The organism is Rhizobium oryzihabitans (assembly GCF_010669145.1).
In the GTDB taxonomy this organism is placed as follows: domain Bacteria; phylum Pseudomonadota; class Alphaproteobacteria; order Rhizobiales; family Rhizobiaceae; genus Agrobacterium; species Agrobacterium oryzihabitans.
The window spans coordinates 1,680,120-1,734,463 of the sequence record NZ_CP048632.1 but is presented as its reverse complement, the minus strand read 5'-3'; the positions used below and the strand labels follow the sequence as shown (position 1 = coordinate 1,734,463).

Annotated in this window: 69 protein-coding genes and 1 pseudogene (2 of these 70 cut by a window edge); 51 read left to right on the top strand and 19 right to left on the bottom strand. The window is 58.5% G+C overall.

Annotated features, from left to right (window positions below; translation table 11 throughout):
- The 5 genes in view from G3A56_RS09100 to G3A56_RS09085 are tightly spaced (at most 38 nt apart) and all read left to right on the top strand, a layout consistent with a single transcriptional unit that may run on beyond the window.
- Positions 1-1,649: the 3' portion of a hypothetical protein gene (locus tag G3A56_RS09100; RefSeq protein WP_164056303.1), read on the top strand. 499 nt of this gene lie to the left of the window's left edge; only the last 1,649 of its 2,148 coding nucleotides appear in the window; its start codon lies beyond the left edge, outside the window; its stop codon occupies positions 1,647-1,649.
- Positions 1,650-1,687: 38 nt separating this feature from the next.
- Positions 1,688-1,819, top strand: a complete 132-nt coding sequence (locus G3A56_RS29320; protein WP_281357700.1) for a hypothetical protein — start codon at positions 1,688-1,690, stop codon at positions 1,817-1,819.
- Positions 1,816-2,283 (top strand): hypothetical protein, encoded by a 468-nt coding sequence (locus tag G3A56_RS09095; RefSeq protein WP_164056302.1) that lies wholly within the window; start codon positions 1,816-1,818, stop codon positions 2,281-2,283. Before G3A56_RS29320 ends, G3A56_RS09095 begins: the two co-directional genes overlap by 4 nt.
- Before the next feature lie 34 nt (positions 2,284-2,317).
- Positions 2,318-2,785 carry a virion core protein, T7 gp14 family gene (locus tag G3A56_RS09090; RefSeq protein ID WP_246230953.1) on the top strand — a complete coding sequence of 156 codons (468 nt, stop codon included), beginning with the start codon at positions 2,318-2,320 and terminating at the stop codon, positions 2,783-2,785.
- 5 nt (positions 2,786-2,790) lie between these two features.
- A complete protein-coding gene (locus G3A56_RS09085) occupies positions 2,791-5,061 on the top strand; it encodes a TIGR02594 family protein (protein ID WP_246230946.1) in 2,271 nt (756 codons plus the stop codon).
- Here G3A56_RS09085 and G3A56_RS09080 read toward each other — a convergent pair.
- The gene (locus G3A56_RS09080; RefSeq protein WP_164056300.1) at positions 5,058-5,315 is read right to left on the bottom strand and encodes a hypothetical protein; all 258 of its coding nucleotides are present in this window, start codon (positions 5,313-5,315) and stop codon (positions 5,058-5,060) included. The two genes, G3A56_RS09085 and G3A56_RS09080, sit on opposite strands and share 4 nt — an antisense overlap.
- A complete protein-coding gene (locus tag G3A56_RS09075; protein WP_164056299.1) occupies positions 5,312-5,617 on the bottom strand; it encodes a hypothetical protein in 306 nt (101 codons plus the stop codon). The genes G3A56_RS09080 and G3A56_RS09075 overlap by 4 nt, the downstream gene beginning before the upstream one ends.
- Positions 5,618-5,688: 71 nt before the next feature.
- Between G3A56_RS09075 and G3A56_RS09070 the strand changes: the two genes are divergently transcribed.
- The 11 genes from G3A56_RS09070 (at position 5,689) to G3A56_RS09020 (ending at position 19,328) form a co-directional block, all read left to right on the top strand.
- Positions 5,689-11,067: a PBECR3 domain-containing polyvalent protein gene (locus tag G3A56_RS09070; RefSeq protein ID WP_164056298.1), complete on the top strand. Its 5,379-nt coding sequence runs from the start codon at positions 5,689-5,691 to the stop codon at positions 11,065-11,067.
- A 17-nt stretch (positions 11,068-11,084) separates the two neighbouring features.
- Positions 11,085-12,998: a hypothetical protein gene (locus tag G3A56_RS09065; protein WP_164056297.1), complete on the top strand. Its 1,914-nt coding sequence runs from the start codon at positions 11,085-11,087 to the stop codon at positions 12,996-12,998.
- Between the two features lie 112 nt (positions 12,999-13,110).
- On the top strand, positions 13,111-14,379 hold the full coding sequence (locus G3A56_RS09060) for a hypothetical protein (protein WP_164056296.1): 1,269 nt from the start codon (positions 13,111-13,113) through the stop codon (positions 14,377-14,379).
- Positions 14,379-14,810: a hypothetical protein gene (locus G3A56_RS09055; protein ID WP_164056295.1), complete on the top strand. Its 432-nt coding sequence runs from the start codon at positions 14,379-14,381 to the stop codon at positions 14,808-14,810. Before G3A56_RS09060 ends, G3A56_RS09055 begins: the two co-directional genes overlap by 1 nt.
- Before the next feature lie 22 nt (positions 14,811-14,832).
- Complete coding sequence (locus G3A56_RS09050; RefSeq protein WP_164056294.1) at positions 14,833-15,357, top strand: peptidoglycan recognition protein family protein; 525 nt, start codon at positions 14,833-14,835, stop codon at positions 15,355-15,357.
- Positions 15,357-15,647, top strand: a complete 291-nt coding sequence (locus G3A56_RS09045; protein ID WP_112494122.1) for a hypothetical protein — start codon at positions 15,357-15,359, stop codon at positions 15,645-15,647. Before G3A56_RS09050 ends, G3A56_RS09045 begins: the two co-directional genes overlap by 1 nt.
- The gene (locus tag G3A56_RS09040; RefSeq protein ID WP_164056293.1) at positions 15,644-15,991 is read left to right on the top strand and encodes a hypothetical protein; all 348 of its coding nucleotides are present in this window, start codon (positions 15,644-15,646) and stop codon (positions 15,989-15,991) included. The genes G3A56_RS09045 and G3A56_RS09040 overlap by 4 nt, the downstream gene beginning before the upstream one ends.
- The gene (locus G3A56_RS09035) at positions 15,973-16,260 is read left to right on the top strand and encodes a hypothetical protein (protein WP_164056292.1); all 288 of its coding nucleotides are present in this window, start codon (positions 15,973-15,975) and stop codon (positions 16,258-16,260) included. Before G3A56_RS09040 ends, G3A56_RS09035 begins: the two co-directional genes overlap by 19 nt.
- Positions 16,257-16,988 carry a hypothetical protein gene (locus tag G3A56_RS09030; RefSeq protein WP_164056291.1) on the top strand — a complete coding sequence of 244 codons (732 nt, stop codon included), beginning with the start codon at positions 16,257-16,259 and terminating at the stop codon, positions 16,986-16,988. Before G3A56_RS09035 ends, G3A56_RS09030 begins: the two co-directional genes overlap by 4 nt.
- A complete protein-coding gene (locus G3A56_RS09025; protein WP_164056290.1) occupies positions 16,985-18,637 on the top strand; it encodes a LamG domain-containing protein in 1,653 nt (550 codons plus the stop codon). Before G3A56_RS09030 ends, G3A56_RS09025 begins: the two co-directional genes overlap by 4 nt.
- A gap of 76 nt (positions 18,638-18,713) precedes the next feature.
- Positions 18,714-19,328: a hypothetical protein gene (locus G3A56_RS09020; protein WP_164056289.1), complete on the top strand. Its 615-nt coding sequence runs from the start codon at positions 18,714-18,716 to the stop codon at positions 19,326-19,328.
- Between the two features lie 250 nt (positions 19,329-19,578).
- Here G3A56_RS09020 and G3A56_RS09015 read toward each other — a convergent pair whose 3' ends face one another.
- From G3A56_RS09015 to G3A56_RS08935, 17 genes are all read right to left on the bottom strand, one after another.
- Positions 19,579-20,013 (bottom strand): thermonuclease family protein, encoded by a 435-nt coding sequence (locus tag G3A56_RS09015; RefSeq protein ID WP_425503343.1) that lies wholly within the window; start codon positions 20,011-20,013, stop codon positions 19,579-19,581.
- A 216-nt stretch (positions 20,014-20,229) separates the two neighbouring features.
- Entirely contained in the window at positions 20,230-21,252 is a 1,023-nt protein-coding gene (locus G3A56_RS09010) for a tyrosine-type recombinase/integrase (protein WP_164056288.1), read from the bottom strand.
- Positions 21,239-21,469 (bottom strand): hypothetical protein, encoded by a 231-nt coding sequence (locus tag G3A56_RS09005; RefSeq protein ID WP_142840991.1) that lies wholly within the window; start codon positions 21,467-21,469, stop codon positions 21,239-21,241. Before G3A56_RS09005 ends, G3A56_RS09010 begins: the two co-directional genes overlap by 14 nt.
- Complete coding sequence (locus G3A56_RS09000; RefSeq protein WP_164056287.1) at positions 21,462-21,719, bottom strand: hypothetical protein; 258 nt, start codon at positions 21,717-21,719, stop codon at positions 21,462-21,464. The genes G3A56_RS09005 and G3A56_RS09000 overlap by 8 nt, the downstream gene beginning before the upstream one ends.
- Positions 21,716-22,693 carry a hypothetical protein gene (locus G3A56_RS28560; RefSeq protein ID WP_210255060.1) on the bottom strand — a complete coding sequence of 326 codons (978 nt, stop codon included), beginning with the start codon at positions 22,691-22,693 and terminating at the stop codon, positions 21,716-21,718. The genes G3A56_RS09000 and G3A56_RS28560 overlap by 4 nt, the downstream gene beginning before the upstream one ends.
- Positions 22,690-23,076 carry a hypothetical protein gene (locus G3A56_RS08990; RefSeq protein ID WP_164056286.1) on the bottom strand — a complete coding sequence of 129 codons (387 nt, stop codon included), beginning with the start codon at positions 23,074-23,076 and terminating at the stop codon, positions 22,690-22,692. Before G3A56_RS08990 ends, G3A56_RS28560 begins: the two co-directional genes overlap by 4 nt.
- Entirely contained in the window at positions 23,073-23,519 is a 447-nt protein-coding gene (locus G3A56_RS08985; protein ID WP_164056285.1) for an ASCH domain-containing protein, read from the bottom strand. The genes G3A56_RS08990 and G3A56_RS08985 overlap by 4 nt, the downstream gene beginning before the upstream one ends.
- On the bottom strand, positions 23,516-24,508 hold the full coding sequence (locus G3A56_RS08980) for a phage Gp37/Gp68 family protein (protein WP_164056284.1): 993 nt from the start codon (positions 24,506-24,508) through the stop codon (positions 23,516-23,518). The genes G3A56_RS08985 and G3A56_RS08980 overlap by 4 nt, the downstream gene beginning before the upstream one ends.
- A 59-nt stretch (positions 24,509-24,567) precedes the next feature.
- Positions 24,568-25,473 carry a YfdQ family protein gene (locus tag G3A56_RS08975; protein ID WP_164056283.1) on the bottom strand — a complete coding sequence of 302 codons (906 nt, stop codon included), beginning with the start codon at positions 25,471-25,473 and terminating at the stop codon, positions 24,568-24,570.
- Between the two features lie 59 nt (positions 25,474-25,532).
- A complete protein-coding gene (locus tag G3A56_RS08970; protein WP_164056282.1) occupies positions 25,533-25,865 on the bottom strand; it encodes a hypothetical protein in 333 nt (110 codons plus the stop codon).
- A 30-nt stretch (positions 25,866-25,895) separates the two neighbouring features.
- Complete coding sequence (locus G3A56_RS08965; RefSeq protein WP_164056281.1) at positions 25,896-26,078, bottom strand: hypothetical protein; 183 nt, start codon at positions 26,076-26,078, stop codon at positions 25,896-25,898.
- Positions 26,075-26,338, bottom strand: a complete 264-nt coding sequence (locus G3A56_RS08960; protein ID WP_164056280.1) for a hypothetical protein — start codon at positions 26,336-26,338, stop codon at positions 26,075-26,077. Before G3A56_RS08960 ends, G3A56_RS08965 begins: the two co-directional genes overlap by 4 nt.
- Before the next feature lie 57 nt (positions 26,339-26,395).
- Entirely contained in the window at positions 26,396-26,587 is a 192-nt protein-coding gene (locus G3A56_RS08955; protein WP_164056279.1) for a hypothetical protein, read from the bottom strand.
- 58 nt (positions 26,588-26,645) lie between these two features.
- Positions 26,646-26,792: a hypothetical protein gene (locus tag G3A56_RS08950; protein WP_155276033.1), complete on the bottom strand. Its 147-nt coding sequence runs from the start codon at positions 26,790-26,792 to the stop codon at positions 26,646-26,648.
- A gap of 2 nt (positions 26,793-26,794) precedes the next feature.
- Positions 26,795-27,217, bottom strand: coding sequence for a tellurite resistance TerB family protein (locus G3A56_RS08945; protein WP_112967344.1), 423 nt, complete (start codon positions 27,215-27,217; stop codon positions 26,795-26,797).
- A gap of 250 nt (positions 27,218-27,467) precedes the next feature.
- A complete protein-coding gene (locus G3A56_RS08940) occupies positions 27,468-27,773 on the bottom strand; it encodes a hypothetical protein (RefSeq protein WP_164056278.1) in 306 nt (101 codons plus the stop codon).
- A gap of 18 nt (positions 27,774-27,791) precedes the next feature.
- Positions 27,792-28,439, bottom strand: a complete 648-nt coding sequence (locus G3A56_RS08935) for a S24 family peptidase (protein ID WP_164056277.1) — start codon at positions 28,437-28,439, stop codon at positions 27,792-27,794.
- Positions 28,440-28,523: 84 nt separating this feature from the next.
- Between G3A56_RS08935 and G3A56_RS08930 the strand changes: the two genes are divergently transcribed.
- From G3A56_RS08930 to G3A56_RS28840, 35 genes and pseudogenes are all read left to right on the top strand, one after another.
- The gene (locus G3A56_RS08930; RefSeq protein ID WP_164056276.1) at positions 28,524-28,745 is read left to right on the top strand and encodes a hypothetical protein; all 222 of its coding nucleotides are present in this window, start codon (positions 28,524-28,526) and stop codon (positions 28,743-28,745) included.
- Between the two features lie 209 nt (positions 28,746-28,954).
- Positions 28,955-29,452 (top strand): hypothetical protein, encoded by a 498-nt coding sequence (locus G3A56_RS08925; RefSeq protein ID WP_078053412.1) that lies wholly within the window; start codon positions 28,955-28,957, stop codon positions 29,450-29,452.
- The gene (locus tag G3A56_RS08920; protein WP_125270263.1) at positions 29,449-29,700 is read left to right on the top strand and encodes a hypothetical protein; all 252 of its coding nucleotides are present in this window, start codon (positions 29,449-29,451) and stop codon (positions 29,698-29,700) included. Before G3A56_RS08925 ends, G3A56_RS08920 begins: the two co-directional genes overlap by 4 nt.
- On the top strand, positions 29,700-30,461 hold the full coding sequence (locus G3A56_RS08915; protein WP_164056275.1) for a hypothetical protein: 762 nt from the start codon (positions 29,700-29,702) through the stop codon (positions 30,459-30,461). Before G3A56_RS08920 ends, G3A56_RS08915 begins: the two co-directional genes overlap by 1 nt.
- Positions 30,461-31,846, top strand: coding sequence for a class I SAM-dependent methyltransferase (locus tag G3A56_RS08910; RefSeq protein ID WP_164056274.1), 1,386 nt, complete (start codon positions 30,461-30,463; stop codon positions 31,844-31,846). Before G3A56_RS08915 ends, G3A56_RS08910 begins: the two co-directional genes overlap by 1 nt.
- Positions 31,843-32,223, top strand: a complete 381-nt coding sequence (locus G3A56_RS08905; protein ID WP_164056273.1) for a DUF4031 domain-containing protein — start codon at positions 31,843-31,845, stop codon at positions 32,221-32,223. The genes G3A56_RS08910 and G3A56_RS08905 overlap by 4 nt, the downstream gene beginning before the upstream one ends.
- On the top strand, positions 32,220-32,771 hold the full coding sequence (locus G3A56_RS08900) for a hypothetical protein (RefSeq protein WP_164056272.1): 552 nt from the start codon (positions 32,220-32,222) through the stop codon (positions 32,769-32,771). Before G3A56_RS08905 ends, G3A56_RS08900 begins: the two co-directional genes overlap by 4 nt.
- Complete coding sequence (locus G3A56_RS28865; RefSeq protein ID WP_246230945.1) at positions 32,768-33,244, top strand: hypothetical protein; 477 nt, start codon at positions 32,768-32,770, stop codon at positions 33,242-33,244. Before G3A56_RS08900 ends, G3A56_RS28865 begins: the two co-directional genes overlap by 4 nt.
- The gene (locus G3A56_RS28860; protein WP_246230942.1) at positions 33,163-33,408 is read left to right on the top strand and encodes a hypothetical protein; all 246 of its coding nucleotides are present in this window, start codon (positions 33,163-33,165) and stop codon (positions 33,406-33,408) included. Before G3A56_RS28865 ends, G3A56_RS28860 begins: the two co-directional genes overlap by 82 nt.
- Complete coding sequence (locus G3A56_RS08890) at positions 33,405-33,698, top strand: hypothetical protein (RefSeq protein WP_010970900.1); 294 nt, start codon at positions 33,405-33,407, stop codon at positions 33,696-33,698. Before G3A56_RS28860 ends, G3A56_RS08890 begins: the two co-directional genes overlap by 4 nt.
- A complete protein-coding gene (locus tag G3A56_RS08885; protein WP_246231303.1) occupies positions 33,698-35,641 on the top strand; it encodes a transcription termination/antitermination NusG family protein in 1,944 nt (647 codons plus the stop codon). The genes G3A56_RS08890 and G3A56_RS08885 overlap by 1 nt, the downstream gene beginning before the upstream one ends.
- Positions 35,642-35,886: 245 nt before the next feature.
- On the top strand, positions 35,887-36,456 hold the full coding sequence (locus tag G3A56_RS08875; protein ID WP_164056271.1) for a hypothetical protein: 570 nt from the start codon (positions 35,887-35,889) through the stop codon (positions 36,454-36,456).
- A gap of 159 nt (positions 36,457-36,615) precedes the next feature.
- Positions 36,616-37,350 carry a MerR family transcriptional regulator gene (locus tag G3A56_RS08870; protein ID WP_246230940.1) on the top strand — a complete coding sequence of 245 codons (735 nt, stop codon included), beginning with the start codon at positions 36,616-36,618 and terminating at the stop codon, positions 37,348-37,350.
- Positions 37,265-39,046, top strand: coding sequence for a phage terminase large subunit family protein (locus G3A56_RS08865; RefSeq protein ID WP_164056269.1), 1,782 nt, complete (start codon positions 37,265-37,267; stop codon positions 39,044-39,046). Before G3A56_RS08870 ends, G3A56_RS08865 begins: the two co-directional genes overlap by 86 nt.
- Positions 39,046-39,240 carry a phage head-tail joining protein gene (locus G3A56_RS08860; RefSeq protein ID WP_164056268.1) on the top strand — a complete coding sequence of 65 codons (195 nt, stop codon included), beginning with the start codon at positions 39,046-39,048 and terminating at the stop codon, positions 39,238-39,240. Before G3A56_RS08865 ends, G3A56_RS08860 begins: the two co-directional genes overlap by 1 nt.
- Complete coding sequence (locus G3A56_RS08855; protein ID WP_164056267.1) at positions 39,240-40,787, top strand: phage portal protein; 1,548 nt, start codon at positions 39,240-39,242, stop codon at positions 40,785-40,787. Before G3A56_RS08860 ends, G3A56_RS08855 begins: the two co-directional genes overlap by 1 nt.
- Positions 40,774-41,424, top strand: coding sequence for a hypothetical protein (locus tag G3A56_RS08850; RefSeq protein WP_164056266.1), 651 nt, complete (start codon positions 40,774-40,776; stop codon positions 41,422-41,424). Before G3A56_RS08855 ends, G3A56_RS08850 begins: the two co-directional genes overlap by 14 nt.
- Before the next feature lie 99 nt (positions 41,425-41,523).
- Entirely contained in the window at positions 41,524-43,179 is a 1,656-nt protein-coding gene (locus G3A56_RS08845) for a phage major capsid protein (protein ID WP_164056265.1), read from the top strand.
- Positions 43,180-43,254: 75 nt separating this feature from the next.
- Positions 43,255-43,578, top strand: a complete 324-nt coding sequence (locus G3A56_RS08840; RefSeq protein ID WP_164056264.1) for a DUF2190 family protein — start codon at positions 43,255-43,257, stop codon at positions 43,576-43,578.
- A complete protein-coding gene (locus tag G3A56_RS08835) occupies positions 43,568-43,957 on the top strand; it encodes a hypothetical protein (RefSeq protein WP_246230933.1) in 390 nt (129 codons plus the stop codon). The genes G3A56_RS08840 and G3A56_RS08835 overlap by 11 nt, the downstream gene beginning before the upstream one ends.
- Before the next feature lie 8 nt (positions 43,958-43,965).
- Positions 43,966-44,712, top strand: coding sequence for a hypothetical protein (locus tag G3A56_RS08830; protein ID WP_164056263.1), 747 nt, complete (start codon positions 43,966-43,968; stop codon positions 44,710-44,712).
- The gene (locus tag G3A56_RS08825) at positions 44,712-45,263 is read left to right on the top strand and encodes a phage baseplate assembly protein V (RefSeq protein WP_164056262.1); all 552 of its coding nucleotides are present in this window, start codon (positions 44,712-44,714) and stop codon (positions 45,261-45,263) included. Before G3A56_RS08830 ends, G3A56_RS08825 begins: the two co-directional genes overlap by 1 nt.
- A 10-nt stretch (positions 45,264-45,273) precedes the next feature.
- Positions 45,274-45,471, top strand: a complete 198-nt coding sequence (locus G3A56_RS08820; protein ID WP_164056261.1) for a hypothetical protein — start codon at positions 45,274-45,276, stop codon at positions 45,469-45,471.
- Positions 45,422-45,799 (top strand): GPW/gp25 family protein, encoded by a 378-nt coding sequence (locus tag G3A56_RS08815; RefSeq protein ID WP_112161072.1) that lies wholly within the window; start codon positions 45,422-45,424, stop codon positions 45,797-45,799. Before G3A56_RS08820 ends, G3A56_RS08815 begins: the two co-directional genes overlap by 50 nt.
- Positions 45,800-45,801: 2 nt before the next feature.
- Complete coding sequence (locus G3A56_RS08810; protein ID WP_246230931.1) at positions 45,802-46,749, top strand: baseplate J/gp47 family protein; 948 nt, start codon at positions 45,802-45,804, stop codon at positions 46,747-46,749.
- Positions 46,746-47,411 carry a phage tail protein I gene (locus G3A56_RS08805; protein ID WP_164056260.1) on the top strand — a complete coding sequence of 222 codons (666 nt, stop codon included), beginning with the start codon at positions 46,746-46,748 and terminating at the stop codon, positions 47,409-47,411. Before G3A56_RS08810 ends, G3A56_RS08805 begins: the two co-directional genes overlap by 4 nt.
- A 12-nt stretch (positions 47,412-47,423) precedes the next feature.
- Entirely contained in the window at positions 47,424-47,969 is a 546-nt protein-coding gene (locus G3A56_RS28855) for a hypothetical protein (RefSeq protein WP_246230929.1), read from the top strand.
- A complete protein-coding gene (locus tag G3A56_RS08800; protein WP_246230927.1) occupies positions 47,894-49,693 on the top strand; it encodes a hypothetical protein in 1,800 nt (599 codons plus the stop codon). The genes G3A56_RS28855 and G3A56_RS08800 overlap by 76 nt, the downstream gene beginning before the upstream one ends.
- Positions 49,694-49,701: 8 nt before the next feature.
- Positions 49,702-49,875 carry a hypothetical protein gene (locus G3A56_RS28420; RefSeq protein WP_170311452.1) on the top strand — a complete coding sequence of 58 codons (174 nt, stop codon included), beginning with the start codon at positions 49,702-49,704 and terminating at the stop codon, positions 49,873-49,875.
- A gap of 61 nt (positions 49,876-49,936) precedes the next feature.
- The gene (locus G3A56_RS28850; protein ID WP_164056259.1) at positions 49,937-51,004 is read left to right on the top strand and encodes a phage tail protein; all 1,068 of its coding nucleotides are present in this window, start codon (positions 49,937-49,939) and stop codon (positions 51,002-51,004) included.
- A gap of 8 nt (positions 51,005-51,012) precedes the next feature.
- The gene (locus G3A56_RS08790; protein WP_164056258.1) at positions 51,013-51,585 is read left to right on the top strand and encodes a DUF4376 domain-containing protein; all 573 of its coding nucleotides are present in this window, start codon (positions 51,013-51,015) and stop codon (positions 51,583-51,585) included.
- 116 nt (positions 51,586-51,701) lie between these two features.
- Positions 51,702-53,165, top strand: a complete 1,464-nt coding sequence (locus G3A56_RS08785; RefSeq protein WP_164056257.1) for a phage tail sheath subtilisin-like domain-containing protein — start codon at positions 51,702-51,704, stop codon at positions 53,163-53,165.
- Between the two features lie 12 nt (positions 53,166-53,177).
- Complete coding sequence (locus tag G3A56_RS08780; protein WP_164056256.1) at positions 53,178-53,690, top strand: phage major tail tube protein; 513 nt, start codon at positions 53,178-53,180, stop codon at positions 53,688-53,690.
- 74 nt (positions 53,691-53,764) lie between these two features.
- Complete coding sequence (locus G3A56_RS08775; RefSeq protein ID WP_164056255.1) at positions 53,765-54,034, top strand: phage tail assembly protein; 270 nt, start codon at positions 53,765-53,767, stop codon at positions 54,032-54,034.
- Between the two features lie 52 nt (positions 54,035-54,086).
- Positions 54,087-54,344, top strand: a pseudogene (locus G3A56_RS28840) (phage tail tape measure protein) (it continues 1,514 nt past the right edge of the window).

Here is a 54,344-nt window from a genome sequence, read left to right as displayed (position 1 = left end):
CCGTCGGCATGCCGGCATATGTCAGCGGCGGAACAACGCGTGCGCTTTACGAGATCGATTCCCCGTATACGTCCGACCAAGTCAGCCGCGTATGTTTCGCGCAAGAGAATGACGTCGTGTATCTGACCCATCAAAAGCACGCACCACGCAAACTTTCACGTCTTGCTGACGACAACTGGGCCTTCTCAATCCCGTCCTTCTCACCGTCAATCGGGCCGCCCGGTGCGCCGAGTGTTTCGCAAATTGTCAACACGGCTGGAGCACCCGGATATCAGGCGACGACATACAGCTACAAGGTTGCCAGCGTTTCGGAATTGAACGGTGAGGAAAGCTTGCCGTCCGGTGCCGGTTCGACCGTGAACGACCTCGATATTGCCAAGGATGGCCAGAACGGCAAGAACCGGATCGCATGGGGCGCCGTCGGCGGTGCCGCTCGTTACATCGTCTACAAGGAAGACAATGGTGTTTTCGGCTATATCGGCGGAACCGTTGGCACTTACTTTGACGACGAGAACATTACGGCGGACTTGAGCAACACTCCGCAGGCGGGCTACAACCCCTTCGCAAGCGCCGGGAACTATCCCGCTACGGTGAATTTCTTCGAGCAACGTCTTGCTCTAGCCGGTACCGAGAATATTCCGTCCGGCGTCTGGCTTGGTCAATCCGCCAACTACGAGAACTTTGGCGCGGCTACCCCAGCCAAGGCGAGCGATGCCATCACCTTCCGTGTAAAGTCAAAGGAAAAGAACTCCATCAGGGCGCTCGGTGAATCTCGCGGCTTGGCGGTCTTCACCTCTGCAAACGAGTTCAATGTGTCCGGTGGGTCTGAGGACTTCCTAAGTCCGTCGCAGACCGTCGTGAAAAAGCAAAGCAACCGTGGATCAAGCTTCGTTCAGCCAATCGCCGTCGGTGACGTGATGCTGTTCAACGTCGCGCGCGGTGGCGTCATTCGTGACTACAGCTACGAGTTCTCGAATGACAACTTCACGGGCAAAGACCTGACCATTATGTCCCGGCACCTTTTCGAGGGTCGCAGGGTGATCTCCTGGGCTTATGCGCAGGCGCCATATTCGATCGTCTGGGTGATCCTCGATAATGGCCAATGCGTAAGCCTTACCTACATGCGCGAACATGATGTCTGGGCTTGGACGCAGCACGAGACGAACGGCGTATTCGAATGCGTGAACGTTGTTCCTGAAGGCGACGAAGACGCCGTTTACTTCGTCGTTCGGCGGACTGTGCAAGGTGTCGATCACCGCTACATCGAGCGACTGCACACGAGGATGTTCACGGCTTCGAGCGATGCGTTCTTCGTCGACAGTGGCCTGACCTATGAGGGTCCAGCCATCAAGTCCCTGCGTGGTCTGTATCATCTTGAAGGCAAGGCGGTCGTCGCGTTGGCTGACGGCAACGTCGTGAAGGACTTGGTCGTCTCAAACGGCACTGTCACCCTGCCGATCGCCGCCGCGAAGATCCATGTCGGCCTGCCTTTCGAGGCCATCATGAAAACTCTCGATATCGATCTGGGTAGCGTTCAGGGTATGGGTCTATTCAAGGCCGGCAGAAGTCGATCGCAAACATCACCCTGCGCGTCGAACGAACCCGCGGTATCTGGGTCGGGCCGAGTGAAAACAAGCTTCATGAACTGAAGCAGCGACAGTTTGAAAACTGGAACGAAGCAATCCGGTTGGCTACCGACGATGTCGAGATAACACCGACGTCAGAGTGGACGAAAGGCGGCACAATGGTCGTCAAACAGTTCGATCCGCTGCCGATGACGATCCTTGCGATTATGCCTGACTTGAAGGTGGGTGCATGAGCTTTCGCATAATAGAGACCACGGACGCCCATTTGCTGGCTATTGCGCCCCGTATGCGCGAAGCAGACGCCGCTGAGGTGTTTGCCGCCACGGGGCGCTCGCCGTTGTCAGCGCTCCGTTACTCGGTCGCCAGATCGGATTTTTCTTACACCATCGAGTTCGATGGCCAGCCGGAAACCGTATTCGGCTGCGGAACAGTCAATCTGGTCTGCCGGATCGGCGCACCGTGGTTGCTCGGCTCCGACGCTCTTGAGCGATACTACCGGCACTTCCTAAAAGGCTCCCGGTTCTGGGTGTCGAAGATGCGGCGGGAATACAGCGGGCTCCGCAACATCGTCGACGACAGGAACGAGGTTTCCAAGCGCTGGCTACAGTGGCTCGGCTTCACGCTGAGCGAGCCTATTCCGATGGGATATGAACAGCGGCCTTTCCGCATATTTGAGATGAAAGAAACCAATGTGTGATTTCGGATTGGTCTTGACCGCTGCGTCAACGCTCGTGGGCGCGGCCGGCGCGAAACAGTCGGCAGACGCGAATGCCGCCGCGCAGGAATACAACGCAAAAGTTGCCGATATGAACGCAACGCTTGCGGAGCGCCGCGCCCGCAACGCTCTGGAGCGGGGCCGTGAAGCTGAGCAGCTGAAGCGGCAGGAAGTCTCGCAGCTGCAAGGCAAGCAAAAAGCAGCCATGGCCGCAAATGGCGTTGACCTCACGTTCGGCTCGCCGCTCGACACTCTCGTCAGCACAGCGACGCTCGGGGAAATCGATGCGCTCACAATTCGGAAGAACGCCGCCAACGAAGCTTACGATTACAAGGTGGACGCCGTGAACAAGCGGTCTGATGCGGCACTGAGCCGCGCCAACGCAACGAACACGAAGAAGGCAGGCAATCTTGCTGTTGCCAGCACGGTGCTCACGGGGGCTGCGAAGGGCTTCGGTGATTACAGCCTAAGATATGGAAAGTGACATAAATGCCCACAGTTCCTGTCTACAAGCGAACCGAGACGTCTGCACCAATCCTCCGCCAGAACATTACCACGCAGGCTTCTGGGGATGATTTCGGCGCGCAGATTGGGCGAGGCATGCAGAGCGTTGGCCAGAGCATTGGTGTGCTTGGCGACGCTGTCGAGAAGGTGAACGCGCTCAAAGACGAGACGGGCGCACGCGAGGCGCGAAACGCCTACATGCGCGAAAAAGACCAGCTCATGTATGACCCGGAAAACGGGTACATGAACATGTCCGGTCGCAACGCGCTCGATGCCAGGCAGGGTGTGGTTGACAAGCTCAAAGCACTGCGGGCTAGCCATGCAGAAGGCTTGAGCCTTGGCGCAGCGAAGCTCTACAACCAGTCCGTTGACGGCCTTGAACTCGACACCGAACGGTCGATGGCAATCCATTCCGGCAACGAACTGAAACAGTATGTGGTGCAGGAAGGTGTTGCCGGGGCGAGCAACCTCCAGAACGAAGCTCTGCGGAATCCCACCGATCAGGCAATGGCAGACAAATACACGGCTGCCGCCCTGCTGGAATTGAGGGAGGTCTATCGGAAACAAGGCTTGCCGCCTGAAGCAATTGACATGAAGGAACGAGAGTTTCTTTCTGACACGACGAAAAAGATGGTCCTGACGCTCGCGGCAAAGGGTGAAAGTGGCGTCCTTCAGGCGAAAGGCTATATGGACAAGTATGCCGATCGTCTTTCGGCAGGTGACAAGCTCACCCTTGACGAGGCGATGAAGGCTCCGGTGCTGGCCGCGAAAGCAAACCAGAACACCCAGGCGCTGCTTTCTGGTGCTCCGGTTCAAAGGTACGACGGGCCGGAACGGTTGGATGGGCCGGAGAGGCCGGATGCTGTCGAGCGTCGTGCCCTTCCGGCTATCGGGGGAAAGCTCGGAACTGTTCTCGGCTCCCTGTCTGGCCTCAATGAGCGCACCGATGCGAAGGCGATATCCTCCTTCATCAAGAACTCTGCGGGGATATCAATCGACCCGCGCGTGACGCCGTGGTGTGCGGCTTTCGTCAACGCTGTTTTGGCAACGCAGGGCATTGAAGGCACGGGAAAACTCAATGCCCGCTCCTTCCTGAGTTTCGGGATGCCGACGGATAACCCGCGACCGGGTGACATCGTGGTTCTCAAGCGTGGAACCGGCGAACAAGGCCATGTGGGTTTCTTTCAGGGCTTTGATGGCAACGGGAACATCAAGGTCGTCGGCGGCAACCAGTCCAACAGCGTGAAGGAATCGACCTATTCAGCAAACGACCTGCTCGGTTTCCGCACTGCCGGCGGCGTGAACGAAAATACGGCCAGCCTGCCGAACTATTCGCCGCAGGGCATCGCCCACATTTATGATCAGTTGAACAAAATCACCGACCCCGAAGAGCGGGAAGCGACGCGCAAGGCGGTGGATGCTCAGCTGACGCAGCGCAAGAAGCTGATGGACGCGCAGAAAGAACAGGTCCAATCCTGGGCGGAAACGCAGGTTATTTCGAACCCGACCATGGATCTCACGCAAATCCCGATCGATGTCCAGCAGACACTCGGGGCCAGCGGCATGACGACGCTGATGAACTATCAAGAAAAGGTCCGCACTCAGGGGCAGCCGACAACCGACTATCGGGTGCTCTACGAGCTTCAAACGCAGTATGCGGAGAACCCGACAGCATTTGCGCAGACGGATCTCTTCCAGTACCGCGACAAGCTGGATAACTCCGACTGGCAAGCCGTTACCGGCTGGCGGCAGACGGCGCTGACGGACCAGCGAAAAGCCCAGCAAGACGGCTCCCTCTACTCCGGCGCCTTCAAACAGGCTGAGCAAGCCTTGAACTCCGCAGGCATCACGACAACGGGCATCAAGAGCGAGAAGACCGAAGACAGGGCTGAAATGGAACGGCGTATCGGGCGCTTCCAGAGTGAGCTTAAACTGAGGATAGACGACTTCCGGAAAGACAATGCCGGTAAAGCGCCGTCCTTTTCCGAAACGCAGAACCTGATCAACGAACTTCTGTTGCCGGTCGTTTTTCAGAAGCCGGGATTGATCTGGGGAACAAGCGAAGAGGGCGGCAAATTTCTGTTCGAAGCGGCAACGCGCGAGGATGGAACGGCCTTCGAGGTTCGAATTCCTTACGGTGATATTCCGGTCGATCTGCGCGAGCGGATTAAGTCGGATTTGCAATCATCGACCGGAAGGAAGCCTTCGCAGGAAGAAATCAGCGATGAGTATGCGCGGTTCCTGCTCGGGCGTTAAGCAAACACAAGCTTTGAGGCAAGGATGAGCGCGGCGGGGAGCCCAACGCACATCGAGAACCATATGAGCACCATTCTGATTGCGCGTTTGTTTTTAGCAAGCAAGGCAATCATCAGAACGAACACTAGGACGGGGATTTCAAAGGTTCCCGTCCTGTATCGCCAGTCATCAAAGTAGGCGATCAACAACGCTGTAACGATGGCAGGGATGACAGCCACGGCAACAACGGCAAGAGATTTGACTTGTTGGCTCAATTGGCGCGACGCCGGCCAAGCAGGCTGCCGGCCGCAGCACCTAACAATGCGGTAATCCATAACTCGCCTCCAGTCTCCAACACCCACGCCATAGCTGGGCCGGGGGCTGATGCACTCGAAGACAAGAAGGTCACGCCAAAGTTAGCGAGACCGATGCCGATGCCGCAAACGATAACAGTCACGATCAGTGCAACGATGATCGAGGCAAGCACGGAAACTGTAGGACGCCGATCGCGCAGTTGTTGAGCGATTAGCGCCGCGATCAGCAGCCCAACCCCGAAAGATAGCGTCAATTCTAACATGCTGGCCCCCAATATTTGGGCCAGACAAACAGATTGTCCGCTTTTTGTCGAGATTATTTCACGGAGCGCAGATGCCGACCTTAGAGGAATACGACGCCTGGAAGACGAAGCAGGAAGCTGCAAGCGTCGGCGCCACAGACTTCATCCTGAACAATGCTCGCAAGGTGGACCCGGATGCATTCGCATCGGACGTCAAGTTGGGGAAGGCGTTTGGACTTAGCGCGGATCTGGCGAATGCTGGCAGGGACATGCTGCAAACTCGCATGGACAGCCTCCGGAACACCTCCATTCTCAAAGGATCACCGCGTACTGCTCAGTGGCTGAAAGATGCCGACAACGCCCGAGCATCTTGGGACGATGTTGAAAATATGTCTTGGTTTGAAGGTGCCGCAAGGGGCGCGCGTAACACTTTGGCTCGATCCGTCTATAGGCTGGATCAGATGCGTAATCAGTACATGCTGAACCAGACCGCCGGCCGCGCGCAGGATCGGGAAATGTCGTTCGGTGAGATACTGGATAGCGAACGCGAAACCATCCAAACGCCTGCTGGTAACGTGCGCCCGTGGATCAACTTGAGTGATATCGTCTCTGCATCCGCAAGGTACATCGATGCGCGTTATGCGGACCTGATTGGCACGGACGACGAAGGCGCAGCGCGGGAATACGCCGGCGCACTTGCGGCGAACGTGGCGGCGTTGAAATCAACTCCGAAATCGGGGCTCGCGACGCAGGCCGAAACGAGCATGTTCAAAGACGAGGCTTCCTCTTCTTTGGGCGCCGTTGTCCAGAATGTCGGCTCGGCGTTCTTGGAAAACCCGCTTGGCGTACTTTCTTGGGCGATGGAGACGATGGGGGAATTCGCTCCTCAAGTTGGTTTGGGTATCGCGGTAACGTCGGCGACAAAAAATCCCACCTTGGGACGCGCAGTTGGCATGAGCGCTAGCTACGCAACCGAACGCTACACGGCTCCGTCTGATTTTTTGGCTGAAAAAGGCGTTGACCTTGGAAAGGCTGAAGGCATTGAAAAACTCCTGTCTGACCCGTCGCTGCTGAAAGAGGCTAATGACAGGGGTGTGATCAGAGGCGCCGTCATCTCGGCATTTGACGCGCTTTCATTTGGCCTTGCCGGTAAGGCGTTATCGAGAAATCCCATTGCTGAAGCCTTAGCGCAGTCGGCTCAGCAAGCCGTAAACGGCTCGTTGGGCGAGTATGCCGCAAGAAAAGCGGCCGGTCAGGAGATCGACTGGAATGAAATCATCGCAGAAGGTTTGGCGGAAATAGCGTCCACGCCGTTTGACATGGGTATGGCTGGTCGGAAGTTTGTGAAAGACCGCTCATCCTCACGCGGCGCCGAAGAAGCGAAAGGCTTGATCGACGAGCTTGGCGACAAAGCCTCAGTATCGAAGCTCCGCCAGCGTCTCGACGGCTCGTTCATGGACTTCGTGGGCAAGGCGACAGAAGGCACTCCAATTCAGGATGTGTTCGTTCCCGCGGAGAAGATGCAGGAACTCTTCCAGAGCTACCGCTACGACCCCTCGGAGTTCCTTGGCGAGCTCCCCGGTGTCGATGTTGCTGATTGGGACACTGCTCTTGCAACGGGCGGCGACATCCGCATTCCGACCGCCACCTATGCGGCAAAGCTCGCCGGTTCTGATTTCGATGTCTTCCTTCGCGAGAACATGCGGTTTTCGCCGGATGCGATGACGTTTGCTGAAGCGCAGGAATTCAACGCTCGGGCTTCTGAAATCCAGATGGAAGCCTTCGAGGAATCGGAAGCTGCCCGGATCGCTGATGAAAGCGAGCGGTCGCTTGACGTGCAGGAACTGGACGAGATGATTGGCCGTCTCCGCGCTGCCGGCCGTTCCACAGATGTTGCCCGTTTCGAGGCCATGCCGTTGATCGCGATGCGCAGGACCATGGCTGCACGCTCGGGCATGACGCAGGAAGAGTTTGCCCAGCGGAACCCGCTGCCGCTGGTGCGCGGGGCCGTCCCTGAAGGTCTTCAGCCGAAGAACGTCGACCAGCTGACGCGCCAGCTTGCGGAAATGCGCTCCTACATCCCGAAGACCGTCAACAATGGTCCTTCGTTGCTGGAAGCCATTTCCGAGTACGGCGGTATCAATGACGTCGGCGGGGAACTGAAATCCCGTGACGCTGCAGTCATCAAACGCGGCAAGGGCAAAAAGACGCTGCGCCTTGCGCGCGGGGGTATCGTCGATGGCGTCAAGGATATGTTCGGCGGTGCGGATGGCAAAAAGCACGGCATTGATGATGTCGCTCAGGCTATGCTTGATGCTGGTTACTTGCAGGACAACCCCGTCGCGATTGAATACCGCGCTGCGCTGGAAAACGGCACTGAAGTTCCGGACATCGGCAAAGCCCTTTTGGAGGCGATCGATGAAGAGCTTCGGGGCAACGTCCAGTATGCGGGCGAAGCCCAGATCGATGAACGCGCCGCGACGATGGAACGCAATGTCGCGTATCTGAACGAATTGGGCGTCACGCTCGATGACGCTGACGACGTCATTCGTGCAGCGCTGGAGAAAGCAGAAGCCGAGAATGGGAGGACGTTCGGCCAGGCGACGCTGCGGCAGAAGCTGGCGAAGCTGCGCCAGTCACTTACCGATCTGGTGTCTTTCTCGCAAACTGCGCCGCGTGGCGAATCTCAGGTGGTTGAGATTGCGCAGGTATCGGATGCTATCGCAGATATCGTCGAGCAGCAGACTGGTCTCGATATTCACGGCTATCGCCATACGATCGACAGTTCGGCAATCCGCCACATCCTGAAAAACCACGGCGATGCGGGCAAGGAAACCGCGCGCGGCATGGTGCCTATCACCGAAGAGGATCTAGTTGGTATTCCCGATATGATTGCTTCGGCTGACAAGATTGTCACCGGTGCCAAAGGCCGCCGGGGAGAGGAGCTTGTGGGCTACCTGAAGAAGCTCGACGACGGCACGACGCTCTACATCGAAGAGGCTCGACGTGGTCGCAAGGCGCTGGCAGCTGTTTCGATGAGAAAATATCCCGCCACGAGTGACTATTCTAGCATTGCTAAAACCATCAGTCCCAACGTCCGAAACGATGGCGGGAATGAGGTGACAATAACCGATGTTCCGGCAAACTCCAAGACTCTGTTTCAGAGCGGCGCCCGGAAAGAAAAACTTATCTGGGCCACCGACGGCAAAAGCGCGTCGCTAGTGCTGACCAAGAAAGAGGTCGAATACTTCGATAGCATCAAAGGCAATGATGGTGAGTGGCAAGAACTGATGGAGCGCGCGCCATCTCTTGTTTACGACGGTAAGTCGATGTCAATCGCGCAGGCCGACATGGAAGGCCTTTCATCCTTTGTAAGCGATGAGCGCGATGGCTACGGCTCCCTCGGAATCCCTCCGCGCATTCGCCAGTATTTTCAACAAGGGGATGGCCAGAGGCGTGGTTCTATCCAGTTGCCTTTGGCTGGCGCTTCCGAAAGCTCGGTCATCATCAGCCTCTTCGAAAGCGCTGACCTGTCCACGACCATCCACGAATCCGCTCACTACTTCCTCTTCACGCTGGAAGACCTGCGGACGATGGGACCGGACATTCAGGAGATGCATGACGCCGTACGGACATGGTGGGGCGACAATGCGGAAGCGGTCGCTACCGACGCCACGTTGGCGACTGGCCTGAAAGTCTCGGCTCAGAACGTGAGCGATGTCATCCAGCATGGCACGTCCGGTGACGCGGCTATCGACCGGGCGGTCGAGGTGGGCATGCATGAACAGTTTGCCCGTGGCTTCGAAGCCTATGTGATGGAAGGCAAGGCGCCGTCTATCGAACTTCGATCCGCCTTCGAACGGTTCGCTCAATGGCTGATGCGCCTTTACAAAACGCTCCGTGGCTTGAACGTAAGCATCTCGCCGGAAATCAGGACGGTCTTTGACCGGATGCTGGCGACTGATGAAGAAATTCAGGCCGCCCGGTCCGATCTGTCTGACGATATGCTCTTCGCCGCTGCGGATGCCGCAGGCCTGTCGCCAAATGACTATCGCCAGTTGGTGAAGCTGCACGACCAGTCCGTCGATGCTGCCAACGAAAAGCTGCGTCAGGAGATCATGGCGCCGATAAAGCGTGAGACTGAACGCTGGTTCAAGGAGGAGAAGGGCAAGGTTCGTGACGAGGTCGCGGAACAGATCAACCGCACGCCGGTCTATCGTGCGTGGGAATGGCTCGGCAATCGCCGCTGGCTGGGCGGCGAAACTCCCGACGGCCTGCCGGACATGCGCCTTGATCGACAGATGCTCGTCGACCGTTACGGGGAAGGTGTTTTGAAAACCCTGCCAAGGGGCCGTTTCACGCTCTATGCCAACGAAGGCGGTATGGACCCTGATGAGGTTGCCGGGTGGTTCGGCTTCGAGAGCGGCGACGCTCTCGTCCATTCGCTTGAGAAAGCGCAACTGCGCCGTGAGGCGATTGACGCTGAGACTGATCGGGTTATGCGCGAGCGCCACGGCGACGTCATGCGTGATGGCCAAATCGAAGAGCGAGCACTGGACGCGTTCCACAATGACAAGCGGGCACAGTTCCTTGCGGCCGAATTGAAGGTGCTCAAGGCGCGGGCGGGTGACACCTCGCCCAACACGACCGTGGCGCAGGCCAGAGAGGCAGCAAGGCTCACCGTGAGCCGAATGCAGGTTCGTGATGCGATCAACAGCAATCGCTTCCTGACGGCCGAAAGAAAGGCTGCCAATGAGGCTATCAAGCTCGCTCGCCTTGTCGAACGCGAAAACCTGTGGTCTCGCCAGCGTCGCCGGGATGTTCAATCCGCCGTCCGCAATGGCTCGCTGCGGGCCGCCAATAGCGCGACCGAACGCGCAAACGCTTCGACCGATCGATATAACGACGCCGTCTCGCTTCTCGTCGAGCAGAAGCGCCGGCAGCTTATGAACCACATGCTTTATGCCGAAAGCGTCAAGGCGGCAGAGGAAGTGGAGAAGGCGGAACGGTTCGTTTCGAAGCTGGGCAAGCGGTCCACTCGTCAGAACCTTGCCGGGGATTATCTGGAAGCGATCGACGAACTGCTTGAGCGTTACGACTTCCGGAAGCTTTCGGTGAATGCCGAACAGCGCCGTGGCTCCCTGCTGGCCTATGTCGACCGGATGAAGGCGGAAGGCCGGGAGAACGAGCTGTCGATCCCTGACAGCGTTGTACAGGACGCACGCCGCCGGCCGTATAAACAGCTTTCAGTCGAAGAACTCCGCGGCATTGTCGACACCTTGAAGAACATCGAACACACGGCTCGTCTTAAGCAGAGACTGAAGGATGCCAAGCGCGAAAGGGAGTTGGATGCGGTCGTCAGTGATATCGTTGCCGAGTTCGACGAAAACGTGAAGGGCAGCGCGCCGTCTCGTGCGAAGTCGGGTAGAGGGGGGCAAAGGAAGGCTTCCGAAGCTATCTCAATCTCGTAAAGACAGCCGACACCATCTTGCGTGAAATCGACGGCTTCAAGGATGGTGCCGCATATCGCCATATCAAGGCACCCATCGACGAGGCCGTCAACGAACTGACCGTGAAGCGACGCCAAGCGGGCGAGGATTTCGAAAATCTGTATTCCGTCTACTCGAAGGAAGAGCGCCGTTCGATGACGCGGCTGCAATCCATTCCGGAATTGAATGGACAGTTCTCGAAGTGGGATCTGATTTCGCTGGCGCTGAATGTCGGCAACGAAGGCAACTTCCAGCGTCTGACCGACCTGCGGGTGAAGGGCCACTTCACGCCAGGTCAGATCGACATGGCTCTTTCCCGCCTCGATGCTCGTGACTGGAAGTTCGTCCAGTCGGCTTGGGATTTGATTGACGGCTACTGGCCTGAAATCGAAGCTCGCGAAAAGCGCGTTACTGGCGTCGCGCCTGAAAAGATAGCTGCTCGTGAAGTGCAGACCAAGTTCGGCACATTCAAAGGCGGCTATTATCCGCTGAAATATGATGCCGAGATTTCGTCTCTCGCTCGCGATGATGATCTTCATGACCTTGCGGCCTCAATGACCGGCGGTCGCTTTGGTAAGGCCCAGACGAAGAACGGACACACAAAGGAACGTTCGAACTCCTCGGGTCGCCCGGTGCTCATCGATATCGGCGTCCTTCATGGCCACGTCAATCAGGTGATGCACGACCTGGCACTGTCGGAAGTCGTCGCAAACGCGTGGCGCATCCTGCAGAACAATGAAGTGAAAAGCGCCTTCCTCGATCGCGGAATGAAATCGGACTTCGATGCGCTCGAAGTATGGTTGCAGGACGTGGCAAGCGGGGAGGTCCGTGGCGCTGACTTCATGAACCGGTGGGCTCGCAAGCTTAAGTCTGGCTTCACGGTGTCGAAGCTGGCCTTCAACCTTACAACGGTCCTGTTGCAGCCTACAGGCATCGCACAGTCGTTTGTCGTGGTCGGTAAGAAGAATATGCTGCTGGGTATGCAGGATGTCTTCCGCCGGCCTCTGAGCGGGCCGGGAAGCGCAGCCAGCATCATCATCGATAAGTCGCCTTTCATGCGTGAGCGCGAAACCACCTTCAACAAAGATGTTTATGACATCCTTGGAGAGGTGAGAGCGGGTCCGTCGCAAAACCGGGTGTCGCAGTTCACAAGCGATTATCTCGCGCCGTGGGGCTTCTGGCTGATGCAGAAGGCGCAGTTTTACACGGTGGACATGCCAACGTGGCTTGCCGGTTACAGACAGGCGCTTGATGAGGGCAAGGGAGAAGCCGACGCCATTGCGCACGCTGACCGCATCGTGGCGCGCGCTGCGGCCTCGGGCAACTTCTCGGACCGGACCCCGATCGAACGCGGCTCCCTGTCGCGCAGCGTTCGGCAGAACGACGTCGTGAGGCTTTTCACGGCACTCGGTTCGTACATGTTCGCGAAGTTCAACGTCGCTTACGAAAAGACACGGCAGACTGAATTCCGAGATCCTCGGCAAGTTTTGTCATGGACCTCCGACATGGTCATGCTGTTCACGGTCGAAGCTGTCCTTGCGGCGCTGGTCCGGGGCCAGCTGCCATGGGGCGACGACGATGATGAGGAAGACGGCTGGGCGGAATTCCTCGCCAAGCAAACCGCTCTCAGTGCGGCGGGAACGCTGCCCTTTATCCGCGACGCCGCGAGCGCCGTGCAGGGCTTCAGTGGCGGCGGTGCCTATGGCTCGATCATGGACACGATTGCCAGACCGCTTTTCCAGGCATCGCAAGGAGACGTGGACAAGGCGTTCATTCGATCCCTCGTCGATGCGGGCGGGTTGTTCCTGCATATGCCGTCCACCCAAATAAATCGCTTCGTCGATGCGACGTGGCGGCAGGCCGAAGGCGAAGATGTCTCGCCCTTGGAATACATCATGGGCAAGTCGAAATGACATGCCCGCCATTCACAATTCACCAACGCTCCTCCGGGGGCGTTTTTTTATGGGGTGAAGCATGACTGTTTCGAGCGAAACAAACTCGGCGGGACCGTACCAGGGAAACGGCGTGACGACCGTTTTCCCGTACGAGTTTAGGATCGTCGATGAAACCCATGTCCAGGTCATCAAGCGTTTGGTGTCCGGTGCGGAAACCGTCCTCACGCTGGGCGTTCACTACACCGTCGCTGGCGTGGGTGGGCAGACCGGAAGCATCACCATCCTCGTTCCGCCTGCCGTGGGCGAGGTTGTCAAAATTCTTCGCAAGGTTCCTTTCAAACAGGAGACGGCGCTTGAAAATCAGGGTGCCTATTTCCCTGACGTGGTCGAAGCTGCGTTCGATCTGGCGGCAATGCGCGACCAGCAGCTTCAAGAGCAGATCGACCGGTCAGTGAAGATACCGCCTTCTGCTGATCCAGAAGAGTTGGATGCCCTTCTTGCGGATGTCCTTCGGTTATCGGCTAGTGCCGACGCGCTTGACACTGTGGCCGCAATCGCGCCGCAGGTCGTGCAAGTGGCTGCGATCGACGATGAAGTCGTGCATGTGTCGGATATCCGTGCAGCAGTCGTTACCGTCTCGGGCATCAGAGATGAAGTCGTCACAGTCGCCGGCGTTGCGCCTGCCGTCCAGGCCGTGAAAGACAATCTCGCGGATGTGCAGAACGCCGCCGAAAATGCACAAGAAGCAAAAGAAGCGAAGGATTTGGCGCTTCAATACCGAGACGAAGCGGCTGATTTTGCGGAAATTATTGACCCTTCGAATTACTATACAAAGGCAGAAATTGACGTTTCAATCTCCGACCCTTTTGCACTGCAACCGATTGGAGCCCTCATCGCTCTGCGCCACGGCATTACGCAAATACCAGAGCCGCCCAAAAACAAGGCGTACCGCTATATCCTTCTGACTGCTGGGCAGACCGGGACCGGGGCTTACAACGAAGGCGTTCTGACTTCGGAGGTCGTTTCCGGTTCTCAGCCAACAGTATCGGCTTATGCGACAATCAATCTCGCCGGATCAGTGATGAACGGCCAGCCAGTCAGGCTCATCAATACTGAACGTCGCTTCCTCCGCGCGGGATCGCCCGGCACATTGCAGGACAGCGCCTTCGGGTCTCACGCGCACACCTACAACGACGGTGGGCATAAGCATACCCTTATTGGAGATGGCGCCTCAGGCGTCGCCAGCATTCCTCGCATAGATAATCAGGGCATATCCAACCAGAAATTCTTCAACGATGCGACATCCGTTGCAACGACGGGCATCACCATCAACGCCAACGGCGACACGGAAACCAGATCCCGAAACATCGGTGTCGATTATTATATGAGGATCAAATAATGCCCTATGCATTCGAAGGCGGCATCTGCACCGACCCCGTTGAGGGTGCCATTGAAATTACTGAAGCTCAGTACAGTGAAGCGCTGGCCGCCATTGACGACGGAAAGGCTGTGACAATTGCCGGAGGCTTCGGGATCGTCACGCCCATACCGCCGGAGGAAGGTGGTAGCGCGAATACCGACGCGCTGACAATGCCAATCACACGGCGGCAGCTTCGTCTCACGCTCGTTCGAAATGGTATCGCGCTTGCATCCGTCGAAACTGCAATCGCCGCCATGCCGGATGGTCTCGCAAAGGAAGAAGCCCAGATCGAATGGGCCGACGCCAGCACATTCAGCCGCAATCACCCGACGCTTTTGCTCATTGCAGCCGCGCTCGGCCTGACCGAAGCGCAAGTTGACGCCATGTGGCGTGAGGCCGTTACGGCCTAATCCAAAAATCAAGGACATCGCTATGACTTACAAGCTTCCGCTGGAATGGCTCCAGCCGGTTAAGATGGCGCGCATTATTGTGCACTGGTCTGCCGGCGCGTATCGGGCGTCCGATCTCGACAAGGAGCATTATCACTTCATCATCGAGGGAACCGGCAATGTCGTTCGTGGTGATCACACGATTGCCGACAACGTCAACACCGCCGATGACAACTATGCTGCCCACACTCGCGGCTGCAACACGGGCTCGATCGGCGTTTCCTTCGCCTCGATGGCGGGCGCTATCGAAAGCCCGTTCAACCCAGGCAAGTTCCCGTTGACGGAGGCGCAGTGGGCGCGGGGCATGGAGGTGGTCGCACACCTTGCCTCGTTCTACAAAATCCCTGTCACTGACAAGACCGTCCTGACCCACGCCGAAGTTCAGCCGAACTTAGGCATCGTTCAAAGAGGGAAGTGGGACATAACCCGGCTGCCTTTCGACGCTTCGCTGGTCGGCGCCAAGGCTTGCGGCGACAAGATGCGGCGCGATGTAAAGGCGCGGATGTGATGAAGTTCTTCATGGATCATAAGGCGTCCGCTGAATGGGCTGTGCGTCGACGCATCATCATCATTGCCCTGATCTGGTCCGGCGGCCTTGTGACGTACCTGGCTATCTGGGGGCGGCCAATTGCGCTCAGCGATACTGTGGCCATGAACCTGATCCTGCTAATCGGTGGCATCATTGGCTCCTATGTCTTCGGGGCTGTCTGGGAGAAGAACACCCAGGTCAAGGCCGATATTGCCCAGCAGGCCGTTGAACAGGGCGATACCGACACGACGGTAAAGGTGGAGCCATGAGCGTCCTGACCTACATTTACATGACCGTCGGCGCGCTGGCGATGCTGGCCGTCGCTCACCTCTACAACGTGACGATCGACAATCCCGCTGTGCGGCGGCAGGCGCTGGCAGGATACGTGCAGCAATCGGAACGTGACGCGCTTCAAGCTCAGCTTGACCGGGAGCGCTCTTTGCGTGAGGCGGCCGACCAATCTCTAGCCGCCGCCACAAAACGCGCTGACGAAGCTACCAAGGCGAGACAGGCCGCAGAGGCAGAGGTCGACCGGCTGGCCGAAGAAGCCGCCAAGGACGCCACCCTTTCCCGCCCTAATGAAAGCGACAAGAAATGGCTATCCGAGCGCTAATCCTGATCGCCGCAATCGCGCTGACCGGATGCCAGACCGACAAGGAGCGCCTCAAGGCCGCATCCGTCGTCAAGGGCGAAAATGCCGCTCGTCAGCCGGTTCTCGTTCTTCCCGCCGCCTGCACCGCACTTATGGAGCGTGTGAAACTCCGCGACGAGCCGTGGGTGGTTCATTCCTTCCGCTGGAACGTCGCCGCCGACAACCGCGACCAATTGGCCAGAGACTGCCAGGCATGGGCAGACGACTATAACCGGAGAATTGCACAATGATGTGGCTTGGAAACGGTCTTGCTCTTGTTGGGGCTGGTAAGCCCGGTCGCGCCGCTGAGCGCTTTACCGTGCCCATCACCAATTCCGGCGTTGCGATCATCTCTCCCGGTCGTCTTCTTTCGGTCAAGGTCGCGTCAGGTTCTCCGCCGCTGGTCTCTATTTACGACAGCCCTTTCGCGGGCGCTGGCATCATGCCGTATCAGGGCGCGCTTGCGACAGGCGAGAAAGCATCCGTCGATCTCCCCATCATCAACGGCGTCTATGTCGACATGACCTCCGCTCTTGGGCCGGAACTTGTCACCAACGGTAATTTCAACACTGACGTTTCCGGCTGGGCACCGCAACTTACCGGGGCAACCATCACATGGCGCGATGGAAAGATGGAATTGTTCGGCGGCTCGGGCGGCGGTCGCGCAACGCAAACCGTGTCCGGCCTTGAGATTGGCGAAACCTATGTTTTCCGCGCCACAATGCTGGAGCCGAGCGCGAATTCTATTTCGTGCCGCCTGACGACAGACACGGCCGGTTCTTCCACCGGTCAGATTTATGGATCGGCCAACGTGTCGGCAGGGCAGTTGCTTCCGATTGTCACCTCGTTTGTCGCCGCAGCAACGAGCATCACCATCGCGGGTTCCGCGTCGGCCGGCGTTACTGGCTGCTTCGACAAGATCAGTCTTCGGAAGCAGACGCAATCAACCGGGACAGTCGAACTGGAGTTCGCAGCATGAGCATCAAGACAGGAACTTCGGTTGGCAACGGCTCGCGGCGCAGCGTCTCCATCGGCTGGAAACCGGAAGTCGTCATTTGCATTCCCGATGCTCCGAAGATGGTTGGCATCAAACTGCATGACCTCTGGGCCGGACGGACAAACGTGCTGGGCGCATCGAACAGCTATGCAGATGGTGCCACACTCACGAAGGACGGCTTTACCGTCTCGCAATCGCCCAAGTGGAACGATCAGGACATCACCTATCACCACCTCGCCATATCGCGCTCTGCCGCGCTGAAGATGGCCCTTGCAGGATCGCAGGGCAACGCCATTGCCAGCCGGGCGATCAAGTTCGATGACAGCATGATTAACCTCGCTGCCGTGATCGCCAAGCGGGACAGCACGCGCGATGGGGTTCTTCAGGTCGGGTCTTCTACCACCGCACTACTCGGTGGAACGGCGCTGACGGAATCGGGGGCAATCACCAATCTGACGACAGGCCAGTGCACGGTATCGGCTTCAGGCTATGTCAACGAATATGACGCGGCGCAGGAGCTGGGCGAGGGGATTGACTTCATCGGCTTTGAGAGCGGCGCGAACTTCGCCACGGCCGCTTACACAGGTTCCGGTGCAAACCGCGCTGTCAGTCTCGGGTTCCAGCCGAAAGCCGTCATCGTCGCAAAACTGAGTGGCACGCTTCAGGCTGCATGGATCAAAACAGACACCATGTCAGCCAGTGGCGCGAAGCAAATGTCTGCGGCGGCCGGAATTGTGGCGTCCGGTATCTCATTCGACGCGGATGGCCTCCAGCTCACCGCCGGTTCCGCGCTGAACGTCAACACAGCAACCTATGTCGTCATTGCTTTCCGTGACCATGCCGAAACGCCAATCGCGGCCCCTGCGGTAAAGAAATCCGGCAAGAAAGCCGTTTTGCTTTCTGCGCGCGGCACAACGTCATGGATCAACTGCGGCACTGACAACAGCCTGGTAATCGACGGCGCCATGTCGATGGAGTGGATGGGCGGTATCGAGCCGACCACCCGCGCCAACGCCAGCGTCATGATGTGGCGCGGGGCAAGCACGTCGGTATCCGCGCTTCAGCAGTCGCTATTCATGGGCGCTATAGGTTGGGTTGGCCTTGCCGGGAACTGGAGCGGCCCTATCATGGCCGTTGGCTGTTCTGACCGCATGGACTTCGCAACGTCGTCAACAAACATCCTGAACCCGTTCCGAACAGGTCTCATTCCAGACTATGGCAATTTGATCCATTGGCTCGCCACACACGACGGATCGGGCGGGTGGATGCTATATCGCAACGGACAGCTGGTGCGCCAGCGCGCCCTTGATATGGTCGCCATCAACGGTCAACCGAACATCGACGGGCAAGCGGGTCATCGCATGATCCTTGGCGCTGCCTACAATGCGGGCGCACCGGTCCAGATGTCGCGCCAGCGCGTTTCTCTGGCAAGGCTGTACAATCGCGCCCTGACACCTTCTGAAGTTGCCAGTCGCTTTGCTCGGGCTGGTCTTGGTAGTTCTGAGGCAGACGTGACCAGTGGGCTTGTTGAGGAATGGGACGCTGTGAACGCCACCGGTTCCACGCTGCCGGCGACCATCGCAAGCGCAAATAATGGCGCCATCGTCGGCGGCTCAATTATCACGCTCTGAAATCATCCCCATCGACCTGTGGCCGGGGCTTTCTTTTACTCGCATGCAGGCTGGGATAATGGCAGGAAACCAAGAGATGAGCAGCAACGGCTTCGATCCAATGGCCCAATATGCTCGATTATCCGAGCGGGTTGAGAACCAGGGCAAGGACATTGTCGATCTCCGGTCGAACATGAACACCGGGTTTCAGACGATAAACACCAGTATTTCGCAACTGTCGAATGAGCTTCGGAATTCGAGCAAGACGCAGTGGCCAGTTATCTGGGCTGCGGCCGGCGTCTGCTTTACCGTTCTCGCGACCGGCGGCGCCTTCTTCTACAACAGCCTGAGCAAGGGGCAGGATCGGCTTGATCTCATCGTCGCGAAGAACGCGGAAACGGCACAATCAGCGATCACGGCTGTTGTCGACAAGATGGTGACGCAGAAGGAAATGGAGTGGCGGACCGCGCGCGGTTCAGAAGACCGGGCCCGAATGGAGGCGTCCGTCAAAGAGGTGAGGGAGGCCCAAGTCCCCCGCGCCGAGCTTGAACGAGTATGGACCAGCCAAGCGAACACCGATGCGGACCAACAGCGCCAGCTTGATGAACTGAAGCAGGCTCAGACAAGTGTGTATGGCGCGCGCGATGTGATCCTAGACCTTCGCCAGCGGGTAGACCGCATGGAGCGTGAGAAGGCCTCACCGGGAAGCTGATAGAGAAAACCCGTCGGCAGCCTCGTACTACCAGCGGGTTCTCAACTTCCTGCCGATTGGCCGGAAGTTCAATGTGCCCGATTGGGCACTTTGATCAGTCCCAGAAATTCTGGGTTTGAACTTCGGGACGATTGTCCACAAGTTCCCAATCGGGCAAATTTGCCCTTTTGAGATCAAGCCGCACAATTGAGCGGATTGAACTCTGGCGCGTTCGCGCCGAAGTCTGCACCCCCCTTAAGGTATGTGCAGATCAATTGCACCAATCAATGCGGTGCTTTGGGCGCCATTCTCGCGCCAGTCCTTCCGACATAAGAACCTGCCCAGCTTCCCGGCCATCAGGAAGATAGATGTTGACGAGCGGTCGGCGGCTTTGCGTCCGGTCCCTCGCGCCGCTGTCCTCGATACGAGGTACGCCGTCCAGCAGCAGTTCTTTCAGCCTGGCCTTTGCCTTCAGCGCCAGATCCCGTTCAAACTCGCATTTGGCACGGCTTCCCATTTCGGGCGCATCCACGCCAGACTTGAACGGCACCCCGCCGCCCAGCAGTCGCATGTTCTGGCCGTCGCATTTGATGGTGTCGCCGTCGATTACTACCAGCGATGCACATGCAACGCCTTGGCCAGAATGGGCCGGTGCCGACGACAAAAGACCTAAGATCACCACGCTGCCGATCGTCATTTTCTTCATTTGTTTTCCCGAATTTTCATTGAAACGCGTGTCTCTCGTTACCTGACACGAGGTAAACGAAATGACACGTCGCATTGATTTTCCTCGCTGTTCTCGAAGCTTCCCAAGCTGAATACGAGGGTTCGATTCCCTTCACCCGCTCCACCTTATTTCTCAGGGCTTTCCGCCGTTTTTTGCCCCCGAAAAACAGGCCAGTTTTACAGCCAGTTTTACAAGTTATGTTCGCGTTCTGGCCTCGTTTAACTGCCGGATCATTTCTTTCGTGGCGGAATTTCGGCCCACGTAACGGCGAATAATTTTCTCAACCGTCTCTTCCTCCCACGCCATAATTTCGGCGATCACGCGGACCGACAGGCCCGCGATATAGAATTTTGTAGCGGCGGTCCCTCGCAGGTCGTGGAAGTGCAAATCGCGCTCAAGCATGTTCGTCTTTTCTTTCGCGCGCCAGAACATCGTATTCAATCCGCTCGGCTTCCACGGCTTCTTTTTGGAGCTGGTGAGGATGACGGGCGAGCGCTTTGGAATGCGATCAAGAATTTCATTCAATGCGTCGTAGCGCGGTATGATCGCCTCGCGCTTGTGCTTGCTCTTGCCGGTCGAAATGATGATGGCATCGGGGCCGACATGCGACCATGACAGTTTCAGCAGATCGCTGACGCGCAAGCCTGTATGGGCGGCAAGGTCAATAACCCATTTCACCTCGTCAGAGCATTCGGCTTTGACCTGCGCAATGTCTGCGTCAGTCCAGATGATTTCGGAGCGGTCGGAACTATAAAGATGCTTGATGCCTTCGGCTGGATTGGCGCTCAGCTTTCCCATAGGGTCTACGCCATGGGACAGGATGCGGGAAAGAACCTGCATGCCTGTGTCTGCCGCGCGCGGGGTCTCGCTATATTGCCCGCGCCATTGGCGAATGCGGGGGCGGATTTTGTCCGCACGATTGAACTGCGCAATGCTCAAATTGCCAAAATATTCGGAAATGCGATCAATCCACGGCGACCAGACGCGCTTCGTGGAATCGGCGAGCTTCTTGAACTCGGTTGCCTTGTAGTGGGTGATGATTGAGCGGAAGCGTCCGCTTTCGGGTTCCATGCGGCTGGCGATGGCTTCGTTATAGGATGCCATGAATGCCGCCGTTCCAGGCTGGCCGTCGAGCCTTGGGCCACCGCGCCAAGCGTAATAGTAGATATTGCCCTTGGCCCGTACGGTGTGGATGCCCTTTAGCTCAACTGTAACCATGCTTCTTGTCAAACTCCGCAAGTTCGCGGTCCAGATCGTCTTCGTCGTTCTGTGCCGGTGGCGTAAAATGCCATCGAAATGTACCGTCTGGCAATGTGTCCAACGCGGTCGGAGTCATGCCGTTCTTTTTGAGCGCTTCAAGCGTAGCGTTTACGTCGCGAATTCGAAGCGTCGGACGGCGGTTTTTCTTCTTTGGGGTTGGGGCGAGGTCAGCCATTTCCGGCCTCCGTCAAAGGCGTGGTGGCCTTTAGGTCAATAGTGATCATGGCTTCTTCAAGCTCGCGAGCCGTGTAAGTCGCCCGGTCAGTCTTAAATTCGGCAACCCTTAGCGCCCATAGGCAATTCTCCGCACGTTCTCGCGCCCATCGCTTTTGAGTAGGGCCAAGAGCGTTTTCACTGAAAGCGGTAAGGGCGACGAAACAGAAACGCAGAACGTTTGCCTTGTCCTCGGCGGTTGGCTTTTTCATATGCCGCCCTCCTGATTTGCGGGTGCTGCGGCGCGGTCGAGACGCTTGATCTCAGAAATGAGAAGTGCGGCGGCTTTAACAAGATTACGCCGCGTGGTGGTCGGCTTCCACCAAGACGCATGCCAAGGCCAGTTTCGTGGTGCCGCAGGTTCTCCAAGTGCCAGTTTGATTGCCTCGCGGGTCGTTTCTCGTTCTTTTTCGGGAATGGAGTTCCTTGCGTCCACGACAGCCGCGTATTTCTTTCGCGGCGGATAGTGATCAGGTGCCGTGTAGGCCACCCCCTCAAGGGCGTAACAAGCTGCCGCACCTGCCATCTCGCCTTTGTCGTGAGCGTCGTCATGATCCGAAGACCAGCCTTCAACCTCAACCTGACGCTTTACCTCCAAAAGAACGTCTTCCATCGCCACGTCCTGCACCTGTGCGGAGAAGGCGGAGCGAATGCGCGTTTCATGGTCCTGTCTGCACCATTCCAGCGCTTCCAAGTCCGTCTTAAAGGGGCCAGCCACTTCGTTCCAGAATTTCATTACATACCAGTCGCCCGCTACCTGACCCGGAGGGATATAGAACCACTCACTTTGAGGCTCCACCCGCTCAAGCGAGTAAGCCACGCCTGCTCCGTCTGCGCGCCGCATGATGCGCCTGCCGCTTTGCCCGTTCTTTGTCTGGTCATTTCCGGGCCATGGCGACCACTCCAAAGCCTTCACGGCCACGGACGGCGCGGGCTGCTGTGGGCAGTCGTAGACCGGAAAGGAGCGTGGATCATCTTTGTCACTAATCCACATGGCGCCAAACGGCACATTTTGAACGGGCGCTTCCTCGCCGTGCCGCAGCCATGCCACCGGTTCGGCGCTACGGATAGCGGTCTCCAATTGGTCGGCCAAGGCACCGATGTTCCGCACGTCGCGATCTTCGCGCAGTACCGCGACGATGCGGCTGCGAAGGCCGTTTGAAGCCTCGGGCGTCACGGCGCTCATGCTGCACCGCCTTTCGTCATGGGCTGGCTAGGCAGGGGCATCCAGTGAGAAAATACATGCTCCGGCCACACGGTTGTATATGAGCGCTCGAACCAGTGAAGCGTCTCGCCGTTAAAGTCGTGGCCTTGCTCATTCCAGAGAATGGAAATCGGGCATTTGTGCACGGTGTGCCACGCCTGAATGACAGTTCCGTTTCGGGGCGCGGTGTCCATCGTCTTCCACGCGCTGACGGCCTCGCGGCTCATGATAACGCGCAGATCGTGGGCGGCGCGCAAGGTGGTATCGGACAGCAAGCCACCGTTGCCACCCTTGCCGCCTGCGCCGTTCATGTCGAATTCGACGCAATCAATAAGCTTCTTCGCTGCTTTGGTGATATCTGTCATGGGGTGGCCTCAAGATTCTTCCGCCAGTCGAAGAAGCCAAGTGCGCCTTTGACCGGGATAAATTCGCAGGGTTTGGGATTTGCCAGCACAAAGCCGTAGGGACCGAAGAACCACGGGCTTTCGTGGCGCGTGACGCAATCCACGATATCGACGGTTCCGACGATGCCGCCGCGCAGGAGGTCATTCTTCCCGGCTGGAAACTTTTTTTTCGCAAGGCTGATATCGGTCAACGCCGCTTCGCGTGCGGTATCAAGGCCCTCATACCATTCATTCGTGGTCATGCCCTTGGCGGCATGGATGCAGACCGGCCCGCGATACTTCGTCGCCCACGTCCGGTTTTCAACCGGCTTGCCGAGTTCGAAAATGCAGTAAACCCACGGCTGTCGGACCGACAGCGCCAGTTGCGGCAGGGCGGCGAGAACGGAAAGCTGTTCGGGCGTCATGCTCGGCCCTCCGGGAATGCGTTGTGTTCAACGCCGTCCAGCACGCGGCCTGCCACCTTCTTGCCTACCAGTTTAACGGCATGGTGGGTGTCCGGCTGCGGCAATACGCGCGCCCAACTCCATGGCTTGTGATCAAGCTCGATCAAATATCCTGTTCGGGAAAGCGCGTGCGTGGAGCATTCCTTTTCGGACCGCTCGATATATTCCGCGTCCGTTTCGGTTTCGGTCCGCTCAAGTTTCCAAGGGACGGGCTTCCATGCGCCCCATTGCTTGAACAGAAACGGAATCCCATGGATTTGGCTCTGGTCGCGCAAAGCGCGTGTCCAGTCGGGGTGCATCGGACGTGCGCCCGGTCCGCTTTCTCCGCCTGCCACGACCCACATAGGAGGGCGTGCAAGGTGTGCTTTGCCATCGGGGCCGACTTTCCGAAGCGGCGTAGCGAGCAGATCAAGCGGGCCTAACAGCGGTTCGGCAGAGACCCAAACCATCCAGCCACGCTCTGCGATATCTTCCATGAATGGCCAGCGCGCGGAATACCGGGGCTGATCTTCGGCGGAGGTGCCAAGCCAGATATTAGGAAACGGCAGGTGTCGGCGCGCAAACAAGTAGTCGCGCATCCGCTCTGGCCTCTTGGTCAAGACCTGAAACGTGTGCTGCGGGGCGCTCGCCATGACGGCGAAAACCATGTCAATCCACTCGTCCGGCACGCCTTCGGCAAAAAGGTCTCCGTGGGCGCAAACGAAGATCATGCGCGGACGGCTCCAGCGCAACGGCTGTTCCATCCACTCCGCATTAAGACGCACCTTGCCGTTCCACACGGGGCCGGACTTCGTTTCAACCGTAAGTCCTTCCCGGCTCCTGTGATTTTTCAGCCGGGTTCCGGCGAGCTTCATCGCATAACAGTTGGTGCAGCCCGGAGAGACTACAGCGCAACCCGTGATCGGGTTCCAAGTGGCGTCGGTCCACTCGATTTTTGTATTGTCGGACATGGTTGGGTTCTCTCTGGCTGGATGGACGCGGGCGGCGACCGCCCGCGCTCCGGGTGAAATCAGGCCAACATTTCCGGCTTGCCCGCGAACTTCGGCAGAGCAAGTTCTGCGGCGGTTTCGTGCAGGGCGAAGTTGACGGCCTTGGTGATATGGATGTCGGGCCGGTAAAGCATGCAGGTCCACGAAAGCGTGCCTTCACGGAGGCGGTAGCGCAGGCGCACTGGCAAGCGGATGCTTTCACCCTGGAAGAACGGCGCGATGTTGAGGACGAAGACGCCCGGCACGGTGATCGGGTCGCCGTTGGCGTTCTTGTGGTCTTCCTCGAAAACGATCTGGCTTTCGCCCGTTTGCAGTTTCAGGGCCGTCTTGACGCGGGTTTCCGCGTTGATCTGCAAGCCCTGCGAAAGCACTACCAGCTCATTCGGATAGGCAATCTTCGCCCGGAACAGCAATTCGAGGTCTTTCACCTCGTCAGAGTCCGGCGAGGCCAGTTCGGCGATATGGTCTTCGATGAATTCCGCGAACTCGTTTTGAGTCAACGCTTTGCCATGGATACCCTGCCAAGCTTTCCATTCTTCGGAAAGCGGGAACGCATAGTGCACGCGGTGCTTGCCGTTGTCCGGGTCGTCGCCGTGGTAGTCGATTACGGCGGTGAAGGTAGGGTTGCGCCAGTCGGTCACCGCAAAGATGACGCTGTTGTCCGTCTTGTGGCGCTCGACCAGCTTGACGAAGGAATCCAGCGTTTCGACATTGGCGGTGCCATTCTTGCGCTCCGGACGGGTGCGCCACGGCGCGAAGACTGCCGACACATCCGACAGCTTGCCGCTGGTCGGGTCCAGCAGCGCCGGGACGTTGGAGGGAATGCCCTTGGCGTCGGCAGGTGCCGGAACCTGCACAATCGCGGCGTTGGTCCGCGCCGCAAGCTTTGCGATCTCGGCGACGGCGGTTTGAGTGAGTTGGTCCATTTCGGTTCCTCTATTGGTGCGCCGGTCACTGGCCGGACGCGGTTGCTAAAGTGGGGAAATCAGTTCGCGGAGACTTCGCGCGGCGAAAACATGTCGTGCTGGCGGGGATGCTCAGTCGAAAGCGCGCCGTCTTCGACAACCCAAAAGACCGAGTTCTTGCGCGGTAGCTTGGGGGTTTTGGATTCCATGTCGGCGGCAATCGTCACCATGCCATCCTTGACGGACAGGGAGAGTTTCAGGGTCACGGAACCCTTGAAAGTCTGCATGGGGTTGGCTTCGGACATGTCCGAAAGCTTCTCCAGCGTCTGGCCGATCTCGGCGGAAAAGGCGGGGTTAAGCTGGCCGTTTTCCAGCATGCCGATGATGGTGGAGGCATCGCGTATTTTCTTCATGCGGATGGTTCCTTGTAGTTTGGAGGAAGGTCACGCGCGCCCGCTGGCGTCGTGGTGGCGCTTGATCTCGGCGAGGCTGGTGGCGCAAAGCGCCGCGCCGCCGATGATGGAGAGGATGAGGACGGCGCAAACGCAGGCCAGAAAGAACCGGCCATAGGGCGGCGTTGCCTGCTGCGGGCGCTCTGTCGGAATCATGGGTGAAATCTGGATCATGGCAGGCGTCTGCCAACCTGCGCCGCGCGGAATCGGCAGTTTTTCGCATGCAGAATTTTGAGCCGCGCGTGGTTCCGAAACTCGCGGGAATATCTTGGTGTCACCGAGCCGGATGTGAGTTCGCTCACGTAGTTTCGCGCCGCGCGCAAAGATTGGGCCGCTTCTTCGGTCCATCCCGTATGCTGGTTCAAGATCGGCTGTCGCACCATCCGAAGGAAGGAAGACATGTCGTTGAACCTTTGTGCTGCTTTGTTTGCCATGTTTGGCGCTCCGGTGATGCTGTCGGATGATGGCCCGAAGGCCATCGCCAAACGGCATCAGGCCGCAGCACGCGCGTCCTGAACGCGCATGTCATGGAGCCGGGCAGTGGCTGCATCGCCGCAGCGGTGAATTTCATCGGCGGTGAACCATTCCCGAAGGTCGGCTTTCGTGCAGCCTTCGCCCACGCGTTGGATGGCTTCCGCCATCGCCTGCGTCAGTTCGGTGTCGTTTGCGGTATTGATGCGCATTCCGTTATCTCCTGATTGGGGTGGGGCGAGCCTTTTTCCTCATGCTCAGGAGGGCTTTTCAGCGGGACAAGCGGCCTGCGACGAAGCCGATTGCGACCAGCAGGACGCTGGAAACGAGGTCCATGGCGAAGGAAAAGAAGAGGGCCTGCATCGTGACGAGAAGGCCCGCCGCCGTCGCCAAGGCGATATTCTTTGCGGTCGCCATGGTTAGAGATACTTGGCCAGATCAAGCCCGACCGTGGATGCGATCTTGGCAAGCACTGCTTTTTCGTCGTCAGAAATGCCGCCGCTGTCTGCCACGTCGAGCGCGACCAGAAGCACGGTTTCGCTCATATCGTGGTCGGCCTTGATGTCTTCGATTTCCTTGAAGAGACCGGCCTTGCCCACGCGGCCCACGGCGCGGCTGCACATCTTGTCCATCGTGGTTTCGATGGCTCGGGCATCGAACGCGCCGGAAAGGGCGGCGTTGGATTTCACGGCGGCGACAGCCGCCAGAAGTTCCTTGTCGTCAAGCTCGCCGTCAGCAGTGGCGACGAGTGCGGACGCGGCGCAAACCGCTTCCAGAAAATCGGTCTTGCCGGAAAACTTCTTTGCCTTGTCTCCGACGAGGCTTTTGAACATTGCAAGCATAAGGCTCCATCCTTCTTTCGTTGAGGGAGCCGGGCGGCATGTTGACATTTCGAGGGTGCGCCGCCCGGCAGTCTGCCCAAGCCGCTGCGGGGTTTAGCGGCTCGGATGGAGAAGTGGTATATTATGCACCACCATGCTGTCAATATGATGTGGTGCAAATTGTACCACTTGGTGGTGCGTATCGTGTCTACCGTTTTCAGGCATAAAAAAACCCGCCGATTGGCGGGCTTTTGATTTCGGTTACTGAGTCTCAGGCTATTAGCAGTTTTTCGGCTTCTGCTTTTATTTGTGTCGCCACCACCGCGAGCAGCGCAGGGAACTTGTCTGGATAAAATCGTGCTTCCGTTTTGAAGGGGTGATCTGATGAGCGGTTGATACCGAAAGCTAGCCCCTCATCTGTCAGGGAGGTAAAAGTCTTGATCTCGCCGGAACCTGTTGTGGATGGATATTCAACTTCCTTAGCGTGTCCCGATTTCCTCAATGCGCATAATATGCTCGCCGCATTCGCGCTGGTGTTGGTCATCTTGACTAGCGTAGTTAAGCTTTCAGGCTTCATGCTTCCCCCGAAGTGAATTTACATTTCAATAATTGAACGTTTAACCCTGCCGACAACCGTGATGGTGCCTTTAAATTTAGGTGGGGCAACATCATGATACGAAGCTGGCTGGAACGGTGGCTCTTCATTCTGACGGTATCGTTTGTATGTTGTATTTCCTTCTTCATCCGTCACGATGTAGCAAGCGTTATGAACTAGGCGTCTATCGCGCAGGTTTGCGAAAACTATAGAATCTGGCGGCGAAATCTTGTTCATGGAATCGCCGTCAACACGAAGTGCTATCCATTGCCCTTCCGGCAAGTCGAGCGCGGGAACCGTGGGGAAATCGGAAAGGTCGCTGACACCATCGCTACTCACAAGTTGTCCGGCGCTAACAGCAGATATAAGAGGAACGTCGGTGACACTTACCGGTTCTACGTCAATGTCTTCCGGTGCTCCGGTCCCGAAGTATAGCCACTGTAGTGATACACCAAAAGCGCGCGCATACTTCTTGGCATCTGCCGGACTGAAACCGTTCTGGCCGGAATCGTGAGCCTTGTAGGTGTTGACAGACCAGCCAAATTTCTTCGCGACAGCTTTGACGCCGCCAAAACCAGAATTGATTCTCGCCTGCTTTAACCGCTCGGCGCGTTCGGCGCGCTGGAACTGATCTGCTGATTTGCTCATGGTGTGAATCATACCGCCTTGTGGGGGTGCAGATCATGTTCCGCCAGCTTGACGACAAGGTGGTGTATATTGTACCACTGCCACATGACCCACGCCGATCTTATAAATCTCTGGCCTTCGCTCTCGGTGTTCGCTGATGAAATCGGCGCGCACTATGAGACGGCAAAAGCTATGCGCCGCCGGGCATCAATTCCGCCCGGTTATTGGGTTCGCGTGGTTGATGCTGCCAAGCGTCGTGGTTTCGCAGACGTAACTTATGAACGCCTTGCGGAGCTTGTGGCGATTCCTTTGGAGGCCGCAGAATGAGCGGCCTCCTTCTCCTTTCGCGCGGCCAATCCTCCCGGCCTGCTGCGACCCGCGCCGGTGCGCTTTCCTTCTTCTCGCCCGGCGCGGGCAACTCTCGTTTTGCATGTGGGCCTCCATAACTTCCTGACGCCCTGAAACTCTCATCTCCAATCAATTCCCACCACGGGAAAAACGCCGGGATTTTCCCGGCGCGGGAAAGGTATTGTCTCATGATTTCAAACGCATGGTTTCACCGTATCAAAGCCGCGCAACGTGACCTTATCCGCCTCGTGGGCGGTATCGAGCGTGCAGCGGAAATTTCCTCGATTTCGAAAAGCCACATCGGGCGCATGAACAATGCGACCGACCCGGAATTGATGCCGCTGCACGCTGTCTATGCGCTGGAAAGCGAATGCGGCGTGCCGGTCGTCACCTCTGCGATGGCGGAACTTAACGGGCGGCGGCTGGCCGACCCGGAAAATGAGCGCGCCGCCGAACAGTGCGTCGTCGTCACCTATTCCGAAATGGTCCGCAAGGCTGGCGATCTGATTTCCGGCGGCGCGGTTGCTATCGCCGACATGGTTGTGACGCCAGCCGAAGCGACCAAAATGGACCGTGATGCGGCGGAACTGGAAGCCGGTCTGGCCGCATTTCGCAAGGCGCTCGCCAGTGTGAAAGCCAAGGGCGGTCACAAGGTCGGGCTTAGCGTCGTCGGGGGTGCGGAATGAAGCGCCAGACCGATCCGGCTATCACCGAACTGATGAAGCGCCCCTTGTCCGAACGTGCAAGGGGCTTTTTGCGGCATGTGAAATGCGAGGGCGGCAAGTTGGATTTGTCCGCCCTTGGCCTCGCTTACCATATCGTCGCCGAAGAATGCCGCAGCTGCGGCTATCTTCACATTACCGCCGATGGAGAGACTGCGAAGCTTACCGGCTTGGGGCAGGCGTACCTTGATCGTTTGATGAGGGCGCACTGATGGCCGACCTCATCACCATAAACGCCAGCGCCGAAGCTCTGCCATCCATGATCAAAGCTGCCGCCTTTCGTCTTGCCTCTGCTGCAAACCCCGCTGTTATCCTCGTAGCGAAACAGGAGGCTGGTCTTGTTTTTGATGCCGCCCGGCGGGTGGCGCGTGTTGCAGCGGCGAATAAGGCCCACGCTCATATCGTTTTCATCGCCCGCAAAGCGCAGACGGACGCTTTGGAAATCGAGGTTCTTGCGGACCGCAAGTTAGCCGATGAAGTAGACGCGGCGCAAACTCGCGGTGATCTCTCCAAGGGCGGGCGTCCTGGCAAGGGCCGGAACGAAGAGCTTACCGTTCGTGATTTTGGCCTCTCAAGGAAACAGTTGTTCGAGGCGCGAAACTTGCGTGACGCGATCACTAAGCAACCTGCTGCGCTTCGTTCTATTCTTGAAGAAATTCTTGCTAGCGGAAAGGAGCCAACACGCTCGTTCCTGCGCCGGGAACTGATGTCGGTTCGGTCTGGTATTCGTCGCGCGCACCCGTCCGAGAAGCCGGAAAAGGCCCGCATTGAGGTGTTGTCGGCGAAAAACTTGGGCAGGGTTGCGTTTCACGAACTCCACGCTCTCCGCCAGCGGCTCGAAGTTGAAGCGCGCTTTCTCGCCCTCATCGAAAACCACGTTGCGAATGTCGATCCGTTGTCACGGATTGAGGATGTCCTGTCGGACACGGTGCTTGATGATCTGTTCCATCGTGCAGGCGAGGGGTCGAACTGATGGCCCCTTACAAGCAAGTCAAGCTTCCAAAGCCCGGCCCGAATGCTCTTGCGATCATCACCACCGCCGTTCGCGATGGTGTAGTGACAGTCGAATCGCAGCAGCAGGGTATCAGCGCGAATAAGTCCGTTAGCAACGGTTACCTGACGCGGGACAAGAAGGACGGCAAGACCTACTACCCGACCGACCGCGCCCGCGAAATGCTTACCATGCTGGAAGGCATTGCGGAGCCGGGCGACATGCCGGAACGCGAAACAGAAAGTGCCGTGGTGCCGGTTGCCGATGCGTCGGGGCTGGTTGCTACGGTGGAACGGGCGCGGGCGCTTCTGGACGATGGCGACATCATCAATGCCCGCATCGTCGCATCGGTCGCCTATAATCAGGCCAAGACTGCCGCACAGTTTGCGGAACAGATCGGCGCAACGGAAAAGCTGATTGCCAAGGCTCGGCGCATGCAGGCCGACGCCCTATTGATCGAAGCCCGCGCGAAAATCCTCATTGCCGATAAATGGGACGAAGCGCAGGCGGCGGGCGAAGCCGCCACGCGAGGCAGGCCGAAAAACCTTCCCGATGGAAAGGTTTTTTCTGTCGATGATGCCGGACTGTCTTACAAAGAGATTCACGAAGCCCGCAAGCTCGCAGCGGCGGAGCATCGCGAACCCGGCATTGTCGAACGGGCCATTCAGGCGCGTCTTGCTGCCGGGCTGGAACCGACGAAGGCCAATCTTCGCGCGGCGGTCGGCACGGCCAGCGCCACAAAGGAAGAGCGTGGGGCTAACCTCTACGAGACGCCACCGGAAGCGATGTTTACGCTGCTGGCTCTGGAGGAATTCACCGCGTGCGTTCTTGAACCCGCCTGCGGGCGCGGTGCAATCTCGCGGATGCTGGAAGCGTTTCACTACGGCGTAGTGCTGGCCGATATCAACGACTACGGCACGGCGGACAGCAACGGCGAATTGCAGTCGGTGCAGGACTTTTTGACCTCGCAGCCGCAAGAAGTCGGTTCATACGATATCGTCACCAATCCACCTTACGGCGACGTGCTGAATGCCTTTGTGGCCCATGCGCTGCGCGTCTACCGGCCCCGCAAGATGGCGCTTTTGCTCAACCTGAATTTCCTTTGCGGGTTCGCGGACGATGACCGCAATTTCGTCATGGACGATTGCCCGCCTGCACGCGTCTACGTCTTCAAGCGCCGCCTCCCGATGATGCACCGCGACGGATGGGAGGGAAACAAGGCCAGCAGCCGCATGAATACGGCGTGGTTCGTTTGGGAGCGTGACGAGGCCGGAAATTATGGCAGCGCCACCATCGTTCGCCGCGTGGACTGGAAGGATTACCAGCCTCAGCAACCCGCCGTAACGGCGGAAAGCGAGGCAGCATGAGCGTTTATGTTGACGACATGCGCGCCCCGTTTGGCAACATGGTCATGTGCCATATGTGGGCGGATGCGGATGATGAACTGCTTGCCATGGCGGACCGCATTGGCGTGCAGCGCAAATGGATTCAGGGGCATCCTGTTCTTTCGTTTGGCAAACATCGAAATGCCAGTTGGGTTCATTTCGATATCGCCCTTTCGACACGCGCCCTTGCCGTCAAATTTGGGGCTATCGAAACAGACAGGTTCGGTCCGGTCATTCATACGGCCAAGCTGCGGCTTGCCGCTGCCCTTGCTGCCGGGAATGAGGTTGAAGCGCAGGCCGTGCGGGCGCGATTAGCCACGTTTGAGGGTATTCGCGCGCGGCAAGGCGGTACGCGATGACGGGGCTTGTCGATCCTGCCCGCGCTCGCGAGCTAAAAGCCGTTGATCGCCTGCGCTACCTTTCGGCGCGCATTGAAGGCGACGTTTGGGCATTCGAGCCGCGCGGAAACAACATCGCCGTGATCGCCCGTCGCTCAACGGGTGACGAGGCGCTTATCTGCACGCTTCATGCCGACGCCCTGCCGGATGAACGCGACCTGATTTGCGGGGCGGCGGAAAACCTCGCCTTCCTTTTGGGCCTTATTGGTCGGGCATCTGATGCCGTTCGGAACCTGAAAAAGCAGCTGGAGGCGCAGCAAGCCGCCGCCGTGCGGAAAAAGTACGCGGCGCAGGCCGCAATGCTGCTTTCCGACCGCACCTTCCAGCGTTTCCTTGAAATCAAGGGCGCGGGCGGACCGGTGCGCGACAAGACGCAGGCCGACACCCGGTTGAAAAGCATCCTCGCCATTTCCAGCAAAAAAGAAATCGACAACGACCCGCGCGCGCAAGCCGCCTTCCTTCATTTTCGGAAGGACTTCGAAGCGTGGAAAAGAGGGGGTTCCCGGTGAGCGACCGCATCTTTCCAGAAGTTTCCATCCCCTACGGCGACAAGTCCACAAAGGCCATGCAGATCACATGCGCCTGCTGCGGTGCTGTCGCTTATTTCCCGCATCAAACCGGGATCAATCGCAAGCCGCCAATCGCGGCAACACAACATTTCCAGAACAAGGGATGGGTGGTCGGCAGCAATCCGCGCAAGGATTTCTGCCCGATCCACGCCGCCCCGGCCAAGCGTAAAGGACAAAAAGCCATGGTGGACAGGGTAGCGACGATTGCAGACAAGCCCCGTGAAATGAGCCGCGAAGACCGGCGCATTATCAACGACAAGCTGGATGAGGTTTACGCCAAGGACGCCTATAAATCCCCTGGACGGATTCTGCCGTGGCGAAGGATTTGGGCGTGCCGCGTGATTGGGTGGCGCAAGTCCGCGACCAGTTCTTCGGCCCGGCAGGCTCAAACCCGCTTTATGACGAGTTCCTGAAAGAGACAAAGTTGGTGGAAGGCGCGTTCCTCGCCTGCGAGGAAGCGACCGCGCGCGCCGAGAAGGCCGCTGCTGACCAGCGCCGGGCGCATGGTGATCTTTGCAAGGCGATGGACAGCTACCGCGCTCTGGCGCGCAAGGTAGAGCGGGAAATCAGCCGATGACCGACCTTATGCCCATCGTTGAAATTCTGGCGGACTGCCAGACGGACGCGGCGCGCGCGGACTGGCTTTTGCGCGCCCCGCAAGGCGTCATTTACCGCGACCACACCACAATCCGCCGTGTCTTGCAGGAAGCGCATTTTACGCTCGGCGTTGACGCGCTGGATGTGGAATTCGCAGCTATCAACGCCACGCGCCTGCCGGACGGCGGATTGCCGCATACGGTCGTTCTCGGCGTCCACGCTGTGCGTTCATTCCTGCGCGACGTGGTGCGGAAAGGCGGTGCACAGTGATGGAACCGGATCACGGCGCAATGTCGCGCGCATGGTCTTGGCGTCACGCGGTCGGTAAATCCGGCCTGCCGCCTATCACGCGCCTCGTGCTGCATACGCTTGGCCTGAAAATGGATGCGACCGGCGGTTCCTGCTATCCGCCGATTTCGGAACTGGTGGACCTGACGGGCCTCGACAAGAAAACCGTCCTGAAACACCTCGAAATCGCCGAAGAGAGCGGTTGGATTGTCGTCACGCAACACGGTTTTCGCGGCCAGAAATGGAAGCGGAACGAATATGTTGCGCGGTGGCCGGGACGCGACCTTTCCGGCAATGCAGCCAGTAACGAAGACAGCGAAGGTGGTGGAAATCCTCCACCACGTTCCGACGACGCATGCGCCTCCCAAGGTGGTGGAACAGTTCCACCGCGTTCCGTCGCCAAGGCGGTGGAAATCGTTCCCGAAGGTGGTGGAAATGACGACCGGAAGGTGGTGGAGGAGTTCCACCAAGATAAGAATCTTCCAACTAACATTCCAGAAAACTCTCCAGCCGCTGGCGCGGAAGAGGGAGTTTTGAAAAAGGTTGATCGAAAAAAGATAGAGCATGCTTTCACGCTGTGGTTCGCGACGTGGAAAAAGGGCGATATCGAATATGCCCGCAACGCGTGGTTCGCTCTTTCCCCGGAAGATCGGACCGAGTGCGTGGAGCGGACGCCCGCCTATCTTCGTTGGGCCAAGCCTGCCGACCTGATGGCCGCAGCGGTCTACCTCAAAAACCGTCACTGGCGCGACCTGCCGGAGCATGTTCTTGCTGAGCCGATCAACGCCCATGGCATTGCCAAGGTCTGCGGCAAGCTCTGGATGGGAACGCGCTTCGAGGCGTTGTCGAAAGAACCGACCGGCCTGCTGTATGTGACCAGCTTTGACGAAACCCGTATCGCCAAGGGCATGATTTCCCGCGAACAGCTTATGTTCGAAAAGCGCCGTGACAATGGCTGGCCACTCGTCAACACCATGCGCGACCTCGCCCGTCGCCGCGAGCCTTTCAACACTTCGCTCTCGCTTCTCCCGTTGGTGCAGGACTTCCGGCAGGTGCACCGCGACACCGATCTGTTCGCAGCTTGGAAGCACCTGCATGAACGCAACGGCTGGCCCTTTATCGAGCATCCGCCCGAATGGGTCTACTTCCCCCGGTCGATGACGGGGCTGACGATCTCGAAGCGGCAGTTGATGCCGCGCTTTCCAAATTTCTTTCCACCATCAGCGAGGGACGCACCAATGATGCATAACGTGAAGATTTATGCCGCCAGCAAGCCGGTCAACCCGGAGCTTTATGACCTGTCGCGTTTCGCGTCTCTGTTCGACCAGATGCAGAACACGAAGCGACTCAATGTCACCATGCTTTCCATGGCGGCGGAGAATCAGCCGGGGAAACACGAATGGTTCGTGGTGGAGACGAAGCATAAGGCGGAAAAAGCTGTTGAAGACGCCCTTCGGAAAGCTGGCGTGAAAGTTTTTCTCCCGCTCGAAACCATCGGTGAAACGGTCGTTCGCGGTCGCATTATCCCTGCTGTTTCGCGTCCTCTTCTGCCGGGTTATGTGCTGGTCAACATCGTCTATTCTCCCGCCGCAGTCTGCGGTATTGCCCGGCTGGAAGGTGTCGCGGGCTTCGTTGGCGGGATGGTTCACCCTCATCGTGTATCAGACGAGGAAATGAATCGTTTCAAGGCTTTCGGCGATGACGAGACTGCGCCGGACGTGAAGCACTGCGAACAGTTCAAGCGCGGCGATAAGGTTCGTTTCGTGCTTGGCCCCTTCGCCAGTTTCGGCGGCACCATCCTGAAACTGCGCAAGGATCGGACCGTTGACGGCGAGCGCGTTGCTACCGGCGCTGTGGTGGCGGTGGACGTGTTCGGCAAGGTTTCGACCATCGAAGCCCCTCTTGCATTGCTCGAACAGTTGTGACTATGCATAGCGCAGGATGATCTGCTGATCCTGTGCAGGCGCGCCGGTTTCGACCGGCGAGTGGGGTTCCAAAAACCTCCACGCTGGTAAGCCGGGGCGGACCCTGCCTTGACCCTCTCGCCAGAGAGACCGATTCAAGGCCAGTGCGATAGCTATATCATCGGCGGACTTGAGCAAAGGCGACCCTAACCCGGTCGCCTTTTTCGTTTGCGTAGGGTGTAGGCAACTTCCGGGAAAATCTGACGATGGCTGTTCTGTCCATGAAATGGGCCGACCGCAATCTTGCGGAGTACGGCGACCGGATAGCGGAATTGAAACGGCGCTTCCCGACCGTTCTACCGCGCATCGTCAATCAGGTCGGCAACAGGACGAAAACCGTTGTCATCCGCGAATTGACGAAACAGACGGGCTTGCCGCGTGCCACCATCGTTAAGGCCATCGGCAATCCGGCAACCGCAAAGCCGGGCCGGTACGTCTATGACATGACCACGCGGGGCGGCAACATTCGCCTCAAATATCTGCGCCCGAAGGAAACCGAAGCCGGTGTCGTGGCGCGACCATTCGGAAAGCCGACGCTCTATCCCGGCGCGTTCCTGCGGGGTGGACAGTTCCCTGACCGTAAGCCGGTGGCGCAGTTCAATGGCCATGCCTATTACCGGCTCAACCGCTCCGGCACGAAGATTACCTTCGCCCGCTCGGGGGTCTTCATCCCGAAGGAGATGACCAGCGGCGCAACAGCCGAAGCATTCCAGCGCATAGCAGCGCCCTTGCTGAAAGAGCGGGTCGAAGCCGCCCTTGCCACGCTGGTCCTCTGACCGGCCACCCCGACCCCCGACCTAGACCCGCCCCATGCCCCCTCGGTCGGGTCCTCCCCCAAAAGAGGCCAAGTAGCGGGTGTGGGCGACTGCGGGATTTCGCTCTGTGAAGAAAATTATAGGGGGGTTCCACCGCCCTTTCGATGGAATCGGAATCAGATGGCAAAGAGCTATCCTGACGAGTTGCGTGAACAGGTCGTGGCCTTCATGGACGAGGGCCACACCGTTCGGGAGGCGGCGGCAAAGTTCAACGTCAGCCCGAGTTTCGCGGCCAAATCGCACAAGAAACATGCGGAAGCTGGCGAGAGCCTCCCGTTGCTTACCGAAACGGCACCTGCCGAACCGGAAAAGCCTTCGCTCGATATCGAAATCACCGCATCCGAACTGGCCGAACTGCTGAAGGTTTCCAAGCGGGCGGTGTCGGATTTCGTAGAGCGTGGAATCGTGGTGAAGACAGAACGGAATCGCTTCGATCTTCGCCAGTCTATCCAGCGTTACTGTGAGCATTTGCGCGGTGTTGCCGCCGGTCGCGGCGGTGACGGCGCGGATGTTCTGACTGCCGAACGCGCCAGACTGGCGCGCGAACAGGCCGACCAGACGGCCATGAAAAACGCGGCCATGCGCGGCGAACTGATTTCGATGACGGACGTGCGAAACGAGTGGGTTTCGATAGGCCGACGCATCCGCAACGCCGTTTTGTCGGTGCCTTCGCGCTGTCGGCAGATGCTCCCGCACCTCACGACTTACGATGTTGATCTGATCGGCCAAGAAATCCGGTCGGCGCTTACCGAACTTGGTGACGAGGACGATGACAACGGCGCTGGCGACATTGCGGCGAGCGGTATGGGACAGCCTGTTGCCGCCGCCGAAACTTCGGCTGTCGGAATGGATTGAACATACCGTCCATCTGCCGGAAGGCGTTTCATCGCTGACCGGCAAGGTTCGGCTGTGGCCCCCGCAGCGTGAAATCGCCGACGCCATTGGCGATAGCGCGATTGAGCGGGTAACGCTGGTCAAGCCGGTCCGCGTCGGCTTCACGACGCTGTTGACAAGCGCCATGGCAAGCTTCTGTTCGAACGACCCGTCGCCGATCCTTTCGCTTCTGCCGACAGAGGCCGACTGCCGCGACTATATGGTTTCGGACGTTGAACCGATTTTCGATGCCTCGCCAGCGCTTCGCGGTCTTTTAACCGGCGATACTAGCGAAGGTGGACGCAACACCCTTCTTGCCCGTCGCTTTCCCGGCGGCTTTTTGAAAGTCATTGCCGCCAAGGCACCGCGCAACCTGCGCCGTCACAATGTCCGCATCCTCTTCATTGACGAGGCGGACGGCATGGATGCGACGAAGGAAGGGTCGCCGATCCTGCTGGCGGAACGCCGCACGCTGTCCTTTGCCGACCGCAAGATTGTCATGGGTTCGACGCCTGTTTACGAGGCGACCAGCCATGTGTTGCGGGCCTATGAGCAATCGGACAAGCGAATTTATGAGGTGCCTTGCCCCGAGTGCGGTCACTTCCATGAAATCACATGGGCCGATATCCATTGGCCCGAAGGCGAACCGGAGAAGGCGTATTATGTTTGCGTCGAATGCGGTTCTGTTGTGGAGGAACGGCATAAGCCGGGCATGGTGGCGAATGGCCGCTGGCGCGCTCTTCGACCGGAAATCAAGGATCATGCCGGTTTCCGCATGAACGCCCTGATTTCGCTTTTGCCTAACGCCTCCTGGGGACGGCTGGCGCGCGAATTCGTCACGGTCAAAAACGACCCTTCGACGCTGCAAACCTTCGTCAACACCATCCTTGCCCAAGGGTGGAAAGAGGACGGCGACGAACTGGACGATATCGAGCTTGCGGGCCGCGCCGAAGATTTCGGGCTGGAGAATATCCCTGTCCAAGTCCTGATTATCACGGTCGGCGTGGACGTGCAGGATGATCGTCTGGAGGCAACCTTCGTCGGTTGGGACAAAGAGGGCATCCCCTATGTTCTCGGCCATACCGTTGTGTGGGGTCGCTATGATGACCATACCACATGGGCCGAACTGGATGTTGCCCTGACGACGCAATGGGACCATCCACTTGGCGGCAAGATCAAGGTCGATGCCGTTTGCGTCGATAGCTCGGACGGCGAAACGATGGAAACGGTCTATCGCTTCGCATTCCCGCGTTTCAATCGCCGCGTTCTGGCGATCAAGGGTGCTGCGGGCAACCGGCCATGGATTGAGCGTTCCAAAACCAGCGTGAAGGGCGGACGCCTTTTCATCGTCGGCGTGGACGGCATCAAGAGTCACATATTCGGCAGGCTGGCCCGGCCCAAGTCCATTCGGTTTTCGAAAGACTTGCCGGAAGTTTGGTACGAGCAGCTTGCGGGCGAAAAGATGGAGGTCCGCTATCTGCGAGGCCAGCCAAGCCGCCAGTTCGTTCCGGTACCGGGCCGACGCCATGAAGCGCTTGACTGCACAGTATACGCCTTTGCCGCTCGCCAGATGGTCAACGCCAATTGGGCGCACCGCGAGGGCGAACTTTCGACACCGCCGGAACCGGCGGTCGCAACCTACACACAAGAAATCGCGAAACCGGAGTGGCTTGCATAATGGCGACTACAGACGATCAAATTGCTGCGCTTGAAGATGCAATCGCAATGGGCGCGCGAAAGGTGATATTCCACTCTGGCGGCACGCGCCGCGAGGTGGAATATCACTCTCTCAAAGAAATGAGGGAGGCACTTGCCGCCCTGAAATCCACCCGGTCGGGCGGCTCCCGCACCATTTACGCGGCGCTCGACTGATGGGCCTCGCTACCGTTCTCGACCGGACCATTGGCTATTTCTCGCCCGAAGCTGGCCTTCGGCGGGTAAAGCACCGCGCCGCACTGGAGATCATGTCCCGTGCATACGCTGGCGCAGAGACCAGCCGCCTGAAATCCGGCAGGCGTGCACAATCAACATCGGCGGACGCAGAACTTGCGCGCGCCAGTCGGAATCTTCGGGACCGCATGCGCGATCTCGTCCGCAACAATCCGTATGCGGAAAAGGCCGTCCATGAACTCGTTACCCACGCCATCGGCGACGGCATTATTCCGCGCTCGAAAAACAAAAAGCTCAATAAGCTTTTTGCGGAATGGAGTAAGGTCTGCGATGCGGACGGCGATCTTGACTTCAACGGCCTCATCAACCTCGCGACCCGTGGGATGTTTGAAAGCGGGAATGGTCTGGTTCGCCGCCGCCGTCGCAGGCTGGAAGACGGTCTGCCCGTCCCGCTTCAATTGCAGGTGCTTGAAGTTGACCTGATTGACACCGCCAAGGAAGGTATTCTTTCAGATGGCGGCAAGATCATCCAAGGTATCGAATTCGATGCTCTCGGCAGGAAACGCGCCTATTGGATGTTCGGCTCGCATCCCGGCAACAGCTTTTTTGATCCGAAGTCTACGATTGTTTCGAAGCCTGTTCCGGCATCAGACATTGCCCACGCCTTCGAAAAGAAGCGGACGCAGGTGATGGGCGCGCCGTGGGGCGCGCCGTCAATGGTGGATACCTACGATCTCGCGTCTTACGAACAGTCCGAATTGATACGCAAGCGGCTGGAAGCCTGCATCGTCGGCGTGATGACTGGCGGTGATGAAACCGACCCGCTTGGCATGCCTGTGGCGGATAATGGCCCAACCAAACCCGGCATCTATGACGTAAACGGCAGGCGCGTCGAAAAATTCGAGCCGGGCATGTTCTACAATGCCGTTGGCGGTCGGGGCATAGAGTTCTCGCAACCGGCAGTGACGGATAGCTATGATCCGTACAAGAACTCGATGCTGCATACCATTGCCGCAGGTTGGCGAGTTCCCCACGCCATTCTGTCCGGTCGGCTCGACAAGGTAAACTACTCTTCCAGTAAGGTCGGGCTTGAAGGGTTCCGCCGGACAATGTCCGCCGTTCAGTGGCTAATCATCATTCCGATGCTGTTGCAGCCAATTTGGGACTGGTTCTGCGAGGCGGCCTACTTCGCTGGCATCATCAAGACGCCCAAGGTTGCCGTGGAATGGTCGCCGCCGCGCTTCTATTCCGCTGACCCGCTCAAAGACGTGAACGCCCGCATCAAGGAAGTGCGGTCCGGCTTCCGCTCGCTGTCCAGCGTTATCGCCGAAATGGGCGAAAACCCGGATGACGTGCTGGACGAAATCGCGTCCGACACGGCCAAGATCGACAAGCGCAAGCTTGTTCTCGACAGCGACCCCCGGCGGATGTCTCAGGCCGGGCAGGTGCAGCAGCGGGACGAAACAGACGACCCGCCCGACGACAAGTCGGAAGACGATGACAAGGACCCCGACGATGACGAAACTTGAACTGCGTAAAGCGCCTGCGTCCCTGCCGATGCAGGTTCGCGGGCAGGACCTGAATGTTAGTTCTATCGATGCGGAGGCGCGCACCGTTACGCTGGTTTTCACAACCGGCGCTGCGGTGCGCCGCCTGCGCTATACCGGATGGGATACGGCTGTCCCGTTCGATGAAATCCTTGTCGTCAGCGAACGGGCGCTGGACTTGTCGCGCATGAATTTGGGTGCGCCGGTTCTGGACAGCCATTCCCGTTGGTCCACGTTCTCGCAGATCGCCGTTGTTGAGCGGGCGTGGATCGAGAAAGCCGAAGGGTGGGCGACCATCCGTTTCCCGAAGGCCGGAATTGATCTGGCCGCCGACCGCATGTTCGGGCTGGTCTCTGACAAGATCATCAAGAATGTGTCGGTTGGGTATTCCATCGATAAAATCCGGGTGGAGGAAGCGGCGAAGAAAGGCGAGGTCGAAAAGATTTTCGTGGAGCGCTGGACGCCGAACGAGATTTCTTTTGTGACCGTACCGGCCGATCCCGGCGCGCAGGTCCGATCCAGCGAAGCCACGTTCCCGCTCTCTATCCAGTCTGCGGCATGTCTCGACCTTCGGGCCGTTCGCATGCGCATGGCCGAAGCCGAACGCCGCTTCGCCTGACACTCATTCCAATTTTTTCCAGTTCGCCGCCTGACTTCCACCGGGGATGCAGGGCGACGGCGCTTGTCCTGCCCGGTAATACAAAAGGAACCGCACGCCATGAAAAAGGCTGCATATGTTTTCGCGACCGTCGCCGCAATCGTCTGCTTCGGTCTCGCCTTCACCATTCTTTCCGCCGACCCTTCCCACGCGGCCTCGCTGCTCGGTCACGATGCATTCGTGCAGACGCGCGGCATGCTGGATCATGTCTATCAGGCCACCCCGGCACTGCTCGCACTCCGGGCGAAGGCCACCGATCTGACGACGCGCGCGGAAAGCAAGCGCGCGGAACTGGTGGAGGGGCTTTCCGATGAAGCCGCCCGCGCCATCGAAAAGGATCATTCTGCGATCCTCGCCGAACTGGATGGCGTCCGTGCCGAGATTACCGCACTTGAAAATGCGGAGCGGAACGCGCCGACGCCCACGGAAAGCAACCCGCAGGCAATTGCGCAGAATGCCGTTCGTGCCGAACGCGACCGTGTGACTGCTATCGAAGAACTGGCGGAGCGTGCCGGGCAAGCGGGCTTCGGTCGTGACCATATCCGCTCCGGCACTCCTCTGGATAGCTTCCGGGGCTTGCTTCTGGATCACTTGGTGACCAGTGAGCGCGCCGCGCCGACCGATAGCCGCGTTCGCGTACATGTCGGCAACGACGAAGCCGACACCATCCGTGCGGCCCGTGTGGAAGCTCTGGCGTACGGTCTCGGCGCGCCGGTCCCGCAGGGAGGTCCGTCCGCCGCCGCTCGCCAGTATATGGGCCAAGGTCTGGTCGATATCGCTGCCGACTGCGTGAATTTCCACGGTCGCCGCATGCTGAATGCCCGCGATATCGACAACATCTTCAGCCGTGCCGCGCATTCGACTTCTGATTTCCCGGTGATTTTCGAAGGTGCTGTCAATCGCACGCTGGAACAGCGCTACGCGCTGGCGCAGCCGACCTTCAAGCGCTTTGCCCGTAAGAAGAACTTCCGCGACTTCCGCCCGGATACGATCGTCAAGACCGGCGATTTCCCGATGCTGGAAAAGATTCTGGAAAACGGCAAGATCAAGTTCGGGTCCTTCGGCGAAGGCAAGGAATCCGTGCAGGCGTTCAGCTATGCAATCGCGTTGACTGTCAGCCGCCAGATGCTCATCAATGACGACCTTGGCGCCATCGCCGAACTGTTGACGAGCTACGGGGCTTCGGTCGCTCTTTTCGAAGAAGTCACCTTCTATGCCGGCGCGTATAACGGCAAGCTGGCGGACGGCAAAACCGTCTTCCATGCGGACCATAAGAACCTTGCCGCTGCGGGTTCTGCGATCACGGTCGATAGCGTCGGCGAAGGCCGCAAATCGATGGGTCGGCAAACCTCTGTGGATGGTAAGCCGTTGCTCGCAAACCCGGCACGTATCATGCTGGTCGGTCCGAACCAGTTGACCGAAGCCGAAAAGCTGCTGGCGTCGATCACGCCCGCAACGGTCTCCACCGTCAACATTTTCTCCGGCAAGTTCGAACTGGTGGAAACCTCGCAGATCGCGGACAATTCCTGGGACCTCTTTGCCGATCCTTCGACCGGCTCCAATTACCGTTGGGGTTACCTCGAAGGTTACGAGGCTCCGCGCGTTCGCATGGACGAACCCTTCGGCTCGCAGGGTTTCAGCATGTCGGTGGAACACGACTTCGGTTGCGGCGCGACCGATTTCCGCTTCGGCTATCACAACCCCGGCCAAGCGTAAGCCGCCCGCCTGACTTCGTTAGGAGAGCCGCCCGGCTCTCCCTTTCCCCTCACGTTGATCGCAAGGAAGATCACCATGAAAAATTATCGAGGCCCCGCCGATACGGTGGAAGTCACCGCGCCCGCCGATGTCAATTCCGGCGACGGCGTTCTTGTCGGCAAGCTGTTCGGCGTAGCGGAGTTTTCCGCCAAGGCTGGTCAGCGTGTCAATATTGCCCGAAAGGGTCTCTTCACTCTGCCGAAGACCAAAGCGCAGGGGTGGGCTGAAGGTGCAATCCTTTATTGGGATGGCGCTAAAGCAACAACCGCTGACAACGGTGGTGCGAGTCCGAAGATCGGCTATGCCGCTGCGGATGCAATCAACCCGTCCGATTTCGGCGAAGTGCTGGTTGACCAGTAACATGGTCGATTGGCGGAAACTGGAAGCTGCCGTTGACCGTAAGGTTGGCGGCGCTTTTGGCGAAACAGTTCGCCTGTCGTTCATGGCGAACGGCAGGGTGGACCCGGAACGCCCGCAGATCGTCATCCGCTGCGAGGCCCTTCACACGGAAGACGACACAACGCGACCGGCAGGCAATGCCGCTAGCGGCCCTCATCGCGTTCGCTTCGCTGCGGCGGATGCCGTTCTGTTCGTTGACCGCTCGACATACCAAGGCCCGGCGCTTCAATCCGGTGACCGGGTGCGTGCGATGGACAGGGCTGGCGAACCGGCTTGGTCGGTCGATTTCGTCAGTGACCGGCACAGCAACCTTATCGCTGTCGCCCTGAAAGAGCTTTAGGAGCCTCCATGTCCTTCATCCGGTTTGCTGCCCGCATCTGCGCCGTGGAGGCGATCAAGGGAAACACGGTTGTCGGTTCCAACGTGCTGGACAGCGAAATCGGCGTGCTTGATATCGCTGCCGATGGCTCCTTGCGGACGGATAAAGATAAGCCTTTCATCTCCGTCTACACGGACGGTTCGAAATTGATAGAGGGCCTTGAGCTTCGCTCGCTGGCATCGCCGGGGCAACTCGATATCGTTTTTGAAGCTGGCGTGACCACGGCGCACGCCGTCACCGATACCGAGACGGACGAAAGCGTTATTCTCGGAATGCCCGCGACCGACGCGACGTTTGAGTTTCACCTTGATATGGCGCTTCGTCAGACCGGCGATGCTCTCAATGACCCGGAGAACGAATGGGCGGAAATCTTCCGCTCTCTCTGTTCGTCGTTTCAATCTGCATCGCGCTCGCGCATCAGCGGCGATACGAACGGCGTGCGGCTTGCCGCGCACCAACTGAAAATCACCGCGAGCATGGTCGCCGAACCGTTACGCGGTGTCCCGCTCAACCCGGATTCGGCGTTCGCCAAGTTCCTCGCCAAATGCGAAAGCGACCTTGTTCCGAATGATCCTTCCATGGCCGAAAAGATTGCTCTCATTCGTGCGCAGTTGTCCGGCAACGCCAGCGAATTGCAGACCGCCATGCGGCGATACGGTCTTATTCATGACGAGGCCGACGCCATGTTGATCACGCCTTACGAGGGATCGCCCTGATGGCCAGTTTGGTGGACCAGATCACAGACCTTTATGTTCGCATAGCCGAACTTGAGCGCCGGAACCGCAACCGGCGGCGCAAGGGTACGATTGCCGAAGTCAGTGACGACAAATCCAAATACCGCGTCAAGCTGTCGGAACAGGCGGGAAAGCCGTACCTGACGCCATGGATCAAGGCGCGGACGCTTGCTGCCGGTGGCGTCAAGGTGGATGTCCTCTACAGCGTCGGCGAGCAGGTGGATGTTGTTTCCGAAAACGGCGACATGACCGATGCGCAGATAGATTTTTCCACCTACAGCGACGACAACGCCCGCGAAAACAGCGACACGCCGTTTCATATCAAGATCGGCGACACCGTTATTGAAGCATCGGCGGAACAGGCGAAAGTCACGTCGCCGAAGGTGATTGTTGAATCGCCGAACGTGCAGCTTGGCGGTAACGGCGGCAAGCGCGTTGCCCGGATCGGCGACCTTGTACATGTCATGTCCGGTTCTTCATCGGGCAAGTGGCCGATTGTCGAAGGCTCGGAACACGTCTTCGCTGTGGACTGAGGAACGCCCCATGAAAAATTACAAGGTCCGAACCGGCTGCGAAATCGCCGGGCGCTGGCGGTCGGCTGGCGAAATCATCCCCCTGACCGACGACGAAGCCCGCGAGCTTGCGCCGCCCTTCGGCAATGTCGTTCTTCCTGAAAAAGAGGATAGCGCCCATGGCAAGCTCAACCGGCGTAAACGGTCAGACCGGCGCACCGCTGAATGATTGGCCGCATACGGAGCAATCAATCCGCAAAATTCTGAGAACGCCGAAAGGTTCGCGCGTCATGCGCCGAACCTTCGGCAGCAATGTCCCTGATTTTATCGACGGCAAGATGACGCGGCGGAACGTGCTTGCGCTCTACTCTGCCGCCGCAACGGCAATCCTCGAATGGGAACCGCGCTTCCGAATGACTGCCGGGCGCGTGACCCAAGCGGATGCCGGTGGCGTCATCGCGCTCGATATCTTCGGCACCTATTATCCTCGCGGCCATCGCGGCGATTACTCCATTGCGGAGAGCGCCAGCGTCCGCGTCATTTATCCGGGCAAGTGACCATGGCGATTTACGCACCGACGACGATTGATGTTTCGCGCCTGCCGTTGCCTGATGCGATTAGCCCGCTGGATTTCGAAACGCTGTACAGCGAATTCAAGGTCCGCTTCCTCGCATTCTGGAACACCCTGCGGGCGGTCAATCCATCGCTGCCGGAATATGACGTGCAGGATCTCGAAACAGACCCGGCGGGCGTCGTCGGTGAAGCTTGGTCATACCTGCGCCTTCTGGACCGCCAGAATGTCAATGACACGTTCCGGTCGCTTCTGGCGGCATATGCGAAGGGGTCCAATCTGGACGCCATCGCAGCAAACCGCAACATAGTCCGCCTGACCGTGGTTCCTGCCACCGCGAACGCGGCGGCGATCATGGAAGGCGATGACGCGCTATTGCGCCGTTATCTCCTGTCTTACGATCTGCCGTCCGCCGGTTCTGCCGGTCGCTACCTCTATGATGCGTGGACGGCTTGGCCGCAATCTGCTGATAAGGCACTTGGGCTTTGGGATGCGCGGGTGAATGGCCGGGCGGTGCATGGCCGTCGCGGCGATACGGATGTTGTTGTCATTGGGCCGATGGGCAGGCTTCCGACCGCCTTGGAGCTGGATACAGTCCGGGCGTCGGTAACGAACCCGAACCGTGCGCCGGAAGCTGTGGCTATCTCTGTCATGGCCGCCGGGCGGACGGAATATGCGGTCTCGCTTGTTCTCGAAATTCCGGCTGTCGGGCCGTCTGCCGATATCGTCCGGCAGGAAGCGGAAAAACGTGTCACCGCAGCGGCAACCGCCCGCATCCTGATCGGCGGCGAAATCCCCGAAGCCTTGTTTTCGGGGGCGGCATTTGGTGACGGCGTTATCAGGGTGCGCGACCTCGCGCCGGTTGTCATCCAGCCCGATGCCTACAAGGTGCCGGTGATGACCAGCCTTAACATCGCTGTCGAGGTGCGGGCATGAGCGATGTAGGTGTGTTGCTGCCGTCATCGGCTGAGCCGTTCGAAAAGGCGCTTGCCGCCGGTATGTCGGATGATCTGCCGATACCTTACGCGGTTCTGATGGACCCCTACCAGACGCCCGCACGGTTTCTGCCGTGGCTGGCCGTGCATCATTCGGTCGATCTCTGGTTTGATGATTGGACCGAAGAGCGCAAGCGGGAAATGATTGCGCAGTGCGCCGGGGTTTCGACGCTCTATCCCGCGTCTCCCTTGGGCGCGCTGAAAGGCACACTTGCCGGGCTGAAACGCTATCTTGCGTTTGTCGATGCGGAAATCGTGGACCGCATCGCGCATCCGAACCGCTTCACCTTCGGGCGGGCGGTGATTGGCCGAACGCCGATAGCGCATCAGCCGTTCGTTGCGCATTATCTTGTCCGCGTCACGCTGACCGCGCCGAAGAACCTTTTTCAGATTGGCCGTAGCGCCTTCGGGCGGGCGGCGATGACGGCCATCGATCTCGAACCCATCCGCCGCGCCAAGCGCGCAATGGTCACAGCCAAGACGCCGGACACGCTTTATTCCGTGTCCTTCGCATGGCGGCGCGGCATCACCTTTAACGACATTATTTTCATCGACGGAAGCCATGCCATCGGCGGTTACATGGATCGCAAGCGGCTGGATTGAGGGTAACGACACATGCAGCGCACTTCCTTTGCAGAAGCTGAAATCGCCGATCACGCGGATTTCGAAGCCATCGGTTTGCAGGCGCAGGCCGCGACGGACGGCCTCTGGCTGGATGCCATCGGCTATCCCGCCCATTGGGCCGCCTTCACGGTGGCGCGGAAATCGGCGCAGGAAATCACGGTGTCGGCAGGCCGCTATGTCGCCGGGGAAATCGTTTATGCGCAGGAAGCGCCGAACGATATGAACCTCCAGATTCATATCCCTGCGGCAGCTTCCGACCAGCGTTGGGTTGCCATCCTGCTGCGCGGCAAGGAAGTGACCGACACGGCAACGCGCCCCTTCGAAACCTCCGATGATCCTGAAACCAGTGTTATCGTCAACCGGAGCACGCCCAAGACAATCCGCCGGGTTGTCGAATTGATCGTGCCGGCAGGCGAAGCAAACCCGGTTCCGGTCAAGCCGGTGGTGGCGTCAACGGACGCATGCATTGCCTTCGTGCTGCTGACCTCTTCGGGATTGATGCCAATGCCATCGAGCCGGGCAATAGCGACCGGGTGAAAACCCTCTACGAAGTGGAGGGTCGCGTTACGGCGCTGGAAGTCGATCTGGACGGCCTGTTCATGAGGACCGAGACGATTGAAACGCAGATCGTCAATATTCAGGGCAAGCTTACCGAAATCCCGCGTCCGGTCATTATTCGCCAGATGCAACGCGATATCGGCGCTGCCCGCCTGAAAGTCGATCTGCCGGATGAGGCGCGCGCCTATGTGTTCGATGACGGCCTTATCCCCGACCGTTGGGACATGGCGCATGTGGACTGGCTCGCGCGGATCGAAGAGGGTATTCGGTTCGGCTTCGCCGCCGAAGGGCAGGCCCGCCTTGAAGTGCAGGCAGAAGACGATCCGAAGATTGCTTTTCGTGGTCGCCGCATGGTGCCTGCCTTTGATGAGGTGACGCGCATTGCAAACACTTCGCTGGATGCGACGCTAAATATTTCGCAGTTGGTGCACACGGAAACCACGCTTGTCCGAAAGGAAGCGTCCCGTATTCGCATCACCTATGGTCCGACGCAATGGGCGTGCGAAAATGTTGCGGGATGGTCGGGTCTCGGTGGCGATGCTCGCGTTGGGCAGATGTTCAATGTCGGCGGCGAGACGTTCGAAGTGGTCTATGTCGGTGCGAACGGCGGTCCCGGCCATCAAACTTACGGCGTCCGGCAGGTTCGGTACGAGTCTTATAGCGAACCTTATTGGGAATACGTGACAGAAGAGGTTGGTATCAGCGGCTCGATCTACGGCCAATCCTTCCTCGTGGCGCAGCCTATGCAGGTCACAAGTCTTGACCTGTCATTTGCCCGTGTCGGTGCTGATGGCGATGTACATATCTTCATCGTGGAAACCACGACCGGCGGCATGCCGCGTTTTGATGCGGTGCTTGCGCAGGGCAAACTGGACCATGCCAATCTTATGGTCGGCTGGAACCGGGCGGAATTGCCCATCACGCTGCTGGAAAGCGGAAAGCGCTACGCTTTCGTCACGGTAACGACCGGCGCGCATGCGCTGCATATTTCCGGGTCGAACAAGTATACGGGCGGCACGCAGTTCCTGACGACAGATGGCGCATTTGCGCAGGGGTCGACGGAAACGGATATCTGCTTCCGGCTGAATGCTGCCCGTTATCGCAGCCCGCGCACGGTCATTCCGATGCAGGCTTTGAACCTCGCGGACGGCATGACGCAGATCGACATGCTGTTTGCCGGGTGGGTGCCGGGTGGCTGCACGCTCGGTTGGGAAATCCGGCCTTCCGGTTCCACTGTCTGGACGGAACTGGATGACGGCGACCCGGCGACGAACCCGCTTGTAGGTCTTCCCGCTTCCGTGGAGTTGCGCATGGTCATGATGGGGACGGCTGATTTGCAGCCAATGATCCAGCTTGACCAGAAAGCGATTTCCCGCGTTGCCCGCAATCGCAACAGTATGCGGGCGGTCAGTGACAGTTTTGCGTTCGGCTTCGCCACCACAAGCATCCAGACGCAATACACGCTGGATTCCTTCGATCCCGACCGGCACACCTTCACGCCCGCCATCATGGTCGGAAACACGGTTGTCAACCCGGACACCACCGAAATCACGGTTGACCCGCAGATGCCTGCGCGCCGGACCTATCTTTCCACCTATACGCTCGGCGCGTCGGCGACTGCCGCCCGCATGCGCCCTGCGGCCACCACCAATAATGTCGTGTCCGTGCCGTTCGTGCAGGACGCCTTCATTGCGGCACTTTAGAGGTTCCCATGGCTTTCAAGATCGACCCGGAGAAATCCTATGATGTGAAACTCTCTCGCATCGTTAAACGTGGGCGTTTCACATTCTACCCGTTGAACGAAATCAACATGCGCGGATCGCTGGTGGCTGCGATCATTGAGCAGGAAGGCGACGAGGTGCTTGATTATGCCAGAGAGGTCTGACGGATATCAGCTTCCGTCCTGGCCGAAGACGCTGATTGACCGACCATTGTGGAATTCCACGATGGCCGACATTCATGCTCGGCTTGTGGACCGCGAAGAACTGGAAGCATCGTTCGAAAGCCTGGAAGCCCAAGGCATTCAGGCATCGCTTGATTACATTCAGGTCAACGTCGCGCCGCAGATTGCCAATCTGCAAACCTCAATCGATCTGGCGCAGCAGCAGATTGACCAGATCATCATAGGTGGATCGGCTCCGAACGCTCTCAAGTTCGGGAACCAGCTTCCGGCCTATTATGCGACGGCGCAGGCATTGTCTGAAGGTCTTTTGGGCAAGGTGCCGACGAGCCGCAAAGTCAATGGCAAGGAACTGTCTGCCGATGTCGAGCTTGCGAAAGCTGATGTTGGGCTTGATAAGGTCAATAATACCGCTGATGCAGACAAACCTGTCAGCACCGCGCAAAAGTCCGCCATTGAGGCTCGCGTACCGTTTTTCCAGAGTGGCGCGGCGCTGCCCTCTGAAAACATTGGGCCTATCTGGCACGCCGATTACTGCTCAATCATGACGTGGCAGGTTTTCAACGCCAATGGCGCGGCTTACGAAGGCTACGCCTCACAAATGGTAGGGCATCCCGACAAGGACGGACAACCGGCGGCGCGGGCGGGCTACGTCAAGCGTAATGGGGCGTCTCTCTCCAAGGCATCCTATGCCGCCCTTTGGAATTGGGCGCTACACAATGGACGTGTTGTCGCGCTTGGAACTTGGACGGCGGGTCCGTTCGTATTCGCCGATAATGGCAACGGCACCTTCAAGTTGCCGGATAATCGCGGTGAGTTCGACCGCGCGTGGGACGATGGGCGCGGCGTCGATAGTGGTCGTGGTTTTGGCTCTTGGCAGGATAGCGACAATAAATCTCACGCCCACCCTTACACTGACCCCGGACATGACCACGATTTGCCAACTGACATATCGCAAGGTTCCGGCTCGCAAATGCGGGAATATGGGCAAGGTATCTCCGATTTTAAAACCTACCGCGTCAGAAAGAACACCGTGGGTATCACGATCTTGGCGAGCGGCGGTACGGAAGCCCGATCTCGGAACGTTGCTTTCAACGCCGTCATAAAGTTTTGAGGTGGAACATGGATATTTATAACTACCATCCTGATGGGGGTGAATATCTGGGCGTGTCTGCTGCCGACCCTGACCCACTGAATAGCGGAGCGCATCTGGCGCCTGCGTTTTCCACCATCATTCCCCCTCCTGACGAACGCGAAGGTTTTGTCCGTCGCTTTGTAGATGGTGCATGGGGTTATTCACCTGAAGGCGAGGACGAGACACCGCCTACCGAAGAACCTGTCGTGTCTGTAACAATGGTTTCAGCGGAACTGGATCGGCGGCTCGCTCTTGGTTTCGACTACAATTTCGGTGATGAGCGCGGCACCCATCATTTCGGCACCACACCACAGGACATGAAGCGGTGGACGGAAGAGGTCACCCCTCTTTCACAGGCATACATCAATATGGGGCAGCCGGGTGGGCGGATCGGCATCAAGACGGAAACTGGCCCAGTGTTTGTTACAGCAGCCGAATGGCAGCTAATCCTTCTTGCTGCTGGAGCGCATCGCCAGCCTATCTATCAGGCGTATTTTACATTGAAGGACATGGCCCCGATCCCTGCGGATTTCGCCACGAACCCGGCTTACTGGCCCTAACGCCTCTAAATTCTTGACAGTTCGCCTCGCCCCATACGGCGTGGCGCTTCCAAATTCCCCGGCTTGAGCCGGAACCCTTCCTTCAAATTTTGGAACCTTTAACGGAGACCAGCCGAATGGTTGACCTGTCCTATCATCATGGCGTCAAGCTTGTCGAAAGCACCGACACCCCGGCAATCGCACGCGTGACTCGCAGCGGCATTACCTTCGTCAACGGCATCGCGCCCGACGCGGACCCTGCCGCCTTTCCCCTTAACTATCCGACTATCATCCGGTCTTTGCCGCAGGCGGTGGCGCTCGGCGCTGCTGGCACGCTGCTGGAGGATGTCACCACCATTTTCAACGAAGGCGGTTCTTGGTGCATCGTCAACCGCGTTCCCGACAGCGCAGATGCGGCCACGCTGCAAAATAATCTCATCGGTGACCCTGTGGCCCGGACCGGCCTTTATGCCGCACTCCGCGCCAAGGCTCTGACCGGCTATCAGCCGCGTGTGATTATCACCGCCGGAGATACTGGCGCGTGGATCGAAGACGGCGTTGTTTCGGTGGCGCTGACTTCGCAGGGCGATAACCTGACCGAAGCGCCGGTCGTTACGGCGACGGGCGGCGGCAATGATCCCGGCAAGACGTTGCCGACGCTGGAAGCCGTGATGGGGACCGGGGCCGACGCCGACAAGGTTGTTTCGGTCAAGGTCGTCACGCCCGGCAAGAAAATGTCGGAGCCGCCTGTCCTGACCTTCACGGGCGGCGGGGCGGACGCTGGTAAGGTGCTGCCGACCGCCACGGCCAATGTCGGCGACGTGGCGAACCCCTTCGTTTCGGCGCTGAATGCCATCACCCCGAAAATCCGCGCCCGCGCCTATATCTCCGGGCCGAACACGACCGACGCAGAAGCCGTACGCTTCCGCCAGACGGTCAATGGCGGGCGCATCCTCATCATCGATCCGAAGGTGATCAAGAACGTCAACGGCGTGCCGGTGACGAAGCCTGTTGCGGCTGTCTTCGCTGGCGTCCGCGCCCGTGTCGTGGCATCTGCGGAAGGATTCTCCGGTTCGGTGTCGAACAAGATCATCAGCACCATCGACGGCGTGGCGCGGACGATCTCCTATCCCGATGACAGCAATTACCTGAACGAAAATCAGGTCGCCACGATCATCAATGAGCGCGGCGGTTTCAGGACGTGGGGTAGCCGTCTCGCGATTGATGATCCGCTGTGGCAATTCGATAGCGTGCGCGCGACCGCCGACATGATCAATGAGTCTCTTGAAGACCTCTATTTCCTCTACGTGGATCGCAAGACCACGAAGGGCAATTTCAAGATGCTTATCGAAGACGGTAACGCCGCAATGCGTGTCTTCGCGAAGAACGAAGATATCCTTGGCGGTAGCGTCTGGCTGTCCGACCAGAACGATCCGACCTTGATGGTCAACGGCAAGACCCTGCTTGGGGTCGAATTCGAGCCGGTTGGCCTCATGGAGCAAATCCACATCACCACCCACCGCAACATCGTCCGCTATCAGTTGCTGATTGACGAGGTGAACGGGGCAATCGAAATCGGCGCGCTCTCGGTCGCCGCGTAAGGAGCTTTTCACATGGCGCAAAAAACTCTCCCCGCCTACATTCTGCGGAACTGCATGCTGTGGGCGGACCGTCAAAGCAAGCTTGGGCAGATCGGCGATATCACCCCGCCGGTTCCCGAAGCCGTCCGCGAGGATGTGCGCAACGCCGGTATGATCAAGGCCCGCAAGGTCCATCTCGGTTACAACGCGCTGGAATTCAGCTTCAAGATGCCGGGCGTGGACCCGCAGATTTTGAAGCTGCACGGCATCAAGATCGGCGAGGAAACGCCCTTCATGATCACCGGGGCGCTGGTGGACGAAGACGGCACCACGCATAGCGCGGTGATGACCATTCGCGGCAGGGTCTTCAAGCCGGACGCCGGGACGTGGAAGCCGGGCGAGCTTTCCGAAAACGACTACGGCGTGGACGTGAACTATTACAAGCTCGAAATCGATGGCGAGCAAATCTACGAGATGGACGATTTTGATTTCAAGGTCGGCGGCGTCTCGCAGTTCGGCGATATCCGCAACGCTTTGCTGCTGTAACGGCTGGCGCTCTTTCTCCCCCAATTCCTTCTAATCCGGCCCGCGTTCTGCGGGCCATTTTTTCAGGTGATACCATGGATTCCGTAAATGTAACGCTTGCCAAGCCGGTGGAGCATGATGGCGAAACCTATTCCGAACTGACGTTCCGTGAACCGGAAGTCGGCGACCTCCTGTTAGCGGATAGCTCTTCTCCTGGCATCGGCCAGATGGTCGCGCTGCTGGCCCTCATTTCTGATGTGCCTCTGCCTGCCTTTAAGAAGATCAAGGGCGGCGACTTTAAGAACATCGTCGCCAAGACGAAACCGCTGTTGGGAAACGACCCGACGAACACGACTGGCGAATAGTCGCCGTCTACGTTGCCGATACTGCGAAAACATCGCTCGATGTCATTGAGCGATGGCCCGCCCGAAAGCTCCTTGCATATTTCGATACCTGCAAGGAGTACCGAAAAATCATGAGAGAATGACCATGGCCGTCCAGCAAAGCACCCTTCGCGTCTCCCTTCTTGACGATGTGTCGGCCCGCGCGAAGCACATCACGCGGTCGCTGGACGGCCTGCGGGCGCAATCTGTTTCTGCCTTCGCACCCATGCGCGGTTTGATCGGGCAGGCTGTCGCACTCGGCGCTGGTTACTTCGGCGTCACGCGTGGTTTC

Coding starts and splice junctions, on each gene's coding strand:
- G3A56_RS09095 (WP_164056302.1), top strand. CDS start 1,816: ATGAGCTTTCGCATAATAGAGACCACGGACGCCCATTTGCTGGCTATT.
- G3A56_RS09085 (WP_246230946.1), top strand. CDS start 2,791: ATGCCCACAGTTCCTGTCTACAAGCGAACCGAGACGTCTGCACCAATC.
- G3A56_RS09075 (WP_164056299.1), bottom strand. CDS start 5,617: ATGTTAGAATTGACGCTATCTTTCGGGGTTGGGCTGCTGATCGCGGCG.
- G3A56_RS09070 (WP_164056298.1), top strand. CDS start 5,689: ATGCCGACCTTAGAGGAATACGACGCCTGGAAGACGAAGCAGGAAGCT.
- G3A56_RS09055 (WP_164056295.1), top strand. CDS start 14,379: ATGCCCTATGCATTCGAAGGCGGCATCTGCACCGACCCCGTTGAGGGT.
- G3A56_RS09050 (WP_164056294.1), top strand. CDS start 14,833: ATGACTTACAAGCTTCCGCTGGAATGGCTCCAGCCGGTTAAGATGGCG.
- G3A56_RS09045 (WP_112494122.1), top strand. CDS start 15,357: ATGAAGTTCTTCATGGATCATAAGGCGTCCGCTGAATGGGCTGTGCGT.
- G3A56_RS09040 (WP_164056293.1), top strand. CDS start 15,644: ATGAGCGTCCTGACCTACATTTACATGACCGTCGGCGCGCTGGCGATG.
- G3A56_RS09035 (WP_164056292.1), top strand. CDS start 15,973: ATGGCTATCCGAGCGCTAATCCTGATCGCCGCAATCGCGCTGACCGGA.
- G3A56_RS09030 (WP_164056291.1), top strand. CDS start 16,257: ATGATGTGGCTTGGAAACGGTCTTGCTCTTGTTGGGGCTGGTAAGCCC.
- G3A56_RS09025 (WP_164056290.1), top strand. CDS start 16,985: ATGAGCATCAAGACAGGAACTTCGGTTGGCAACGGCTCGCGGCGCAGC.
- G3A56_RS09020 (WP_164056289.1), top strand. CDS start 18,714: ATGAGCAGCAACGGCTTCGATCCAATGGCCCAATATGCTCGATTATCC.
- G3A56_RS09015 (WP_425503343.1), bottom strand. CDS start 20,013: ATGAAGAAAATGACGATCGGCAGCGTGGTGATCTTAGGTCTTTTGTCG.
- G3A56_RS09010 (WP_164056288.1), bottom strand. CDS start 21,252: ATGGTTACAGTTGAGCTAAAGGGCATCCACACCGTACGGGCCAAGGGC.
- G3A56_RS09005 (WP_142840991.1), bottom strand. CDS start 21,469: ATGGCTGACCTCGCCCCAACCCCAAAGAAGAAAAACCGCCGTCCGACG.
- G3A56_RS09000 (WP_164056287.1), bottom strand. CDS start 21,719: ATGAAAAAGCCAACCGCCGAGGACAAGGCAAACGTTCTGCGTTTCTGT.
- G3A56_RS28560 (WP_210255060.1), bottom strand. CDS start 22,693: ATGAGCGCCGTGACGCCCGAGGCTTCAAACGGCCTTCGCAGCCGCATC.
- G3A56_RS08990 (WP_164056286.1), bottom strand. CDS start 23,076: ATGACAGATATCACCAAAGCAGCGAAGAAGCTTATTGATTGCGTCGAA.
- G3A56_RS08985 (WP_164056285.1), bottom strand. CDS start 23,519: ATGACGCCCGAACAGCTTTCCGTTCTCGCCGCCCTGCCGCAACTGGCG.
- G3A56_RS08980 (WP_164056284.1), bottom strand. CDS start 24,508: ATGTCCGACAATACAAAAATCGAGTGGACCGACGCCACTTGGAACCCG.
- G3A56_RS08975 (WP_164056283.1), bottom strand. CDS start 25,473: ATGGACCAACTCACTCAAACCGCCGTCGCCGAGATCGCAAAGCTTGCG.
- G3A56_RS08970 (WP_164056282.1), bottom strand. CDS start 25,865: ATGAAGAAAATACGCGATGCCTCCACCATCATCGGCATGCTGGAAAAC.
- G3A56_RS08965 (WP_164056281.1), bottom strand. CDS start 26,078: ATGATCCAGATTTCACCCATGATTCCGACAGAGCGCCCGCAGCAGGCA.
- G3A56_RS08960 (WP_164056280.1), bottom strand. CDS start 26,338: ATGGCAAACAAAGCAGCACAAAGGTTCAACGACATGTCTTCCTTCCTT.
- G3A56_RS08955 (WP_164056279.1), bottom strand. CDS start 26,587: ATGCGCATCAATACCGCAAACGACACCGAACTGACGCAGGCGATGGCG.
- G3A56_RS08950 (WP_155276033.1), bottom strand. CDS start 26,792: ATGGCGACCGCAAAGAATATCGCCTTGGCGACGGCGGCGGGCCTTCTC.
- G3A56_RS08945 (WP_112967344.1), bottom strand. CDS start 27,217: ATGCTTGCAATGTTCAAAAGCCTCGTCGGAGACAAGGCAAAGAAGTTT.
- G3A56_RS08940 (WP_164056278.1), bottom strand. CDS start 27,773: ATGAAGCCTGAAAGCTTAACTACGCTAGTCAAGATGACCAACACCAGC.
- G3A56_RS08935 (WP_164056277.1), bottom strand. CDS start 28,439: ATGAGCAAATCAGCAGATCAGTTCCAGCGCGCCGAACGCGCCGAGCGG.
- G3A56_RS08930 (WP_164056276.1), top strand. CDS start 28,524: ATGACCCACGCCGATCTTATAAATCTCTGGCCTTCGCTCTCGGTGTTC.
- G3A56_RS08925 (WP_078053412.1), top strand. CDS start 28,955: ATGATTTCAAACGCATGGTTTCACCGTATCAAAGCCGCGCAACGTGAC.
- G3A56_RS08920 (WP_125270263.1), top strand. CDS start 29,449: ATGAAGCGCCAGACCGATCCGGCTATCACCGAACTGATGAAGCGCCCC.
- G3A56_RS08915 (WP_164056275.1), top strand. CDS start 29,700: ATGGCCGACCTCATCACCATAAACGCCAGCGCCGAAGCTCTGCCATCC.
- G3A56_RS08910 (WP_164056274.1), top strand. CDS start 30,461: ATGGCCCCTTACAAGCAAGTCAAGCTTCCAAAGCCCGGCCCGAATGCT.
- G3A56_RS08905 (WP_164056273.1), top strand. CDS start 31,843: ATGAGCGTTTATGTTGACGACATGCGCGCCCCGTTTGGCAACATGGTC.
- G3A56_RS08900 (WP_164056272.1), top strand. CDS start 32,220: ATGACGGGGCTTGTCGATCCTGCCCGCGCTCGCGAGCTAAAAGCCGTT.
- G3A56_RS08890 (WP_010970900.1), top strand. CDS start 33,405: ATGACCGACCTTATGCCCATCGTTGAAATTCTGGCGGACTGCCAGACG.
- G3A56_RS08885 (WP_246231303.1), top strand. CDS start 33,698: ATGGAACCGGATCACGGCGCAATGTCGCGCGCATGGTCTTGGCGTCAC.
- G3A56_RS08875 (WP_164056271.1), top strand. CDS start 35,887: ATGGCTGTTCTGTCCATGAAATGGGCCGACCGCAATCTTGCGGAGTAC.
- G3A56_RS08870 (WP_246230940.1), top strand. CDS start 36,616: ATGGCAAAGAGCTATCCTGACGAGTTGCGTGAACAGGTCGTGGCCTTC.
- G3A56_RS08865 (WP_164056269.1), top strand. CDS start 37,265: ATGACAACGGCGCTGGCGACATTGCGGCGAGCGGTATGGGACAGCCTG.
- G3A56_RS08860 (WP_164056268.1), top strand. CDS start 39,046: ATGGCGACTACAGACGATCAAATTGCTGCGCTTGAAGATGCAATCGCA.
- G3A56_RS08855 (WP_164056267.1), top strand. CDS start 39,240: ATGGGCCTCGCTACCGTTCTCGACCGGACCATTGGCTATTTCTCGCCC.
- G3A56_RS08850 (WP_164056266.1), top strand. CDS start 40,774: ATGACGAAACTTGAACTGCGTAAAGCGCCTGCGTCCCTGCCGATGCAG.
- G3A56_RS08845 (WP_164056265.1), top strand. CDS start 41,524: ATGAAAAAGGCTGCATATGTTTTCGCGACCGTCGCCGCAATCGTCTGC.
- G3A56_RS08840 (WP_164056264.1), top strand. CDS start 43,255: ATGAAAAATTATCGAGGCCCCGCCGATACGGTGGAAGTCACCGCGCCC.
- G3A56_RS08830 (WP_164056263.1), top strand. CDS start 43,966: ATGTCCTTCATCCGGTTTGCTGCCCGCATCTGCGCCGTGGAGGCGATC.
- G3A56_RS08825 (WP_164056262.1), top strand. CDS start 44,712: ATGGCCAGTTTGGTGGACCAGATCACAGACCTTTATGTTCGCATAGCC.
- G3A56_RS08820 (WP_164056261.1), top strand. CDS start 45,274: ATGAAAAATTACAAGGTCCGAACCGGCTGCGAAATCGCCGGGCGCTGG.
- G3A56_RS08815 (WP_112161072.1), top strand. CDS start 45,422: ATGGCAAGCTCAACCGGCGTAAACGGTCAGACCGGCGCACCGCTGAAT.
- G3A56_RS08810 (WP_246230931.1), top strand. CDS start 45,802: ATGGCGATTTACGCACCGACGACGATTGATGTTTCGCGCCTGCCGTTG.
- G3A56_RS08805 (WP_164056260.1), top strand. CDS start 46,746: ATGAGCGATGTAGGTGTGTTGCTGCCGTCATCGGCTGAGCCGTTCGAA.
- G3A56_RS28855 (WP_246230929.1), top strand. CDS start 47,424: ATGCAGCGCACTTCCTTTGCAGAAGCTGAAATCGCCGATCACGCGGAT.
- G3A56_RS08800 (WP_246230927.1), top strand. CDS start 47,894: ATGCATTGCCTTCGTGCTGCTGACCTCTTCGGGATTGATGCCAATGCC.
- G3A56_RS28420 (WP_170311452.1), top strand. CDS start 49,702: ATGGCTTTCAAGATCGACCCGGAGAAATCCTATGATGTGAAACTCTCT.
- G3A56_RS28850 (WP_164056259.1), top strand. CDS start 49,937: ATGGCCGACATTCATGCTCGGCTTGTGGACCGCGAAGAACTGGAAGCA.
- G3A56_RS08790 (WP_164056258.1), top strand. CDS start 51,013: ATGGATATTTATAACTACCATCCTGATGGGGGTGAATATCTGGGCGTG.
- G3A56_RS08785 (WP_164056257.1), top strand. CDS start 51,702: ATGGTTGACCTGTCCTATCATCATGGCGTCAAGCTTGTCGAAAGCACC.
- G3A56_RS08780 (WP_164056256.1), top strand. CDS start 53,178: ATGGCGCAAAAAACTCTCCCCGCCTACATTCTGCGGAACTGCATGCTG.
- G3A56_RS08775 (WP_164056255.1), top strand. CDS start 53,765: ATGGATTCCGTAAATGTAACGCTTGCCAAGCCGGTGGAGCATGATGGC.